42 protein-coding genes and 5 pseudogenes are annotated in these 44,423 nt (G+C 44.9%); 38 read left to right on the forward strand and 9 right to left on the reverse strand.

Annotated features, from left to right (window positions below):
* From LRL21_RS42200 to LRL21_RS42305, 24 genes are all read left to right on the forward strand, one after another.
* A partial coding sequence (locus LRL21_RS42200; RefSeq protein WP_240421753.1) for a hypothetical protein occupies nucleotides 1–222 on the forward strand: 222 nt, incomplete at its 5' end.
* A gap of 80 nt (nucleotides 223–302) precedes the next feature.
* Nucleotides 303–833: an imm11 family protein gene (locus LRL21_RS42205; protein WP_240421754.1), complete on the forward strand. Its 531-nt coding sequence runs from the start codon at nucleotides 303–305 to the stop codon at nucleotides 831–833.
* Nucleotides 834–1,013: 180 nt separating this feature from the next.
* The gene (locus LRL21_RS47395; protein WP_476703991.1) at nucleotides 1,014–1,790 is read left to right on the forward strand and encodes a hypothetical protein; all 777 of its coding nucleotides are present in this window, start codon (nucleotides 1,014–1,016) and stop codon (nucleotides 1,788–1,790) included.
* Nucleotides 1,684–2,331: a helicase HerA domain-containing protein gene (locus tag LRL21_RS47400; RefSeq protein ID WP_476703992.1), complete on the forward strand. Its 648-nt coding sequence runs from the start codon at nucleotides 1,684–1,686 to the stop codon at nucleotides 2,329–2,331. The genes LRL21_RS47395 and LRL21_RS47400 overlap by 107 nt, the downstream gene beginning before the upstream one ends.
* A gap of 1 nt (nucleotide 2,332) precedes the next feature.
* Nucleotides 2,333–2,893: a TraG/VirB4 family ATPase gene (locus LRL21_RS47405; protein WP_476703993.1), complete on the forward strand. Its 561-nt coding sequence runs from the start codon at nucleotides 2,333–2,335 to the stop codon at nucleotides 2,891–2,893.
* Between the two features lie 585 nt (nucleotides 2,894–3,478).
* Complete coding sequence (locus LRL21_RS42215; RefSeq protein WP_240421755.1) at nucleotides 3,479–4,558, forward strand: phosphate/phosphite/phosphonate ABC transporter substrate-binding protein; 1,080 nt, start codon at nucleotides 3,479–3,481, stop codon at nucleotides 4,556–4,558.
* Between the two features lie 69 nt (nucleotides 4,559–4,627).
* A complete protein-coding gene (phnC, locus tag LRL21_RS42220; protein WP_240421756.1) occupies nucleotides 4,628–5,386 on the forward strand; it encodes a phosphonate ABC transporter ATP-binding protein in 759 nt (252 codons plus the stop codon).
* Between the two features lie 15 nt (nucleotides 5,387–5,401).
* Nucleotides 5,402–6,187 (forward strand): PhnE/PtxC family ABC transporter permease, encoded by a 786-nt coding sequence (locus tag LRL21_RS42225; RefSeq protein WP_240421757.1) that lies wholly within the window; start codon nucleotides 5,402–5,404, stop codon nucleotides 6,185–6,187.
* Complete coding sequence (locus tag LRL21_RS42230) at nucleotides 6,187–7,005, forward strand: PhnE/PtxC family ABC transporter permease (protein ID WP_240421758.1); 819 nt, start codon at nucleotides 6,187–6,189, stop codon at nucleotides 7,003–7,005. Before LRL21_RS42225 ends, LRL21_RS42230 begins: the two co-directional genes overlap by 1 nt.
* A 109-nt stretch (nucleotides 7,006–7,114) precedes the next feature.
* Nucleotides 7,115–7,903 (forward strand): GntR family transcriptional regulator, encoded by a 789-nt coding sequence (locus tag LRL21_RS42235; RefSeq protein ID WP_240421759.1) that lies wholly within the window; start codon nucleotides 7,115–7,117, stop codon nucleotides 7,901–7,903.
* 10 nt (nucleotides 7,904–7,913) lie between these two features.
* Nucleotides 7,914–9,101 carry an alpha-D-ribose 1-methylphosphonate 5-triphosphate diphosphatase gene (locus tag LRL21_RS42240; protein ID WP_240421760.1) on the forward strand — a complete coding sequence of 396 codons (1,188 nt, stop codon included), beginning with the start codon at nucleotides 7,914–7,916 and terminating at the stop codon, nucleotides 9,099–9,101.
* Between the two features lie 18 nt (nucleotides 9,102–9,119).
* Nucleotides 9,120–9,557, forward strand: coding sequence for a phosphonate C-P lyase system protein PhnG (gene phnG / locus LRL21_RS42245; protein WP_240421761.1), 438 nt, complete (start codon nucleotides 9,120–9,122; stop codon nucleotides 9,555–9,557).
* Nucleotides 9,544–10,179 carry a phosphonate C-P lyase system protein PhnH gene (gene phnH, locus LRL21_RS42250; RefSeq protein WP_240421762.1) on the forward strand — a complete coding sequence of 212 codons (636 nt, stop codon included), beginning with the start codon at nucleotides 9,544–9,546 and terminating at the stop codon, nucleotides 10,177–10,179. Before phnG ends, phnH begins: the two co-directional genes overlap by 14 nt.
* Nucleotides 10,176–11,306, forward strand: coding sequence for a carbon-phosphorus lyase complex subunit PhnI (locus LRL21_RS42255; protein ID WP_240421763.1), 1,131 nt, complete (start codon nucleotides 10,176–10,178; stop codon nucleotides 11,304–11,306). Before phnH ends, LRL21_RS42255 begins: the two co-directional genes overlap by 4 nt.
* On the forward strand, nucleotides 11,287–12,186 hold the full coding sequence (locus LRL21_RS42260; protein ID WP_275901170.1) for an alpha-D-ribose 1-methylphosphonate 5-phosphate C-P-lyase PhnJ: 900 nt from the start codon (nucleotides 11,287–11,289) through the stop codon (nucleotides 12,184–12,186). The genes LRL21_RS42255 and LRL21_RS42260 overlap by 20 nt, the downstream gene beginning before the upstream one ends.
* Nucleotides 12,173–13,051 carry an ATP-binding cassette domain-containing protein gene (locus LRL21_RS42265; protein WP_240421789.1) on the forward strand — a complete coding sequence of 293 codons (879 nt, stop codon included), beginning with the start codon at nucleotides 12,173–12,175 and terminating at the stop codon, nucleotides 13,049–13,051. Before LRL21_RS42260 ends, LRL21_RS42265 begins: the two co-directional genes overlap by 14 nt.
* 16 nt (nucleotides 13,052–13,067) lie before the next feature.
* Nucleotides 13,068–13,763 (forward strand): phosphonate C-P lyase system protein PhnL, encoded by a 696-nt coding sequence (phnL, locus tag LRL21_RS42270; RefSeq protein WP_240421764.1) that lies wholly within the window; start codon nucleotides 13,068–13,070, stop codon nucleotides 13,761–13,763.
* A gap of 15 nt (nucleotides 13,764–13,778) precedes the next feature.
* Entirely contained in the window at nucleotides 13,779–14,588 is an 810-nt protein-coding gene (locus tag LRL21_RS42275) for a glycerophosphodiester phosphodiesterase (RefSeq protein ID WP_240421765.1), read from the forward strand.
* A gap of 92 nt (nucleotides 14,589–14,680) precedes the next feature.
* Nucleotides 14,681–15,538, forward strand: a complete 858-nt coding sequence (locus LRL21_RS42280; RefSeq protein ID WP_240421766.1) for a PHP domain-containing protein — start codon at nucleotides 14,681–14,683, stop codon at nucleotides 15,536–15,538.
* Between the two features lie 387 nt (nucleotides 15,539–15,925).
* Entirely contained in the window at nucleotides 15,926–16,954 is a 1,029-nt protein-coding gene (locus tag LRL21_RS42285) for a hypothetical protein (protein ID WP_240421767.1), read from the forward strand.
* 295 nt (nucleotides 16,955–17,249) lie between these two features.
* Nucleotides 17,250–17,729, forward strand: coding sequence for a hypothetical protein (locus tag LRL21_RS42290; RefSeq protein ID WP_240421768.1), 480 nt, complete (start codon nucleotides 17,250–17,252; stop codon nucleotides 17,727–17,729).
* Nucleotides 17,730–18,055: 326 nt separating this feature from the next.
* On the forward strand, nucleotides 18,056–18,661 hold the full coding sequence (locus LRL21_RS42295; protein WP_240421769.1) for a DUF2087 domain-containing protein: 606 nt from the start codon (nucleotides 18,056–18,058) through the stop codon (nucleotides 18,659–18,661).
* A 65-nt stretch (nucleotides 18,662–18,726) separates the two neighbouring features.
* Nucleotides 18,727–19,212: a GNAT family N-acetyltransferase gene (locus tag LRL21_RS42300; protein WP_240421770.1), complete on the forward strand. Its 486-nt coding sequence runs from the start codon at nucleotides 18,727–18,729 to the stop codon at nucleotides 19,210–19,212.
* Between the two features lie 64 nt (nucleotides 19,213–19,276).
* Complete coding sequence (locus LRL21_RS42305) at nucleotides 19,277–19,882, forward strand: hypothetical protein (protein WP_240421771.1); 606 nt, start codon at nucleotides 19,277–19,279, stop codon at nucleotides 19,880–19,882.
* Nucleotides 19,883–20,510: 628 nt separating this feature from the next.
* Here the strand turns inward: LRL21_RS42305 and LRL21_RS42310 are convergent.
* Nucleotides 20,511–21,095 (reverse strand): TetR/AcrR family transcriptional regulator, encoded by a 585-nt coding sequence (locus LRL21_RS42310; protein ID WP_240421772.1) that lies wholly within the window; start codon nucleotides 21,093–21,095, stop codon nucleotides 20,511–20,513.
* Nucleotides 21,096–21,213: 118 nt separating this feature from the next.
* Between LRL21_RS42310 and LRL21_RS42315 the strand changes: the two genes are divergently transcribed.
* Nucleotides 21,214–22,032 (forward strand): SDR family oxidoreductase, encoded by an 819-nt coding sequence (locus tag LRL21_RS42315; RefSeq protein ID WP_240421773.1) that lies wholly within the window; start codon nucleotides 21,214–21,216, stop codon nucleotides 22,030–22,032.
* 716 nt (nucleotides 22,033–22,748) lie between these two features.
* Nucleotides 22,749–23,171: a hypothetical protein gene (locus LRL21_RS42320; protein ID WP_240421774.1), complete on the forward strand. Its 423-nt coding sequence runs from the start codon at nucleotides 22,749–22,751 to the stop codon at nucleotides 23,169–23,171.
* Nucleotides 23,172–23,359: 188 nt separating this feature from the next.
* On the opposite strand, the gene LRL21_RS42325 is transcribed toward LRL21_RS42320, so the two are convergent.
* Nucleotides 23,360–23,581, reverse strand: a complete 222-nt coding sequence (locus LRL21_RS42325) for a YolD-like family protein (RefSeq protein WP_338044771.1) — start codon at nucleotides 23,579–23,581, stop codon at nucleotides 23,360–23,362.
* Nucleotides 23,582–24,086: 505 nt separating this feature from the next.
* Between LRL21_RS42325 and glnQ the strand changes: the two are divergent.
* The 5 genes and pseudogenes from glnQ to LRL21_RS42355 all read left to right on the forward strand — a co-directional run.
* Nucleotides 24,087–24,173 (forward strand): annotated as a pseudogene (gene glnQ / locus LRL21_RS42330) (glutamine ABC transporter ATP-binding protein GlnQ); the annotation flags it as partial.
* A 1,185-nt stretch (nucleotides 24,174–25,358) separates the two neighbouring features.
* Nucleotides 25,359–26,639, forward strand: a complete 1,281-nt coding sequence (locus LRL21_RS42340; RefSeq protein ID WP_240421777.1) for an ArsB/NhaD family transporter — start codon at nucleotides 25,359–25,361, stop codon at nucleotides 26,637–26,639.
* Nucleotides 26,640–26,657: 18 nt separating this feature from the next.
* Nucleotides 26,658–26,936 carry a hypothetical protein gene (locus LRL21_RS42345; RefSeq protein ID WP_240421778.1) on the forward strand — a complete coding sequence of 93 codons (279 nt, stop codon included), beginning with the start codon at nucleotides 26,658–26,660 and terminating at the stop codon, nucleotides 26,934–26,936.
* Nucleotides 26,937–27,114: 178 nt separating this feature from the next.
* Nucleotides 27,115–28,275: a cation:proton antiporter gene (locus tag LRL21_RS42350; RefSeq protein ID WP_240421779.1), complete on the forward strand. Its 1,161-nt coding sequence runs from the start codon at nucleotides 27,115–27,117 to the stop codon at nucleotides 28,273–28,275.
* Between the two features lie 108 nt (nucleotides 28,276–28,383).
* The gene (locus LRL21_RS42355; RefSeq protein WP_240421780.1) at nucleotides 28,384–29,565 is read left to right on the forward strand and encodes a cation:proton antiporter; all 1,182 of its coding nucleotides are present in this window, start codon (nucleotides 28,384–28,386) and stop codon (nucleotides 29,563–29,565) included.
* Between the two features lie 156 nt (nucleotides 29,566–29,721).
* Here LRL21_RS42355 and LRL21_RS42360 read toward each other — a convergent pair whose 3' ends face one another.
* Nucleotides 29,722–30,132, reverse strand: a complete 411-nt coding sequence (locus LRL21_RS42360; RefSeq protein WP_240421781.1) for a copper amine oxidase N-terminal domain-containing protein — start codon at nucleotides 30,130–30,132, stop codon at nucleotides 29,722–29,724.
* A gap of 385 nt (nucleotides 30,133–30,517) precedes the next feature.
* On the opposite strand from LRL21_RS42360, the pseudogene LRL21_RS42365 reads away from it, so the two are divergent.
* Nucleotides 30,518–31,394: pseudogene (locus LRL21_RS42365) on the forward strand (IS110 family transposase).
* Nucleotides 31,395–31,610: 216 nt separating this feature from the next.
* On the opposite strand, the gene LRL21_RS45955 reads toward LRL21_RS42365, so the two are convergent.
* Nucleotides 31,611–31,739, reverse strand: a complete 129-nt coding sequence (locus tag LRL21_RS45955) for a hypothetical protein (protein ID WP_275901171.1) — start codon at nucleotides 31,737–31,739, stop codon at nucleotides 31,611–31,613.
* A gap of 72 nt (nucleotides 31,740–31,811) precedes the next feature.
* Complete coding sequence (locus LRL21_RS42370) at nucleotides 31,812–32,759, reverse strand: SDR family NAD(P)-dependent oxidoreductase (protein WP_240421782.1); 948 nt, start codon at nucleotides 32,757–32,759, stop codon at nucleotides 31,812–31,814.
* Nucleotides 32,760–32,956: 197 nt separating this feature from the next.
* On the opposite strand from LRL21_RS42370, the gene LRL21_RS42375 reads away from it, so the two are divergent.
* Together LRL21_RS42375 and LRL21_RS42380 are read left to right on the forward strand one after the other, a co-directional pair.
* Nucleotides 32,957–33,616 carry a TetR/AcrR family transcriptional regulator gene (locus LRL21_RS42375; protein WP_240421783.1) on the forward strand — a complete coding sequence of 220 codons (660 nt, stop codon included), beginning with the start codon at nucleotides 32,957–32,959 and terminating at the stop codon, nucleotides 33,614–33,616.
* Nucleotides 33,617–34,476: 860 nt separating this feature from the next.
* Nucleotides 34,477–34,725 (forward strand): annotated as a pseudogene (locus LRL21_RS42380) (NUDIX domain-containing protein); the annotation flags it as partial.
* Nucleotides 34,726–35,142: 417 nt separating this feature from the next.
* On the opposite strand, the gene LRL21_RS42385 reads toward LRL21_RS42380, so the two are convergent.
* Nucleotides 35,143–36,846: an Imm51 family immunity protein gene (locus tag LRL21_RS42385; RefSeq protein WP_240421785.1), complete on the reverse strand. Its 1,704-nt coding sequence runs from the start codon at nucleotides 36,844–36,846 to the stop codon at nucleotides 35,143–35,145.
* A 932-nt stretch (nucleotides 36,847–37,778) separates the two neighbouring features.
* On the opposite strand from LRL21_RS42385, the gene LRL21_RS46560 reads away from it, so the two are divergent.
* Nucleotides 37,779–38,633, forward strand: coding sequence for a reverse transcriptase domain-containing protein (locus LRL21_RS46560; protein ID WP_338044770.1), 855 nt, complete (start codon nucleotides 37,779–37,781; stop codon nucleotides 38,631–38,633).
* Nucleotides 38,634–39,163: 530 nt separating this feature from the next.
* On the opposite strand, the gene LRL21_RS42395 is transcribed toward LRL21_RS46560, so the two are convergent.
* The gene (locus LRL21_RS42395) at nucleotides 39,164–39,475 is read right to left on the reverse strand and encodes a hypothetical protein (RefSeq protein WP_240421790.1); all 312 of its coding nucleotides are present in this window, start codon (nucleotides 39,473–39,475) and stop codon (nucleotides 39,164–39,166) included.
* Between the two features lie 901 nt (nucleotides 39,476–40,376).
* On the opposite strand from LRL21_RS42395, the gene LRL21_RS42400 reads away from it, so the two are divergent.
* From LRL21_RS42400 to LRL21_RS45960, 3 genes are all read left to right on the forward strand, one after another.
* A complete protein-coding gene (locus tag LRL21_RS42400) occupies nucleotides 40,377–40,973 on the forward strand; it encodes a dihydrofolate reductase family protein (RefSeq protein WP_240421786.1) in 597 nt (198 codons plus the stop codon).
* Complete coding sequence (locus LRL21_RS42405; protein WP_476703994.1) at nucleotides 40,942–42,339, forward strand: MFS transporter; 1,398 nt, start codon at nucleotides 40,942–40,944, stop codon at nucleotides 42,337–42,339. Before LRL21_RS42400 ends, LRL21_RS42405 begins: the two co-directional genes overlap by 32 nt.
* A 532-nt stretch (nucleotides 42,340–42,871) precedes the next feature.
* A complete protein-coding gene (locus tag LRL21_RS45960) occupies nucleotides 42,872–43,000 on the forward strand; it encodes a hypothetical protein (protein WP_275901172.1) in 129 nt (42 codons plus the stop codon).
* Between the two features lie 427 nt (nucleotides 43,001–43,427).
* On the opposite strand, the pseudogene LRL21_RS42410 reads toward LRL21_RS45960, so the two are convergent.
* Both LRL21_RS42410 and LRL21_RS47410 read right to left on the reverse strand, forming a co-directional pair.
* Nucleotides 43,428–44,153 (reverse strand): annotated as a pseudogene (locus LRL21_RS42410) (phosphoenolpyruvate synthase); the annotation flags it as partial.
* 31 nt (nucleotides 44,154–44,184) lie between these two features.
* A pseudogene (locus LRL21_RS47410) lies at nucleotides 44,185–44,301 on the reverse strand (SF0329 family protein); the annotation flags it as partial.
* Nucleotides 44,302–44,423 lie beyond the last annotated feature (122 nt).

Here is a 44,423-nt window from a genome sequence, read left to right on the forward strand (position 1 = left end):
GAAGGCATTCAGCGGTTTTGGGCCATCCAGTACCTGACGCAGAACTTGTTAGAAACTCAGCGTCAGGACTGGATGAAGAACGACAAGCACCTGACGCTTGGAGATGTGGTCTATCGCATTCGGCAAGGATATTTCGGACAGATCATCGTCTACGTGTACCAGCAGGCCCTGGAGAAAAAGCCGCTATTCGACATCCTTAAACATCTCAAGATCCCTGCCTAACCAAATGAATCCTACGTCCTACTACAAGTCTGCCCTTATTCGGTTCTTAAGGACGAATTCGCAAGAGTCAAGTAATTAAATTGCAAGTATGGAAACTTGATTGCGACAGTAATAATTATGAAGGTTTTAATATCGTTGATGGAGACTGGAATGAGCTCATAGAAAAATTTGGAGGGAATTCATTACTTAATAATTGGCAAGCAATAAAAATAAAGCCTTATGAGTTGGCACCTAGAAGTGATGCACCTACATTTATTGCTGCTGCACCTCTTTTTAGCGCTAAGGCTGTGGATGTTTTAAGACCAATTATTAGTAATTTTGTGGAAATACTACCCACCGAGTTTATTAGGGAAGATTACTTTATAATAAATGTACTGAATGTACTGAATTGTGTCGATTATGATAGTTCTTCAATTGTAAAATATAGAAGCGGAAGGATTATGAGATTTGAAAAATATGAATTTTTTCCTGAAATAGTAGACCAACAACATATATTTAAAATTACAGATATTTCAAGACAAGCTGTATTCGTATCAAGTGAATTTAAAGAAGAAGTGATTAAATCTGGATTAACAGGATTTAGATTCGAAGAAGTATGGTCATCTCAATAAATGTATTTCTTGCCAATACAACGCTCGCCAAGCAAGTTAGGTCTCGAAATGGCAGAAACCCGCTAGCAAGAATCAAGCCATTTCACCAGTAACGAGTCTTAAAGCGGCAAAGCGACGGATGGCAACACCAATGGGACGATTCAAGAGAAATACCTCACCATCTCCGTAGTTAAAAAGAACGTGGATGAAGCTCGTCATTACTTCGCGCGGGTCGGCACGGAGTTGACGGCGCATTTCTCTCGTCTCGGCTCGAAATGTACTGAGCTTGATGCGACTGATCGCCTGCGCATTCTGCATGACTTCTTTGGGATTGGCGAGGAAGCTGATTTTCGCTTTGACATGCAAGATATGATGCGCAAGGGGCACGATTTCAAAGATTACATTTGCCCGGATACCTTCGAGTTTGCCAAAGATCATTTTCGGATGGGCGAATACTACGGTCGGGTCATCTTTCTGCGCGATTATGCCAACTACATCAAGGACAGTATGGTAGCCGAACTATGCGACTTGAACCGCAACTTGCTGCTGTCGCTCGATGTGATCCCAATTCCGACCGATGAAGCTGTCCGCGAAGTGGAGAATCGACTGCTCGGCGTGGAGACGAACATTACGAATTGGCAGCGACGGCAAAACCGCAACAACAACTTTTCAGCCGTCGTTCCTTACGATATGGAGCAGCAACGCAAGGAGAGCAAGGAATTTCTTAGCGACCTGACCACACGCGACCAGCGAATGATGTTCGGGCTACTTACGATGGTGCATGTTGCAGACAGCAAAGAACAACTCGTAGGCACTGCTCACTACAGCCCGCAAGCATCTGTGCCAGTTTTCCACGCTCTCCTATCAGCAAATGGACGGTTTGAATACGGCGCTGCCGTATGGGTTGCGAAAGGTTCATGCTTTGCGGACGCTCACGACCGAAAGTACGGCTGTCTTTATCCCGTTTCGAGCGCATGAGATCATGCATCCAGACGGCATTTATTACGGACAGAACGTCATTAGCAAAAATATGATCGTCGCCAATCGCAAGCAACTGCTGAATGGGAACAGTTTTATCCTTGGTGTAACTGGTTCTGGCAAGAGCTTCACCGCGAAGCGAGAAATCGTCAACCAGATTCTGGCAAGCGACGACGACATTATCCTGATTGATCCAGAGAGGGAGTATTCCGCTCTGGTAAATGCGCTGGGCGGCGAGACGGTTCATATCTCAGCAACTTCGCAGAACCATATCAATGCAATGGATATGAACCGGGATTATGGCGACGGAGCTAATCCGATCATTCTTAAATCGGAATTCGTCCTGTCGTTGTGCGAGCAGTTGATCGGCGGACATCAGCTCGGCGCGAAGGAAAAATCGCTCATCGACCGCTGTACCGCCGCTGTGTACCGCAAGTATTTACAGAGCAACTATAAGGGACAGACGCCGACATTGCAGGATTTTCGCGCCGAACTGCTGAGGCAATCAGAACCTGAGGCACAGGATATCGCTTGCGATTGAGTTGTTTACTGCCGGCAGTCTGAATACGTTCGCTCAGCCGACCAACGTCAACGTGCATAATCGGCTTATCTGCTACGACATTCTCGACTTAGGTAAGCAGTTTCTTCCCATCGGCATGCTGGTCGTACTCGACAACATATTGAATCGAATTACGCAAAATCGCGCCAGAGGCAAGAATACGTTTATCTTCATTGATGAAATCTACCTGCTGTTCCAGCTCGAATACAGCGCCAACTTTTTATTCACGCTGTGGAAGCGTGTCCGAAAGTATGGCGCTTTTTGTACTGGTATTACGCAGAACGTGGACGATCTGCTGCAGAGCCATACCGCCCGAACGATGCTGGCGAATAGCGAATTTATTGTCATGCTGAATCAGGCAAGCACTGACCGAATGGAACTTGCCGAATTGCTCAATATTTCGGACCTGCAACTCTCCTATATCACAAATGCAGACGCGGGGAATGGACTGATGAAGGTGGGTAGTTCCCTTGTTCCATTTACTGACAAGTTTCCACGGTATACAAATCTGTATAGCCTAATGACAACGAAGCCTGGGGAGTAATCGCAGTAAAAGGCGGCTGATTGCAACAAGATCAGCCGCTTCTGCACTAAACTTCTTCTCCGTCAGCAATAGGAGGAAGGTCACAATTTCATCGCGGCGGAATTGGCAAACCCTCCAGATTAAGGTGCGTGTGGCTAGCACCCTGTGGAGGTTCTTCGGTCCTCTCGACCGTACCATTACATCAATGACAGGGTTCTAATCTGCTTCTAAAACGGCGATAGGTTATTAAAAATAGCAACAAAATTCGTTTATAAGATGCAAAAAAACCGCTTAAAAACCGAAGCGGCTTTTTGCATCTTATAACAAGTGAATTTCAGAGAAATCCTCTTTACCTTGAGTCCTTAAATTCAAGTTTGCACTCCTTTGGTCCGGATGGATTTTTTTCTGTGGAAAGTCACAACCGATTATCTTGCGAATCTTAACATTTTCTTATAACAAGTTTTACATTGCGATAACCATGCAAACTGTGCGCACAGTTATTGTAAGGTTATCCTGAAAGAAGGAGTAGTGAGGATTAGGTCATCCACAGCGTAAGCTCAAGATCAAATGGTGCCTAGAGCACAAGGAAGGGAATGGGATATCAAAATGTTCAAGAAATTTATTGTCCCGGTAATCTTAATAGTTTTAGTAGTATCCATGGCTGCATGCTCTCAATCATCGCAAAACGGATCTGAGAAAAATATCGATCAGACGGTAAACGAACCGGATACGTTAACCATTACTTGGCTTCCGGACCAGTCAGGCAATGAACTAAAAGAAACAAGAGACGAAATTGCAAAAGTTATAGAAAAGGCAACAGGTAAAAAAATTGAAAATAAGCTTACAACAGATATTGTTGTAGCGACAGAAGCAGTTTTGTCCGGTAATGCTCAGCTTGGATACATCGGGCCTACGGCTTATGTGAGAGCACATAATAAAAATAGTAAAATACTCCCGCTTGTCATCAATACCGGTGACTCTGGGACGATTAGCGATGCCCAATACTATTGCTTAATGGTTGTAAAAAAGGGAACCGAAAGCCATTATAAATCCGGTGAAGAGTATACGCTCGACAAAATTGAAGGGAAGAAGATTTCCTATGTGAGTACAAGTTCGACATCAGGATTTGCAATTCCAATCGCTCTAGTAACGAAAGAAGCAAAAAGTACAGGCAAATGGAAAAATATACAACTTGAAGATTTAACTCAGAGCGGAAAGTATTTTAGTGAAGTTCTGTACGGAAATACAAACTTGGGTGCATTAGCGAATATGCTTTCGGGAAAAGCAGATCTTGCAGTCTTTCCAGATACTGCTTTGCAAAGTTATGTTGATATAGTTGAGGGTTCCGTGGACAAGCCTGGATCCATTTTTAGAATTAATGATCATGCACCAGAAACATTAAGCGCTTTTCGTGGGAGCGAGTATGTAGTTATCAGTTCGACTCCAATGTCAAACATGGGTTTTAGTTATAATAGCAGCTTAATTTCAGATCAAACGGTTAAGAAAATAACTGCCGCATTGACTTCGGATGAAACTGCCAAAAACGAAAAAATATTTGTTCCGGCAGATTCGAATGTAAAAGGTATTTTTAAGAATAAAACGAAAGACGGTAAAATGCGGTTTATCGAGATCAAAGATGAGTGGTATGGCACTGTACGGGGGTTTATGGACTATATTCCTAACTAATCTTTGTAGTAAACAAAATAGGAAAGCCCTCCTCGAAAAGAGGGCTTTCCATTTTCTAAAGGAGTCCATATGAGTCAATTGATGATTAAACAGGTTTCCAAAAAATATTCGAATGGAACATTGGCCTTATCTGATATAAGTTTTGAAGTGGAACAGGGTGAATTTATCTCCATCATTGGTCGATCAGGAGCTGGGAAATCATCTCTTCTTCGCTGTATTAACAGGATGATTGATGTGTCTCAAGGGGACATTATTTTTAACGGGCAAAGCACTTCACATTTAAAAGGAAAAAATTTGAGAATACTAAGAACCCAGATTGGGATGATATTCCAACATTATAATCTTGTGGAAAGATTATCTGTCATAGAAAATGTACTGCATGGCAGATTAGGTCATAAGTCAACAATAGAGGGCTTGATGGGTCTATTTACAAAAGAAGAAAAAAAGCAGGCATTTAAAATTATTGAAATGCTTGGCTTGGAAAAACAGGTCTATAATCGATGCGATCAACTGAGTGGCGGTCAAAAACAAAGAGTAGGGATTGCGCGTGCGCTTGCACAAAATCCAAAGCTTCTTCTATGCGATGAGCCGATAGCCTCTCTTGATCCTAATTCTTCAACGATCATTATGGACCATTTGAAAAGCATTTCAAAGGAAATGAACATTACATGCCTTGTTAATCTGCATCAGGTTCAAGTTGCTTTAAAATATTCCGACAGAATCATTGGCATTCATTCTGGAAAAGTAGTGTATGACGATAATAAGGATATAGATACAGAAAAAATTAATGAAATATATGGTTCCCATATTGAACTAGATAACAGATAGGTAAAGGAGACAGCAATGACATCCGATTTTTTTCTTAACAAGTTCAAACGTAATGCTTTACTTTTTTTTAGCCTGGTAGCAATCGTTATTCTTTCGGTTTTTGTAACAAAGTATGATGTAATAAAGGGTATAACAGGCTTTTATGAGGCAACAGTCTGGGCTGCTTTGAATTTTTATCCGGACGTAAAATCCTTAGAAAAGCTGCCGAATATTTTGATGAAGCTGGGAGACACCGTCTTGATGTCTGTTGCGGCGACGACCACTTCAGCATGTTTCAGCTTTGTATTTGCTCTGCTGGGCTCAAAGACAACCGGGTTCAATCCTTTTTTAAGTAGTATTAGTAGAGGCATTGCCTCTCTATCTAGGAATGTCCCTTATGTGGCTTGGGGGATGCTGCTCCTTTTATCATTCGGGCAAAGTGCGTTAACCGGTTATATTGCATTGTTTTTGGTATCTTTCGGTTTTTTAACGAGAGCTTTCATGGAGACGATAGATGAATCAAGTCACACTACCGTCGAAGCACTGAAAGCTACAGGGGCTAATTACGTCCTTACTATTTTTCGTGCTGTTCTGCCGCAATGTACTCCCCAAATCATAAGCTGGATTCTGTTTAAAGTTGAAACAAATATCAGAGATGCAACGTTGCTTGGCATGCTTACCGGAACGGGGATCGGTTTTTTATTCGATTTAAATTACAAATTGATGAAATATCATGAAGCAAGTCTTGTCATTGTTGTAACTGTAATAACTGTTCTCCTTATTGAAGCTGTGTCCAATTATATAAGAAGGGTGATTTTGTAGTGAAGGCTGACGAAAAGCCAATTAAAATAAAGCCATTCAACAAAGCGGATGTAATAACCAAGTCCACGATCCTTATTCTTGTTTTATTGACGATATATACTTTTTTGACCCTTAATTATCAAAATCTTAATTTGCAGAAAAGCATACCTGAAACACTTCATAATTTTAAGGTATTCTTTTTTGAACCTCAATTGAATCATTTTGAATTTATGGATATTGTAAATAGCATTATTGCCACACTGGGGCTTTCCGTTTTAACGACTGTATTTGGTGGAATTGTTGCCTTGATTTTTGGTCTTTTTGCAGCTGAAAATCTTTCGTCAAAAACGGCTTCAAACTTGATTAAAGCAATTGTTGCGATGATAAGAGCCGTTCCAACTATATTTTGGGTATTGATATTTTCCGCTTCCATCGGTTTGGGCAGTACATCTGCGGTAATCGGGATGAGCTTTCATACGATCGGCTATCTGATGAAAGCTTATTCTGAATCTTTTGAAGAATTGGACAAAAGTGTTATTGAAGCTTTGAAAAGCAGCGGAGCAAGCTGGTGGCAGATCGTCATCCATGCCGTAATCCCGTCTTCCATGACATTTTTAATTTCCTGGACATTTATACGATTTGAAATTAATTTTGCTACAGCTGTTGCTGTCAGCGCAGCGGCAGGTGCAGAAGGTATAGGCTTCAACCTGTTTCAAGCCGCTTCTTTTTACTACGATCTGCATGAAGCTGGAATGATAACCTATTTTATTCTTTTCGTAGCGTTCGTTTTTGAATATAGTTCAACCAGAGTGAAACGAAAATTGAAAGATCACCATTAAATAGGATGGAGCTTAACAATTTATTAAAACAGTTTTTACATTGCGATAACCATACGGACTGTGCGCACAGATACTGTAAAGCTAATCTGAAAAAAGGAGGAGAGAGGACTTGGACCATAAACAGGAACATTCATGCAGCTATCTGGAGATTGCGGATCATGTGATTCAAAGGATTGTAAACAATGAAATTCGAGTCGGAGAAAAAATTCCATCCCTGAACCAATTATCGAAGCAATTTGGCGTTAACCATCATATTGCTCGGTTAGCCATGACACGTTTGGAGAACTTGGGATGGGTGACTTCGGTCCATGGCAAAGGGTGCTTTGTTAACGAAAGATCGGCGAAGATTTCAAACGTTCTTTCCAGATACAGTAATTATACAAACACCATGATCCGAGACGGAAAAAAGCCAAAAGCTCAATTAATCGATTGGCAACTTGGCGAGCCGACCGCGCATGAGAGAGAAATCTTATGCTTGGCTCCGAACGAACAAGTTTACAGGTTGGAAATATTGCGCTTTACGGATAATGAACCAATATCGGTTACAACATCGACTTTTCCGGAAAAACTTGTTCCGCAAATGGATCGGTATTTTGAAGATTTTTATTCCTTGCATGCCTTGCTGGAGACTTATTACAACATTGTTCCCGTACGGAAATTCTCGTTTGTCGAAGCGAAAATGCCTTCTCAAAAAGAAACGGATTTACTGGGCATACCGGAAAACATCCCCGTCGTTTGGAAAGAAAACATCAGTTTGCATCCCGATGGAACGCCGGTAGAAATTGATATTTCCCGAACGCGAGGGGACCGGGTTCAGCTTGTCATCGACTATGAAAATATGGCGGCAAAGACGGTTTCGCATGCCTCTGCAGCCTTAGAGGAACAAAACACAAACTAGGAGCGGGCTCATGAACTCATTTCGCATTTACGGTGGGAAAATCGTGACACCTGAAGCTGTCATAGAGAATGGCACCGTTACGGTCGACAGCGGAAAAATTGTCGACATTGGCGCGACGGCTCTTTTACGATCAGGTCCCGACGATATCGATGTCAGAGGACAATGGATATTTCCCGGTATCGTAGACTCGCACAGCGATGCCATTGAGACGGAAATTCAACCAAGGGTTCGAAGCCTGTTTCCTGTTGAACAGGCTTTTCGCGAATTGGAACGAAAGCTGGCGGGACAAGGCATTACGACCATGTACCACGCTCTCGGATTGGCCGATGCCAATGCCAAAAGCGCGGTGCGGAATAAAGATACAATCGAAGAAATCGTATCCGCAGCACATCGATTGCAACATGAGGGAGCGCTGATCCGCCACCGCATTCATCTACGGTTCGAAATTACAAAATTGGAAATGGTCGAATTCGTGGAACGATTGCTGGCGGACAAGCACGTTCACCAGCTTTCGTTCACCGATCATACGCCCGGCCAAGGCCAATTTCGGAATCTCGCGTTGTTTCGGGAAAATGCGATTCGGCAGCAGAAGATTCAGGAAGGCGAAGCCGAACATTACGTAAGCAAGCAGTTGGACAAGGAGAAGGTGGATGCTTCCAAACTGAAGGAAATCGCTGATCTGGCGTACAGACAAGGAATTCCCATCGCTTCCCATGACGACGACACCATGGACAAATTGAATTGGGTCGAACAGCTTCATTCGCGAATAAGCGAATTTCCGATCGAGTTGTCGGTGGCCAAGGAAGCGAGACGACGCGGCATGTATGTCGCTATGGGCGCTCCGAATTTACTGCTGGGGCATTCGACAAGCAACAATCTTTCCGCACAGGATGCAATCAAAGAAGACGCGGTTGATTTCCTTTGTTCCGATTATTACCCGCCTTCTCTTTTGCTCGCAGCCTTTAAATTATACCGCTTGGGTTACGACATGTCTTATGCGGCCAACCTGGTTTCGCTTAATCCGGCCAAGGCATTGGGAATCGATCAAGCTACAGGGTCGTTGGAACTGGGAAAAGCAGCCGATATTTTGGTGGTGGACGAGCGAAATGGTCATCCCTTTATCACGCACACGTTGGTCGAAGGCAGATGTGTAAGTAAATTAAACGATCGCCTGACAGTGGCTCAAATCGAAGTATGAGGGTGGGGGAGTGACCAGGTGAAAGCATCGCAACGAACACGAATTTTGGTAGAAGGCAGCGAGCGGTTGCTGTCGCAATTGAGCCAGCAAATCGAGCAACAGTACGAGGTTCGCGTGGAAAAGCCGGCGAGCAAAGGGTTGATTTTGACCAAAGCGCGCGACTCCGTGAGCCTGCAGCCGTTTTATACCGGAGAGGTTTTCATAACGGAATGCACCGTATCGATCGGCCCGGTGTATGGCTTTGGCGCCGTTATGGGGGAAGAACCCGAGCGGGCTTTCCAGCTTGCTGTGGTGGATGCGGCATTTCGGGCAGAGTTGCTGGAGACGGCCTCCTGGCATCGCTTGCTGCTGGAAGAGGAACAACGCATTCGGGAGAAGCATGAGCGGGAGCATGCGCTGATCATGCAAACGAAAGTGAATTTTGATCCGGAGGAGGAATCAGATGGCGGGCGCTGATACGAACGACGGCGTGTACGATCTGATACACGACACCAGTTTGGTTTACCGGACGTTGCTTGATGCGATGTCCAGACCTGGAAGCGTGGGAAACATAGGTGCTGCCGCAGATAAATTGCTGCAGCCGGCGCCGGAAAACAGAATGGGGTTAGCGTTAGCGCTGGCGTTGCTGGATGCCGACGTTCGTTTCGCCGTACGAATGAAGGACGGCACAACGCTGGAACAAGCCATTTGTCGGCAAACTTACGCGCAAACAGCCGTTTCGTCGCAAGCTGACTACGTGTTCGTCGACGGCGACTTGCCGGAGGCGGCGCTGGAACGACTTTTCACCGAGATACGCTGCGGTACTATGCAGGAGCCGGAAGATAGCGCCACTCTTTTTGTTCGGGTCGATGAGGTGGCGGATGCCACGCTTGAAGCCGCATCGATTGTGCTGGCCGGTCCGGGTATTTACGACCGCGCATTTTGCAGGATCAAGGGACTATCCCCCGTATGGATCAGCGAGAGAGCGAGATTGAATGCCGAGTATCCGGTTGGCATCGATCTAATCGTATTCGATGGGCAAGGAAATGTCATGGCCTTGCCTCGCACAACCTCGATCGAAGGGAGGACAATCTCGTGAGTTATGTGATGGTGACCGGCGGTCAGGAAGCGATCGGGCACGCCCGAAACATGGTTCAATACTACCGATTGAAGGATTCCATCGAAGAGCTGGACGTCGGCCTGATCAGGCATCAAATGCGAATGCTGCGGGACAGGGTCATGAGCGAAAGCGGGTTGTACGCCCCTGAATATGCGGCCTTAGCGCTAAAGCAGGCGGAAGGCGATCCTTACGAAGCCGTATTTTTATTGCGCTCTTACAGTTCCACGTTGGTCCGCAATCACGTTTCCGCTACCTTAAACACCGACGAGATGCGGGTGATCCGGCGCATATCCGCCGCCTTCAAAGATATTCCGGGCGGACAAATACTTGGTCCGACCCGCGATTATACGCATCGTCTTCTTGACTTTACACTACAGCATTCCACGACGGACGATAACGCCGCCTTTTTGGCGGAGCTGTCCAGCTTCATGCCGGAAGCTGGGGCAACCGGGCGATTCCCGAAAGTGATTGATCGCTTGCGGCGCGAAGGCATGATCGCCGCACCGGACAAGGCCGAAGAGGAAGAGCCTTTCGATATAACGAGACAAAGCTTGTCGTTTCCTACGGTACGATCCGCGCGTCTTCAATCGCTCTCCCGCGGAGAAACCGGAGCGCTCGTGGCACTGGCCTACAGCAGCACCAGCAGATACGGCAAGAAGCATCCGGTTGTGGGAGAATTGCGTGTAGGGTATGTGCCGCTGCATATTCGCAATCCGTTGGCTGGAGATGAAACGGACGATTGCCTCTACGTGGGCGAGCTATTGGTTTCCGAAGTGGAGATGATTCAGTCTTTCGGCAAGGACAGCAAGTCGGGGGAGCTAGTTTTGGAATTCGGTTATGGTCTGGTCTTCGGCCATAACGAGCAAAAGGCGATCGCCATGTCGTTGCTGGAGCATAGCTTGGAGAGGGGAGGAACGGCGCCGGCGGAAGACGAACAATTCGTGCTCAAGCATATCGATCCGCTCGATTCCGGCGGCATTATGTCGCATATGAATTTGCCGCACTATGTGTCCTTCCAATCTTATCTCGACATGATGAAACGCATAGGGAAAACGTCGAAGTCGGAGCAGGGGGAGAAAAGTGAGCATGCCAGAGACGAAAAGTAGCATCAGGAAGATGGCCGAATTCAATTTCGCTTTTTTGAATGAAGGCTCGAAGCGGGAAATACGCCGCAAAACGTTGAAGGCCGTTGCCATCCCGGGTCATCAGGTCGCATTTGCTTCCCGGGATTTGCCGATTGCCAGAGGCTGGGGGACCGGCGGCCTTCAGCTCACCTTGTCGCTGATCACCCGGCACGATTGTTTGAAGGTAATCGATCAGGGCAGCGATTCCAGTATCAATGCCGTCAGCATCCGCCAATTGATCCAAGACACTTCCGGTATCCGGACGACGGAGGATACGACGGAAGCCACATTCATTCAGAGCCGGCATCGGATTCCTGAAGAATCGTTACAGGAAGGACAAATCCTCATTTTGCAGGTTCCCTTTCCCGAGCCTTTGCACAAAGTGGAAACGCGGGAAGAAGTGACGCGTCGATTGCATGCCGACAAACAATATAGCGACATGTGGTTAAGTTTGTACGAGCATGTGGTGAATTGGGGAAATGTGGCCATCTCCAACGACTATCCTGTCATGGTTGAAGACCGCTATTTGATGTCACCTTCGCCGATTCCCCGCTGGGATACGCTGAAGCTGCATCGCGCGAAGCATTTGACGCTGTTCGGCGCCGGTCGGGAGAAAAAAATATATGCGATTCCTCCGTACACGCGAATCGTTCCGATTTCGTTCGACGATTACCCGTTCGAGGCCGAGAGCATGAATGCGCAAGGCTGCCGGCTGTGCGGCAGCCGTACCTCTTATTTGGAAGAAACGATCGACGACCGCACGGGAAAGAAACAATATCAGTGTTCGGATACGGCGTTTTGCCGGAAACAAAGACATGCAACAAAAAAGGAGCAGTCTGATGACTATGATGAAAAAGCATGATGGTAACCCGCCGTTAGCGGTACAACCGAAGGAGGAAGAAGCGCCCCTTCTCGCGGCTGAAAAAATCGGAAAGCGATTCGGTCCGGGATGCGCGGCTTGTCAAACGCCTCCGTCGAACGGCAATGTTTGCCCTCAGTGCGGAACGTCATGGGGCTGTTGCGATATTAGCTTCAAGCTGTATCCAGGCGAAATCCTAGGCATTGTCGGCGAAAGCGGTTCGGGCAAAAGCACCTTGATGCGATGCCTGAATTTTGACGAGAAGCCGACATGCGGAACATTGATCTTATCCGCTGATGGGGACGACGATTGCGTTGATCTGCTATCGGCATCCGCGCAAAAACAACGGTATATTCGCAACCATCTTATGGGCGTGGTGTACCAAAACCCGCACCTGGGGTTAAAAATGTCGATATCGAGCAGCGGAAATATCGCGGAGAAACTGTTGGCGGCGGATTGTTATCATGTCGGTACGATTCGGTCGCGCGCTGCGAAATTATTGGAGCGGATGGAAATACCGCCATCGCGGATGGATGAGCCGCCCAAACGATTCAGCGGCGGCATGCAGCAGCGCGTGCAAATCGCCAAGGCTCTTGCGAATCGTCCGCCGATCTTGCTGCTAGATGAAGTGACGACAGGATTGGATCTGTCCGTACAAGCCAAGGTGCTCGATCTCATCCGGGAGATTCAACACGACATGCGGGTCGCGATGATCGTGGTCTCCCACGATTTGGGCGTGATCCGCATGCTGTCCGACCGGACGCTCGTCCTGCGTCAAGGACGTATCGTCGAACAAGGGCTTACCGATCAAATCTTGGAGGATCCGCAGCATCCATATACGCAGCTTCTGGTCCATTCCCTACTGTAGAAGGCAGGTGAGCAACATGCTACAAGTGCAAGCATTGTCCAAAACGTTTCATCTGGCACTAAACGAAACGATGGAGGTATCCCCTTTAAGGAATCTATCATTTTCCGTTCCAAGCGGACAATTTCTCGGCATTGCCGGACCGAGCGGAATCGGGAAATCGTCCATATTGAAATGTATTTATCGCACCTATTTACCGTCTGCAGGGCACATCTGGTTTCAATCGCAAACGTTTGGCGACATCGATCTCGCCAGCGCGGACGAGCGCCAAATCAGCCGGCTGCGAAAGCTGGAAATTCGCTACGTGTCCCAATTTTTGCGCGTCATTCCACGGGTGGAAGCGATCGATATCGTTGCCGAGCGATTGCTGCTGAACGGAACGGACGCCGGCGAAGCACGCAGACAAGCCGGCGAGATGCTGGATATGCTGCGCGTTCCGCGTTCCTTATGGAAAGCATATCCCGCCACATTCAGCGGTGGAGAGCAGCAGCGCGTCAATCTAGCTCGAGCTTTGGTCGTTCCTTCTCGTTTGTTGATTTTGGACGAACCGACCGCTTCTCTCGATGGGGAATCCAAAAAGAACGTGGTGGCGCTGCTGGAGGATATGAAACGGAAGGGCACGACGATGATCGGCGTATTTCATGATGTCGATATCATGGAACAGCTTGCAGATACGATCCTGGATTTGGGAACCATGTGTCAAACCAACCGATAAATGAGGAGAATGATTATGACAAACGAACAACAACGAGAACTTGAAAATAACGCTAAACAAATCCACGAAAGGAACGAGATAAAGTCTATGTGGTCTCCCTTGCCATTCGACCTCAAGCGCCCCGTTGTGATCGCTCATCGTGGCTTGCCCGAAATTGCTCTTGAAAACACCAATCGCTCGTTCGAGCTCGCGATCGAAACGGGAACCGATACCGTCGAAACAGACGTGCATGTTACGGCTGACGGCCATGTCGTTTGTACCCATGACGATAATCTGCTCCGCGTAGCAGGCCGCAACGAACGTATTTGCGATCTGAAGTTGAGTGAGGCACTCGCGCTGTTTCCGGCGCTGCTTGAATACCGGAATTTCCTGTCGATGACGGGAAGTATGCCGGTAATGGTCGATACAAAGGGCGCGACGCCGGAGGCATTCCAGGTGATTGGAGATGCGACAGAACGCGCTGGATTCATGGATCGGATCATCTTCACGGCTTATAACTATGAGCTCGCGCGCGCGATCCGCAAAAGATTTCCTGACGTTGCCATTTCGATCCATGTCCCTGAGGGTCTTGATCCGTTGGACATAGCTGATGAAGTCAAGGCGAGCTGTATTCGTTTGCTGCCAACCGAGTACCTACCTGAGCTCATCGCGCGCATCCATGAGCGCGGTTATGCCACGATCGCCGTTGCAGCGCCTACGGCCAGCACGCGCACCTCGACGAATCCCGATGCGCTTCGCGCCATCGCCGATCTTGGAATCAGCGCTGTCATCACCGATCGATGTGATTGGGCGGTGAAAATCTTCAAGGAACTCGACAACGCATAAACGAGCTAGCTTGCGGTTTCACATTCGGATTGCAAGCGGCAGTACTCGTCTCACATTTCAAAGGAATGACCCGATTCGCGGAGGAGAAGTAAATGGCACTTATTGATTTGCACTGTCATACGAAGATCTCGGACAACTCATTTACAACCGAGGAAGTCATCCGGTTGGCCTCGAAGGCGGGCGTGACGCATCTAGCGATCACGAACCACGACACGACGATGGGCTTACAGGAAGCGATGGAACTGGGGGAGCGCCACGGCGTGGAAATCATCCCCGGAATCGAGATTTCGGCCTACGATTACAAACGTGGGCGACGTGCGCATTTTCTCGGCTTCTTTGTGGAGCCGGATCATCAGGCGATTGAAGAATTGTGTGCACCGCTGCGGGCGGCCCGGCATGAGGCGTGTCGGGAGATGGTCAAGCGCATTCGGAAAGCGGGATACGACATCGATTGGGAGCAGGTTGAGGCGTATGCGGAAGGCGGAACCGGCGTGTACAAGCAACATATTATGCATGCGCTGATCGACGGCGGCTACACCGACGCCATCTACAGCCCGCTGTACAAGCAACTGTTTGCACGCGGTGGAGACGGCAAGGAGCCTAGCATCGCCTATGTACCACTGACCTATGTGGATGCATTCGACGCGATCCGCACCATTCTTGCCGCGGGAGGTATTCCGGTACTTGCGCACCCTGGGCAGATGGATAACTACGACGCGGTACCGGAATGGGTAGAGGCCGGACTGATGGGCATTGAGGTTAGGCACCCGGATCATAGCCCGATGGATGAGGCTAGAGCTCGGGCGCTGGCTCATGAGTATGAGTTGATCATGACGGGCGGATCGGATTTTCATGGCTTCTATGGTGACAAGCAAAGTCCGCTGGGTTCGCAAAGCATGGGTATTCAAAGTATTGTAGCGATAAAAGAGAAAATGCGGTTGCGCAAATAATTTTCTGTTCCGAGTCATCAAAAGATTGCTTTTCGGCCAACAAGGCAATGGGCATCCAAACGAACAGATTGTGCAACTGGTTGTCCCACACAGAACCGGACACTGCCCTTAGGGTGGTGTCCGGTTTTATCGTGCGCCACGCATGGCGCGTAGCAAGGCGGTAAATGTGATGGTTTTCTTGGATGATTCCGTGAATACGAAACCCGCGGCGCACTTCACCCGCTATAAAACAAGCAAAGCTCGTCCGAACATAATGAACGGACAATTTAAGCAGTAAGACGCGGATATTATAATTTCAAAAGCCCGATTGTCAACAAATAGATTGACAGTCAGGCTTTTTCTTTTACTATGCTCACCAGAAAGGAAGTGAAGTAGATGTATCAGTTTATGAAAGATTTAGAGGTATTAAAATGCCCGCCACTCATCATCAAAGAACGGGAACTATCGGAGAATGAGAGTATCCGCAGGAAATTTGCTTTGGAGGAGACGGATATTCGCCCTGATTACGGAAAGGAATTTTTGGAACAGGGAATCGTCATTTTCCCCGTATATCGAGATGAACGCATGTTGCCCTTACAATATGGAGCGAAGTTTTGTGACTACCGCATGATTCATTATGGCGGGGGATTATGCGAAATTATACAGGAGTATGGCAAGCTCGAAGTGAATCCTCAAGACACACGCTATACGAAACAGGCGAGTAATTGCCCCAAACCCCGTTCGTTCTGGTTCTATTATGACAAAACGGAAGGGCGCTACAAGCATGAGAATAATGAAGCCCGGTGGAAGAATAGACTGGAGGAAATGAACATGGTTAAAGAAAGCTCGTTTATCCATGATTTGGTTTGGCGATTTTACGATTTCTACGATGAGTTTTGGATTATCCGCGTGGAGTTTAAAAAGCGCTACCACGTAGACCATATGCCGTCTCACTTGGACTTGCTCGACTATATGTATTATGTGGACTGTCAGCTTGAGGATGTAAAGGCGTATTTGTTGCTCTTGCAAATCTTTGGTGAATTGTCAGAGGAAGACTACAATATCGCCGCCATCATGATTGCCGAACTTGAACGGAAGATTGAGAACGCGCGGCATTATCTTCATCGGAAGGAATTGACGAGCACATTCGATGTGTGGGATGAGAAGCAACAAGGGAAGCCTGTCACGAAGTTTCATGCGATGGTCGAGCACCTTTTCAAACCTGCCTTCTTAATCAATCCTGTTGAAGAAAAGCAGCATCCCAATATCGGTCAAATTTATGCGCGGATTCAAACGACCAAGCATTATAGTAGTCCAGAAACGAACCGCGTTAAAATGAACGATACGATGAAAAGCACCCAACAAGCTTTTGCGGTGAAAGGCGCGACACAAATAACCTCCATTTTTGATTACAGCATTTACTATCTCAACGACTGAAATGCTGCCTTACAGAGCTTACGTCATACGCAGGCTCTTTTCCCATACGACGAGGAATGTGCGACGTAAAGTCAAAAGAAAAATTGGGGCGCTACCCCAAACCCCGTCCTCGCCGGAGGCAGGTGGTCTTTAGTCAAGACCACTGAATCAAGAGGATTTGGAGTAGGCGAGGGATTCAAGGGTCAAGATGAACTCGCTGCGCTCGCCCTTGATTCCCGTACCATGCCTGTTGTTTTCATCAAATGTTCATCACAGATTCACTTCTAATTTTATTCTTTGAAAGGAGGCAACCCAAATGGAGGAAGAAGTCATACTACAAGAATTGAAAGAATGTACTCGAATGTTCCACGAGCAAATCACTCAAGATGCTATTCGCCTATTGATGAATGACAATTTGGGGCTTCTCGGTTTATACATAACTAACCATGAGGGCAATGAACGTATCGAGTTATCGCCAATACTGATTGCTGAGGAAGCCACATACTTGAATATATACCCAATTAAATATGCCATTATTATCTCTTGTCATGAACTTGGTCATGCAAAAGATGCCAAATTCAAATACCGCGAAATGGAAGCATTTCGCTTGAAAAATGTAGATACGCTTCAAGCGAAGAAGCGTATCATCAAATTAAAAATTCAAAATGAAATCGCTGCTTGGAAAATGGCGCATACTTTTTGCCCTTATCAAGAGGAGTTAAAATATGCGGCGCGGCTCCATTTGAAGCAATGTATAAGGGATTGGCTTCTCAAAGGGAAGAGTCCGTGGTTGTAACAATATAAAGGGCTTCATTGGCAACAATGCAAAGAGGGCAAACAAACGGAGGGAAAACGGAATACAGACCATCCATGAGTATCAGCAACAAAGGAAAGCTAATACTTCGGATAAAATCCAATTATTAAGGGCTTTGCTCCTCAAATACCCGAAGGCTTCAAATTATCAGATTGCAGAATTGTTAGGTGTCACAGAGGGATACATTCGTAAACTGAAAAAACAATTGAATTAACGCGTTGCTTTTTACACCAAATTAGAATATTATCGAATTAGATATTTGTTAAATTAAATATTCATTAAACTGAATTTGGCGGTGAGTAATAACCATGCAACTGGATAAAGTGGTCAACTATCATAAAGCACTTGCAGACCCAACAAGAATCAGGATTTTAATATTGCTTGCAGAAGGAGAACTTAATGGTCAGGTTTTAGCAGAAAAACTAGGTGTCTCCCCTGCTACCATTACACATCACACTACAAAATTACGTGAGGCGAGCTTGATTAATGAGAGAAGGGATAAAAATACTATCTTTTTTTCTTTGAACCATTACTTCATAAAAAGTAATGCTACTGCCTCTGTGGATTTAATCTACAAAAACGCGAATATTTTAGGGGGTGCGGAAGGTATGGACGATAAGAACATGCGACTTAAGGAATCAGTTATTAAAAACTTCTTCACATCAAATGGGAAACTTAGGAACCTACCAGTGCAACTTAAGAAAAAGTTAATCGTATTAGAAAACCTTGTTTCCCGGTTAGAAAAAGGACGTAAATATACTGAAAAGGAAATCAACGAGTTCATCATGAATTTTCATGATGATTTCGCTACAATACGCAGAGAATTTATTATGCACCAATTCATGTTCAGAGAAAACCAAATCTACGAGTTAAATCCACCTGAAATGTGGGCAAGGTGGGATGTATTAACGTAAATTGAATTGATGTTTAACTGTAAAAACCGCTCTTACTAAACAATTGGATAAGGAAGGTGTACTACTTGATTAGCTTAATACCAGTGAGTAATCCTTTGTCCAGTGAAAACTTGGAGATCCAAAAAGCGATTATGAATTCACAACCCTTGTTCAACCGTTTAGTAGTTGGGAAGGAATTGCTAACTGTTGAAGATATCATCGAAGAAAACCAGAAGAATGTCGAATATGGCGAAAAGCTGTTTCACTTGAAGAAGGATAACGAACATGTTGGCTTAGTTACTTATCTCCCTCAAAATCCACATGATAATTGCACTTGGATTGGACTACTAATAATCCATAATGAGCATGAAAGGAATGGTATCGGGACGATTGCCATAGAGTTATTGGAAGAAAAACTAAAGGAACGCAAAATAAATAGAGTCAGGTTATGTGTTCAAAATGGGAACATTAAAGGGGCATCATTTTGGAATAAACATGGCTTTAATAAAATAAACAGTGGCTTTGACAATCACAAAAATCAAATCGATATCTATGAGAAAGTATTTCGATAGAAATCATTACATACTAAATTAAAGGAATGAAATGAATATGACCATAGTCGGAATATTAGGTTCAATGTATGGTATTGAGGGATACGATTGTACCATAGATTTATACGCCACCCTTATAACAGAATTTAACCCTGATGTCATTTGCGGTGAGGTACATCCAAACACATGGAATGTTTACTTGTCTGATAAAACTAAAAGAGGTTTCTGGGGAGAGGCGGAGGATATATACTATGACTGGATTTTCCCTTATTGCGAGGAGAATAGTGTAGTATTTTTACCAGTAGATTGGTTTGAGTTAGATGTTTGGAATGATTTTGACCCCTTTCTCAAATTCGAAGGAACACAGAGGGAAGCATTTCAGAACAAATTGGCGGATTGGTTTGAACAACAAAAAAGAGTATGGAATGCTACTCCTATTCCTTTCAATTCTAAGCAATATGACGACATTGCAAGACAAAAATACAAATGGCTGTACGATATCAATACTGAGTCGCAAATCTTTAGGTGGATTTGTAGAAACCAGATTATGGTGCAAAGAATCAGGAATACAATCAAAAGACATCCAGGACAACGGATTTTATGTATAGCCGGGGCAGACCATAATTATTGTTATTACGATGGATTAAAAGACTTAGAAGATATAACAATACAATACCCTTTAAAACAATAGATACCCGTCCGGGTAATTATTCTACGACTCATCATTGGAATTTGAACTGTTCTTGTTCCGATTTCAATGATGAGTACAGCAACCGAAGGGAGGTAGTTAATCACTTCGCGGAAAACAAACAATGACCGAGCGAGCAACTGCTTTCTCGGTCATTGTTTAGCAAACTAAACCTTAATATTGAAGACCTTTAAGTCCACCACTACTTCAACTCTCTGCTTTACCACTATCTGTGATACGGTTCTCCGCGCTTCTATAACGGAAAGCTTTAAGCAAAGAGGGGACGTCAAAAAGGTAACTTCGCGGTAACAATCCGGTAACAAAATGCCGATAATTAGCCGGATTTAATGATAACCAGAGATAATACAAAACGCCGAAAACCCAGACAGGACAAGGGTTCTGAGACTTTCCAATAACCAGAAATAACACGCGGCGGACACTGGCAGCGATGAGGTCAGGGGTTCGATTATCCCCCTAGGCTCCATAAAAAAACGTCATTACGAATAATAACGTAGTGGCGTTTTTTTATGTTCACCGGGGGAGCGAACAACTGAAAGGGGGGCGTCCCGCGCGGACGTAATGAAGGGAGTAAGCTTCGAAGTATAGGCATCGAGTGGAGGGAGGTAGCCTTTCAGACCAATGTTTGAACGTACATGGCTACCAACGTATTTATTAATTCATCCCTTTCTGCTTTCAGAGTGCCGGAATCGTCGCCGAAGCTGCAGATCAACATCACGTGCTGGAACAACTGTCCGTAGAACATTCGAGCCAGCAGCTTAAAATTCGCGTCCCGTATCACATGTCTGGCTGCCAAGTCCAACAGATAATTCGCCAAGTGCTCCTCCAAACGTTCCGGAATGGTCCGTACTATACTCGCGCAAGTGGGATTGTGCGGAACTTCCATGAGGCCGATTCGGATGAAATCGAGATTCTTCAAATGAATCTCCAGATAGTTCTGCGCCAGGAAAGTCAGATCTTCTCGCAATCGGCCGGTCAATCGGTGATTAACTTCGTCCGACAGGAGGGAAGTCGGAAATTTGGCGTTCAAAACCTCGCTGAATAAATTCTCTTTATTTCTAAAATGCCGGAATAACGTAACTTCATTCACTCCAGCTCTCCCGGCAATATCTCTCGTGGAAGCAGCCTCGTACCCTTTTTCGGAGAAAATAGCCAATGCCGTATCGATTATACGGTCTCTCGTACTGGATTTACTCAAAGTTGAAACACCTCTTTATTTTAGTTGACATCCTAATTATAATTATGTAGCATCATAAATGCAAGTGAACACTTACATTCATTTTTAGAACGATCTTTGAATTAAGGAGGCTGTATTCATGAATTTGATTACCGGAGTTTCGAGCGATGTAGGGCAGGAGGTTGCACAGCAATTACATGACAGGGGACACCGAATTCGAGTGGTGAGCCGGAATCCCGGCGATTCCTGGCCTGTAGACGTAGAAGTGATTGCCGGGGACTTGACCGATCCTGCGGTTATGAACAAGGCGTTGTTGGGAGTCAAAAAGGCTTTCCTAATCGCGGTTCCAGGCGACGAATCATTCCCGGAGGTTGCAAGGGCACTTGGCGTTAAGCATCTCATCTTTCTCTCTTCCAGTGCGGTGGAGCTTGGTGCAGATAACCCTATTACTCGCATGCATGCGCGTATGGAGGAGTTGATCCGACAATCCGGTATTCCTTCCACTATTTTGAGGTCGGGACCCTTCATGTCGAACGCGCTTCATTGGGCAGACACTATACGGTTTGGGGGAAGAGTCCGCGCGCCATACGGCAACGATGGGCTTGTTCCTATAGACCCCAGGGATATTGCCGCCGTAGTTGTAGAGTCGCTTGTATCCGCTGGTCATGAAGGTCGGATTTACACCTTGACCGGTCCTGAGCTCCTGACTCCCGCAGATCAGGTGCAGACGATCGCAGAGGTGCTTCAGCAGTCGATCGAGTTCGACAATATCACCGAGTCGGTGGCTAAGGAAGAAATGAAGCAGTATATGCCTGAGGAAAAGGTAGACTCCGTTCTCCGAGTTAGGAAAGCTGCAACCGCACAACGAATCATTCGAAATACGGTAATGGAAGTAACAGGGCAAGCGGCACGCACGTTCAGACAGTTCGTTAAGGACCACATCGATGCTTTCCGATAAAACGTGAGGACTCATCCGAGCAACTACAAGATTGTAAGTACGGCGTCAAGCCGATATACAAGATCACCACTCTGCCGTATGGACCAAAACCTGCTTTGAGACTTCTGCCCAACTAAGCAGGAGTCTTTTTATGTTTAATATTTAATTAAACGTAAATTAAAATTGGCTTTGGGTGTGTAATACCCCTAAGCGGAGAGCGCTTCGCAAGTAACGAAGAGGTCAGGGGTTCGAGTCCCCTATTTTCCACCAAACGTTTCCTTCAGAATGACAGAAATGTAGTTTCTATTTTTAGTTTAGAGCCTTGCATCACAAGTCGGTTTTTGCCAAAATTGCGTGTTATGCAGATTCGGAAAGGCATAAGCTACTTTACACACCCTACTCATGTTGAATGTTGTGTCGCTTATCAGGAAATAAATTATTAGAGCCGCATTTACCTATTAGACTAAGCTCAGGCGCTGTTGGCGCTTGGGCTTTTATTTACGCAGAAGTGTACACCACTAGCTGTTTACTTGATTCTTGAAAGTGATGTACTTTCCCGCTAAAGTATAAGGAAGCAGTTGGGAATTCCGGTTTATATTGCGTGAAATTGCTGTAACAGTTTTTCTATTTTATGCAAGACGAAATTTTGCGAAGGGGAGATACTGATGCTCGTTAGAGGTAGTGTAGATAAGTATGATAGAGAGACTTCTCAGCATATCGTTGCATACTTGGATATTTTGGGGATTGCAGCAAGGATGAAGCATGGGTACGAGGGACAAAAGCTTGCAATGAATAAGCTTCATAACCTGTATACTCATTCTATGGATAAGCGAACAGCTATGGATGGCTACAGTGATATTCAGTTCAAGATATTTTCCGACAACATTATTATTGTCAAGAAGCTGTCAGAACAGCCGGAGAAAAGACTGCTCGATATAAGAGCACTATTATTTTGTGTTTCAAATTTCCAATGCTTAGCGGTTACAGACAGTGTTGGATGGCTTGTTCGTGGAGGGATATCAATAGGAGAACTCTTTATCGATGAAACTATGGTATGTGATAACTTGTGTTTTTTGAATTATCTATATATTCAGCATTTCGGAGGTCAGTTCTTAAAAAATGGGATTGCTTCTTCCGGCCAAGCGCGGCGAATCACTTGAATTAGCTGTAGCTTCCTCCTTAAGGCCTTCAGTCAAAAATAGAGAAGAACTAATTTTCAATATCGCGCTCTCTTTCGATGAGGTTTACATTCGGTTTTTAAGTGCACGGTGCACCCATGAACAGATAGGAAAGAAGAACTGCACCCATCTGTTGCCGTAAAATGTAGCAAATCGGCTGTAACTTCCGTTCAGTATCCGTCAGTATGATCAAATTCAACCCCTATAATGTCATCGAACGGAATCCAGCGCCAACATTCATCGCCGCGTCCGTTTTCCCCAGTTCCAATACGTTTTCGGTGTGAATCGATTTCAATTACATATCCGGTTATGTTCTCGTTACCCTGCTCATTATAGATCGTAATCGTTACCGGCAATATTGAAGCGAGTGCTGACCGCAGGATCCCGTCGATAGTATGATGAACGTTGGCTACTCCGTATTTGCTTTAAAATCGTAGACTCAAGACGAAATAGACAAATCTTGGTGGGATTTAGACTTTAGCGACAGACAAATAGCCAGACGGGGGTAATCCGTTGGGCTTTTTTTTATTCTGAAATCATCTCATGCAGTTCTCAGCAAACTCTAATAAGTCGGTTGAATCGCTGGAGCTCGTACACTAACAAGCGCGCAGCGCTTCGCTTGGGCTGTCGCAGGAGGAAGAATTTAAACAAATTTTGGACGAATATAAAAAAGTGGCCCCACGCACTATCCGACCAGCCTCGTTAATAATTTGTCGATATTTGCAATAAGAATGACGATCATCACATTTAAAGGTAAAGAACGAAGTAAAGGGCATGTATTTAGAGTATGAGTACCCCTCCATGAAACATAGATGAATTGGAACCCTCAGTTCGGCAGGTCCGATCCATGTATTAGGCTTAACTAAGGAAGAGGCTATCATTCTTTCGAAGGAAATGCTTCAAAAGGTAGGTCTGATTGATAAAATGGATGCTTACCCTTCACAGCTTTCCGGAGGACAGAAGCAGCGTGTGGCTATTGCTCGCAGGAACTACATTTCCTGTAAGCGCGTGAACAAGAATGGTTTGCTCTTTTAACTCTGGATCATTAAATTGAATTTTTATTACGTAAACCAAAGGAATCCCTTTCCGTGTAGGAAGATAGTATTTGGTTGCTTCCGTGTGAGAGATACTGGATAAAGATTCAGCTAAGGATCCAAGGGCAATTCGTATGGCCTGATTTTCTGATACAGCTGCAATCATCGGCCTGTTAAAGAGTTTCTGGTTTAATTTAGGGTGTATCGTACCATAAATCTTGTGTGCAATACCCTTATGGTCAATCTCAACTACGAGCTCGTCACCCCAAACAGGCGTCTTAAAGAGCATGTGCTGAAAGCGAACGAACCTGTTATTTAATGTGGAATCCCCGATCTCTATTACTTTTAGATCGCGTTGAGCGTTACTGAGGCCATAGAGAGACTTTAAACGATTAATTGATTCATAGGCGATCCATATCAACGAATGGTGAGATGGCTGTGTAAATTGACCCCGAAGTAATGCCGGAGTCTGTGTTTCGTTATTCCATGAAACCTCAGTCAATTGACCATTGTTTTGAGCAAACTCTTGCAGTACCTTTTCAGCCATCGGCGGAATTTCATTTGCCAGAGACCTAAGCGTGAAATGGGTTGAAAATAATCCCAAAAAAAGCAGCAAGATCATGCTTCTTGAAAACCTATTGCGCATAACCGAATCCCCTTTGAAAGTTGCATGTTTCTATTATGGGAATATTTACAGGGGATATTCATGATTTGAGTTCATTTTCCTTTGTTTCTTATAATAAGCTCAAAAATATAAAGTACGATTAGCAGTGCAAAAAGAGATTGTGTAAATAAATAAACGGTTTGATTCGAATGTAAGAATGCAGTATTTATGATCCCTATCCCTAAAACTAGACAGGCCGTTCCTATTCTAAAATATTTGAGTATTTTTTAGCTCTATCCAGATCCTGCATTCGCGCTTCCTCCATGTACCGAAAAACTGACTATATTGTACCATAACTAAGTTATTGTTAAGATAGTCGTTTTCTTTACTTTGCTTCTAAAAACAGGTATAGTAAATGTATGTTCATAAGATCGGATTTTTGGAGGAGCCTGTCACCAAGGGCTCTTTTTGTGTTTTTATAGCCATTCATGCTGCTTTTGGCTATTTTGAAATAAATAACTGGGGGAAAATATGGAACAACAGGCAATTTGGGCAATTGGAATCTTCTTGATTATTTATGGAATTATCATTTCCGAGAAAATCCACCGTACGATCATAGCCATGGTCGGTGCTATCTTAATGATCGTTTTGGGTATTGTTAATCAAGAAACAGCACTGCATCACATTGATTTTAATACGCTTGGCTTGCTAATTGGTATGATGATTATTGTGGGGGTGACAGCTGAAACAGGACTCTTCAAATATGTAGCATTAAAAGCAGCCAAAACAGCAAAAGGAAAACCCGTTAAAATCATGGTAGCTCTGGTTATTATCACAGCAGTCAGCTCAGCATTTTTGGATAACGTCACAACCGTACTTCTTATGGTCCCTGTTACCCTGAGCATCACAAGGCAGCTGCGTATAAACCCGCTTCCCTTCCTTATTACTCAAATCATCGCGTCAAACGTAGGCGGGACGGCTACTTTGATAGGGGATCCACCCAACATTATGATAGGAAGCTCGGTAAAAGAGCTCACATTTATGGCATTTATTAATAACCTTGCTCCCATTGCGGTCATCATTATGTTGGCATACATACCTTTGTTTATCCTCTTATTTAGGAAACAGATCAGGTCTACACCGGAACTGCAGCAAAGTATTATGGAGATGGATGAAAGAGCGATGATTACAGATCCTAAGCTGCTTAGGAAATGTCTGATCGTTCTGGGTATAACCATTATCGGTTTTTTTCTGCATCAGAGCATTCATCTGGAATCAGCTACGGTTGCGTTAGCGGGTGCATTTCTGCTTCTACTGTTGACAGGTGAACGAATGCTTGAGCATGCTTTCCACAGTGTGGAGTGGACCACATTATTCTTCTTTGTGGGATTGTTCGTCCTTGTTTCCGGACTTGTGGAGACGGGTGTGATAGCCAGATTGGCTGCACAAGCCATTGAGTTAACGGGTGGCAATATGGTGGCAGCCTCTATGCTGATCCTTTGGTTAAGTGCGATTGCCTCTGCTTTTCTTGATAATATCCCTTTCGTTGCAACGATGATACCCATGATTCATGAGATGGGCAATATGGGAGTTACTCATCTGGAGCCTCTCTGGTGGAGTCTTGCTTTGGGCGCTTGTCTGGGTGGCAACGGTACATTGATTGGGGCCAGTGCCAACTTAATCGTTGCCGGATTGGCTGGTAAAGAAGGCTACCCCATTACCTTTGTCAAGTATCTGAAAGTCGGGTTTCCATTAATGATCCTTTCGATTGTGCTCTCCAGCTTTTATATTTATTTTAGATATTTGATGTAGCAAAGGAGACTCTAACCTATGTTAACCTATACGTACGATGACAAAGAGATCGAAATCAGTGAAGTAGCAAATGGTCAAGATATTGAATTTCACATACGTGTTGTTGGGGATAAGGTGTTGGATACGCGGATCAAGGAAATCCAACATGATTTTGAACATAATCATGTCATCACAGATGTTTTGTTCTATGCGTTTTTGAATCGTGAGTATCAATTCATTGTTAGACAGGATTACTATACGGATTTTATTCTTTCTCTCATGAAGCACCGTTTGATAATAAGTGTACAATGGACCTAAGCATTTCAAGCGCAACAGCAGCTTAAAGTAACTCATTACTTGAAAATCGAATAGCGAAAACCATGGAGGAGCCTGTCACCAGAGCATTGCGATTCAGCAGTTGTGGTATTACGGGCTTCTTTGCGTTTTTTTAACTATATATGCACATCCTACATTTAATTAGAAAGGTGGAACTTACATGCTTATTTTTCAATTAGCGATCATTTTACTGGCATCCAAAATCGCTGGAGATCTTAGTGTGAAACTGGGTCAGCCTTCTGTATTGGGTAAATTACTCATAGGTATAGTACTGGGACCTACGGTTCTGGGTGTTGTATCCAATACAGAAATGCTCCAAGAAATTAGTCAAATCGGTGTTGTTCTACTCATGTTTATTGCAGGGCTGGAAACGGACACAGAAGAGTTTAAACGCACGGGTAAAGCTTCGGCTTATGTGGGTATATCAGGCATTATTGTACCTTTTTCCTTGGGTTATTTAGCAGGGATCTGGTTAGAGCTTCCCCAGCTCCAGTCCGTATTTTTAGGGTTACTGCTGTCTGCAACAAGTGTCAGCATTTCCGTACAAGCACTTAAAGAAATGGGGAAGCTCAAATCAAGAGAAGGCACAACGATTTTGGGTGCTGCGGTTATCGATGATATTCTGGTCATCATTGTATTGGCATTTGTGATGAGCTTTGCTGGCGGAGATGTGAATTTGGGAGTTGTTGTACTCAAAAAAGTCATTTTTTTTGTTGTAGCCATATTTATAGCGTGGAAAATAGTCCCATGGTTATTAAATAAATTTGCCCCTTTGCGGGTTACTGAAGCCATTATTTCGGCAGGCTTGATCATTTGTTTTATGTATGCGTACCTGGCTGAGGTTGCTGGGGTTGCTGCCATCATAGGAGCCTATATCGCCGGGATTGCCATTAGTCTCACGAAATACAAGCACGAAGTATTCGAAAAGGTGGAGACGATTAGTTATTCGATTTTTGTTCCTGTATTCTTCACTTCAATTGGAGTGTCTGCTGAATTCATCGGGATTGGTAATCATATCGGTCTGATCGTGGGATTAAGCATGCTGGCGATACTTACCAAGCTCATCGGATCTGCCATTGGAGCCCGGTTATCTGGATTCGGTTGGAGGAACTCATTAGGAATCGGAGCTGCAATGGTTTCCCGCGGGGAAGTAGCTTTAATCATTGCGTCCATGGGGCTTGAAGCGAATTTGTTAAGTCAGGAGATGTTTGCCGTTATGGTTGTCGTTGTTTTGATAACCACTCTGGTAACACCGCCAATGATGAAGTTTATGTTTGGTAAAACGAGTATAAAGGGGCAGGAACTGCAGAGAAAGGAGTAGTTCTGTTTATTAAGGGAAAAACTGCTGCTGAACAGGTACAATCAGATAGGATACACGATGACTGCCTGTATACCGATAGGTTAAATACATGTTGATACGGAGGCTTATATGATTCATTATTGGCTTATTTTACTTGCTATTGCAGTAGCTATTGCTTATTTGGCAGATAAGATTAAACAACCTTATCCCACTCTTCTTGTCGTCGCAGGATTATTGCTGGGACTTATTCCGATTCCGGCATTACATGATTTGAAAGTATATGTAGCGTCGGATCAGGTGTTCCAAACAGCGGTTATTCTCATTTTTTTATCTGCCTTGATTGGTGACGCCGCACTCAAGCTTCATTTTCAAGAAGTTAGAGCAAATAAGAGGCCTATATTATTACTCTCTTTATTAGGAACACTGTTGACCTTTGTACTTATAGGAGGGCTATGCTACTGGTTGTTAGGTCTTTCCCTGCAAAAAGCATTAGTGTTTGGAGCCTTAATGGCAGCAACAGATCCTGTATCTGTTTTAAGTATATTCAAATCCATGGGATTAAATAAGAAACTATCGGTAATTGTGGAAGGAGAGAGTCTGGCTAACGACGGTGTTGCTGTTGTTTTATTTAAAATCGCTTTGGCGACCACAGCATTAAGTATGTCAGGCGTGACGAGCGGCACATTAGAATTTGGTAAAGTAGTTCTCGGTGGGATGATCATCGGTATCGTGGGCGGATTTATTGCCTCCAGAATCACTTCTAGAATTGATAACTACTTAGTAGAAATAGGTCTTTCTATTGTATTATTTTATGGGGTCTTTGAAGTTGCAGAGTTGTTTCACTTATCAGGTGTTATTTCTGTGGTTTTCGCAGGTCTTTTACTGGGAACCTACGGAAAAAATGTTGGCATGTCCGATATGACCCATGAGAAAATGGATTCCTTTTGGGAAACGATTGCTTTTATTGCCAATGCGTTGATTTTTCTGATGGTCGGTCTGGAAATATCAAATATCAACTTCGCAGATAAGTGGTTTGAGATCGGTGGCAGTATCCTCATCGTACTCATTTCAAGATTTATTGCAGTCTATGTAAGTCTAACGATGGACCGCGATATTCCAAGCGCATGGAAGCCTATCATTGCTTGGGGAGGTCTGAAAGGTTCACTGTCTATCGCTCTGATATTGGGTGTATCTCCTTCATTTGAAGGGCGCGATTTATTATTAGCCATGACTTTCAGCAATGTGGTGTTTTCTCTATTAGTCCAGGGTACTACACTGGGTAAATTGGTCTCAATATTAAGAGTTAAATAAATTTGATTCAGAATATTTTTTTAGCCACGATCTACTCTCTTACTTCACACCCCCGGTTTAATTTTGACAACATGTTTACAAAAGCATGAATATCGATTGTTATAGAAAAAACCATGACCACTAGCTGAGTAGCCATGGAGACGTTCAAGTATGATTTTATTTCACCAAATAAGTATCAATAAATGCTTTTGGCACATAGGTCATATCATCTATAATCGAAGGTGCAGACATGAGCATTTCGTCCATACCACCAACCTTAATGGTCTTGCTATCGATTTGAAGCACGAAGGTGTCACCCCTCGCCATCATATTATTCATCATTCCTTTGCCTTCCATCATCACCTTCGTTAAAGTAATGGACCGGGGTTCCCCATTCCAAGTTACTTTAAATCCGAGCGACTCGGCAATTTGACGGAGTGGAGCCAGTTCAGCACCATCCTTCATCATCGTTGTAACAGTGCTGTAATCATACTTTTTCATCATCATTGCCTCAGCACTAGCGAAACTCGGAATGGCTAATGTACAAGCTGCTAGTGAAATAACCATTGTTTTTTTCCATGTTTTCATAATTCGGTTCCTCCTTAGTGTTGGTCATGTATTTCTACAACTAAAGGTAGCGTGCGAATATTAAGAAAGACTAACAGAGATCTTACAAAAAACTTACAAAATATAGAGTATTCCTTATTAAATAAAGCTGCCCGGTAGCCCCCCATGCCGCGCTTCGCGGCATCACAGATGATGAAAATGGGGCTCGTTTTTGACGATATACTTCTTACGGCTGGCGAGGAAGGTCGTTCAGCTATGGTGTCGCGAACCCATCCGTTAGTCTGACTCCGACGACCACGGTGCACCACGGACTGTCGCACCCTTTAGGGGTAGCACGTAGGGTAGAATAACCCATTTGGTTGTTGCACCAGCCCGCAATTTCATTGCCGTAGAAAGGTGACTTTTAATGGAAGTACTCATTGAACGAGCATGCGGACTTGATGTTCACAAGAAGTCCATCACGGCCTGTATCGTTACACCGGACGGAAAGGAGATTAAAACGTTTCGTACTCACACGGTTTACCTGATGGAGCTAATCGACTGGATCAACGCGCGTGGTTGTAGCCATGTGGCTATGGAAAGTACAGGTGTTTTCTGGAAGCCAATCGTCAACCTGCTCGAGGCCGAGGATATCGAATTTCTTGTCGTCAATGCTCAGCACATAGCGCTTCGCGGTAACATGAGCGCCCATCAACGTCTCATGTTAAAAGCGATGCTGACTCACATCGATTTTCTTAATGAACAAATCGTGGATCTGGATACGGAGGTAGCCAAACGTCTAGACCCTTTTCAGGAGCAGTTGGATCGACTGGAAACCATCCCTGGGATCGCTCGTCGCACCGCTGAACAAATCCTTGCTGAAATCGGAACGGATGTAGGCGCCCGATTCCCAAGTGCAGCTCACCTTTGCTCATGGATCGGACTTGTTCCCAGACATAATGAAAGTGCCGGTAAACGCAAGCCTTCCAAGACTCGTAAGGGGAACAAGTATCTCCGAGCAGCTCTCACAGAAGCGGCCCAATCCATATGAGGGTCGGACAACTATCTTGGTGCCCAATACCGACGTATTGCAGCCCGTAAGGGAAGGCAACGTGCGGCCATCGCGGTTGCCCATTCGATGATGACGATCGCTTATTACCTGCTTACGCGTGGCGAGAATTACCGTGACTTGGGTTCCCAATTATTTTGAGACGAGGCAGCAAGAGATGATCGTTAAACAATCTGTGCGAAGGCTCGAAAACTTGGGCTTTACTGTTACAATATCCAACCCCGCTGCATCATGATACCACCACCCCATATTAGAATGTAGGCGCAGCTAAAAAAACACACACTAGCCGCGCTTAGTTTCGTGCTGCAATTTTTAGCTACTCAGTGCATTTGATTTTCAGGGTAGCTGAGTGAAGGGGTCGTTGGTTCAAGTTATTCTATACAAAAGAGGGCTCCTGAGATCAGGAAGCGTAAGCGTCAATAGCCCCTTATCCGGAATTCCGGATAAGGGGCTATTTGACGCTTACGTAGTAATTGAGGATACCGTACGCCGCTATGCGTTTCAGCATCTTCACCGTCGCGAGCCCTATGCCGCTCGTGCCGCCAATGATCACCGCCCGCTTCGCTTCGTACCGTTCCATGCGAACTCTCCTTGCGACGCCTAGCTGATTGTGAACTGTTTAGTACGATAAGACAAGTCGTCCCCGGAGACACTAAGACAAGTCGACGCCGGAGACCTTGACGACGGCTTGCCACGCGGCTTCCTGGTTGGCGCGATCGTGGAGGTGGGGCTCGAGCTGCACCTCGATTGGGCCTGAGAACTTCCCTTTGGCCGAGGCGAAGAATTGCCCTGAGACGTCGGTTCCGAACTCCGACGCCTGGATGTAGCGACTGGCCGCGGTCTCCGGCGTCTGGTTCATGCCGGGAATGAGGTTCACGATTGGGATAAATACATACTTCAACAGAGGGCTAGCGCTTCGCTTCACGTTGGTGGCGGTCGCCCCACCGGGCGATACAGCGTACACAGCCATGCCGGACGGCAGCCGGCGCGCCAACGCCGCGACCCACCAAGCGATGATCAGCTTCGCGTCGGCATACGCATTGTTGGGCACGTACTTCACGTTCGGCCCGTTGCGAATCAGGGCTTCAACAGCGGCGGTTCGGTCGCCTTGATGGTATTTGGCCGCGAAGGCGGGCAGGTCGGTGTATTTGAACATGGGCACGCCCCCTCGGGCAGGCTCCGCGCCGGCGATAACAATCCGCGCGTCGGGACTTAGCAAGTTGGCATTGAGCAACTCGACAGTCAGTTCATGATGACCAATGAGCGGGGCCTGAGATGCCTCGATGCCCGTCGCGGTAATCTCGCGCTGCTTGAAGGGAACCAGCCCCGCATTGAGCAGCAAGAAATCAACCGGCCGACCTCGTTTGACCAGCTCGGCGAGGGCGGATTGAACGCTGGTCGGTGCGTCCAGATCCAGCTCCAGCGGAGTGAAAACCTGTGTCTTGGTCTCAGCCGCGAGTTGAGCGGCCGCTTCTTGAACCCGGGCCAGGCTGCGCCCGGTGACGATGACCTGGCGGTAGCCCTCGATGGCGAGCTTGCGGGCTGCCGCATAACCGAGCCCGGAGGTGGCGCCTGTGACGAGTGCGATCGAATGTTCCATGTGTATTCTCCTTCTGAGGTTAGGGTTGCTTTGCTGATTTTGAACTGTGTGTGATGCAAAATGGACTACTTAGTCCATAGTAACATTAATGGACCCAATAGTCCAGTGCATGGTATAATACTGTTGAAAATCGTGCTATACTTTCAGGATAGGAGATTACTGCAACAAGAATGAGAAAGGAAGAGGGAAGAAAGCTTATGCCAAACAACGGGTCTTTAACTTCACGCGGGCAGAACAGTAGAGAGCGTATTCTGAATCAGGCAGCCCAACTTGTTTACGAAAAAGGCGTCCGGGGTACCAGTATGGACGATATGAGGGTCGCAGCTTCTGTCAGTAAAAGCCAGCTCTATCACTATTTTGCTAATAAGGAAGAATTGGTCCTGGCGGTTATTGAGCGGCAAACCGTCAATGTGCTGGGTGCGCAACTGCCTCTCCTGGAACATCTGGACACCTGGGAAAACCTGGAGAAATGGAGAACGACGATTATAGACTTAAAGGAAAGCAGCGAGAGCTTGGGAGGATGCCCGCTCGGTTCACTGGCTAGCGAACTAGCCGACCAGGACGAGACAGCCAGGGTGGCCCTGGTGCATTCTTTTGATGAATGGGAGCAGTACTTTATTGATGGATTTAGCAAGATGAAAGAGCGGGGTGATCTTCGGGCCGAGACTGACCCGGCTGAACTAGCTTGTGCAGTTATAACCAGTCTACAGGGAGGGCAGCTCTTAACCAAGACCCGCAAATCGACCCGTCCTTTCAAAATTGCCCTTCAAACGGCCTACGCTTATGTATTTTCATTTGCGACCAACCCGCAGGACGTGGAAATGGCAAAAAAGGGACGGAGCCAAGCTAACCCATAAAACGGTACTCTCTCAAGCGAGTTGCCAAAACCCTATAGTAATCGACAAAGGTTAGGTCTGTCCCGTTGTTTTAGCCCAAATTTAGGTGTCAGAACCTCTTAAAACTCCGATTGCGGCACCATAGTCAAACGTGAGAGTAAAGATGGCTTTTTTCATAATAGTGTCCGTTCTGTTACTTCCTTGTGAGCGCTTCTTTGTTCAAGTGTAAGACCATCTAGTAGCCTACGCAATTCACGAAAACTTATGCACATTGGTGCCTTATTCTCAACAAGTCATTGAAATCTTTCCCGTTCTGCGTTAACGGGAACGTTAGTTTAATGATACCAGCGGCAGTCTAAGACTTTATTTTTCAGTCTTGGTCCGCCGCTGTCTCATTTTAAAAATCAGTCTAAAACTTATTTTTCAAAAGCTGACGATTATCCAATTCAAAAGCAGGAAGCCCTCTTTTGTATACCGATGTCCCTGACTTCTTGCCACAACGAGAAGGTTACAGGGAGTTTATCAAAGGTTTATCAAAACAGAGTATTATTTGGTTAAAATTACTTATTTAAGAGTACATTAACATAATACGCAATCAAGGAAATGCCGATGGCTGAGTAATAGAAGCCCATCAATTACAATTGCCCAATCCGCTTATATGGTTGATTCGGGTGATACATTCTGTTTTGAATGAACAATTCAATTTATTTGATCAATAGGATATATTTATAAGTATACGTTGGTACGCTTGTTTACCCGGACTAATAGTCTGAATTCATATAATCTGGTTCGACAAAAAGAAGACGTACAAGCAGGAGGAACAAAGTTGAGACGACTCAATGTGTGTTTGATTTTAGGCATGCTGTTCCCAAGCGCTATATCGTGAATGTCGTGAAGAACTTGGAATAGAAGTTCAGAATGTGGTTTTAACGGGATTTTATTATCATAGTAGACTCAATGCACAAGTTGGAATATTTCGCTGTTCCATTCCAAATGATGAAGAAATAATACTTAGTTCTGAACATTCTGAATATAAATGGATGCATTTATCGGAATTAAGTGAGGTTCAACGAATAAGGGCATTAGACGCAATGGAGTATCAAGTACAAGTAGCAAGCCGCACTTTTTAACTGCCCAAATTTATCATCGCGCTAGGGGTAACGATAGTTCAACTCCGAAGGGCTGCCGCGCGATAGCCCCTTCGCTCAGCTAAGGGCAGTAGAGTGAAATAAAATCAAGTAAGGATTGTTCTTTTTTGGAGAGGGAACTGTAACTATGAATTATAATATTTTATCATTTGAAGATCTGTTGGAGCTTTGTAAACAAAAATACTTAGAGCTAAGGAGTCGAATCACTTACATATGGCAATATATCAAAAGAATTTATACTTTTCTCTTTACAAGTTTGGAGTAACTCAAAAAAGTCTAATCGATAAACTAGAGCTACGGAATGAGTATGAACTTTATAGAAACCTACAAAAGAAATCAGCCGACTGATTCGCGATTTTCTATAGTTTCGGTCCGGATTACATTCCCCTTAACATTAGCTCAGTCCAACTCTGCGCGAGTGAACAGATCGTGAATAAGCACCTCATCCTCACAGGCAGATTTGAACGCCCATGCGAACTGTTCTACAGCGGCTCCATTACTCGAGTGGGCACAGAACATATCTGCTTCCGGGTCAAAATGAATCGTGTTCGCGAGCTCCGGCATCCGCTCATTCAAAAACACCGCCGCCAGTGAAGCCCAATCGTAACCGTTGCCTTCGAACCCCTCCTCCGCCCGGGTGTCGAATAGCTCGGTCAAATAGCTACCGACCGTCAGAATGACAGATTTGCCGCCATTATTCTGTTCCACGAGGATAAAGGGGGCCACATCCTTTGTTTCTCCTGCAGCTGCCAGTGCCTGTGCAGCTTCCGCTGAAAGCTTTGCTATCACCGCACTGCGTGCCTCGTCCGTGAAGCGGAGGACTCCGTTCTCCTGAACGATAAGGCCTTCCCCGATCCGCCCATCCAGCCAATCGCTGATGAAGCCGGGAGCGTACCCTCCTTGGCCGAATTCGCCGCCGAAAGCGATCATTTGATCATAGGTATCCAGATACTGCTGACGGCTGGTAATCGGGTAAGCATTGGTGTATAGCCAGAACTGCACATCGTACATGAGATGAGACCGCTCATCCGCATGAAATGAGAAATGGCTCTTCTCCTGGACGATCCGGGTACAGACGCTGCGTATTTTGGACTCCAGCCCTTCCACCTCAGAGGCCTGACCGCAGAGTTCCGTGAGCAGTGGAGAGAATTTTCCTTCAGCCACTTTGCGAAGATCGTTCTCTTTATCTTCTTCAGAAGTGTCGTAATCCTCATCATTCACCAGACCGCGGATGAACGTCTCGAAGTCCGGTGCCAAGAATGTTATCTCGTAATCATCTTCCTGATCGACATGGATGACTTCAGGTTCGCCGTCCTTCCCACAGTGACGGTAATCCAGCATCACGACATCGTGCCCTGCCGAAGGGCAGTCACAGATTACCACGCCGATATCCGGATAGCCCCACTCTTCGATCATGAACGGACTTCCGAGATCACCGCAGATAGAGTAGCTTTTGTCGCGTCCGATCCCCATAATTCCCGTTATAGCAATATGATCCTCAGCCCAAGAGGTAGCTTCATCTGTCGGAAAGGATGTATGATGGGGAACGCCCCCGTTCTGATGCTTCATCAGAGCGATATAGGCTGCTGGTAGCTTGTAGCCGAGTTCTTCTTCTACAGAAGAAATCAGCTCATCCGTAGGTGGGTCAGAGACATATTGTTCTCTGGCATAGCTACTGTCTTCCCAGAAACTGTCGAGATCCATACCTTCAAAAGGGATCGCTCCCGGGCCTTTCTGTTGTTTACTGAGTCTGAACCGGGATTCAGCCTTTTGTTGTTTTTGCCATTTGCTATGGCTCCAGTCTAGCAATCTAGCTGAATGCTGATCGCCAGGATCCAGCTCCAGCGCGGTGCTTAGCACACTTGCCGCTTCCTCATACCGCTTAATATAATAATAGGAATAGCCTACGCGAAAATACCACAACGGATCATTTTTTCCCTGCTCAGCAATAAAAGCAAACTGTTCCAGTGCTTTTTCATACAAACCCAGATTGTTATAAGCCCGACCCATGCTGCTGATCATGTCATAATCCCTATCCTCTGGAGGAATCTTCATCAGAGTGTCTACGATCTGCTGGTGTTCATTATCTTCGTGCCATTTCATTATCTGTGCGCTTAGCTCTTGTTCCATCGTTGCCGCCTGCCTCCCAAGTGAAAATATGATTTTTTCTATTTTACCAGAGAGAAGGCTGAATGGAAATGTTTACCGTCATTACGCGCAGAACCTCCAGGGCATAGCTCTGGTGGTTTCAGCATTATCGGTTCTATCTGTCCTGAGTGCCCTAAAAAAGGCGGGTATTATTCATATTTGATTCAGCTAACGAAGAAGTACGACAAGTTCTGCTATAAGCACCACATAGTGCGAAAAGCAGGAGATTACACGAGTAATCTCAACTTTACGACCGAGGATGGGAATGACGGAACCAAGTATCCTGAAACCATCCCGCCAATACTCCTGCGTGTGTCATGTTTAACAGAACATGAGGTGTGAAGTACAGGTAGATTCGACAGAACGAAGGCTAGAGCCATTTCGAGAAAAAAAAGGTATGTCAATGGATATGTCGCGCGGCTGAGAAACTGGATATGGTGAGAATGCTCGCACAGAAGCGAACTGACGAACTTCCGAATGTACAGGTCTAAAGTTAGAGCATATGGAAACATATGTACCATCATACGATGGGGTGAGTGGCGTAAAGTAAAACTTTCTTCTATGAAATACGCTATGCCGAACTATGGCGGCATCGATCTCACAGGCTTAGAGGGAGCACCTAAGTCCAGAAAAGATAGCTAGGCTGTAAGGGACTTGGAAAGCAAGGGACGCTGCAAGAAGGGCTGTTACCCGAAACGGTTGCTATAAGGCACTGGCCGAAATGCATTTATCCTTGTGAGGGTAGGGGCACGACTGACGAAGCCTCTGTAATTGAGGTGGAGGAATAGCCCCAAGTCTAACTGAAAAGAAAGATCATTTTCCATACGTGAATTGCACCGATCAGGTAGGAATGTGGGGACGTCGCTTCGTCAAGGAGGGATGCCACAGTGCAAGCTTTACGAAATTGGGAGTATTACGGCATGACGGAAGCCTTTACAGATTTGCACGAAAGATCAGCAAGCAAAGAAACCTTCTCACATCTGTATGAGATCGTCACATCCAGAGAAAATATATGGCTGGCTTACCGTACGATGAAGTCCAATAAAGGATCAAAGACACCAGGAACAGATGGACTAACCATCAAAGACATTGAACAACTACCCGAATACGAACTAGTGAGTGAAATCCAAAACAAACTGCAAAACTATCGCCCCAAGAATGTCAGACGGAAGCTTATCGAGAAAGATAACGGTAAAATGAGACCGCTTGGCATCCCATGCATCCTCGACCGCATCATTCAACAGTGCTTCAAGCAAGTCCTTGAGCCCATAGCTGAAGCCCAGTTTTACAACCATAGCTATGGCTACAGACCCCTTCGATCAACACACCATGCCATGGCAAGAGTCCAATTTCTCATTAATCAGGCGTCGATGCATTATGTAGTAGACATCGACATTTTGGGTTTCTTCGACAACGTCAACCATACCTTGCTCGTGAAGCAACTTTGGAACATGGGTATCCAAGATAGAAGGGTTCTAGCATGCATCTCTAAAATGCTAAAAGCTGAAATCGAGGGGGAAGGAATACCTTCAAAAGGTGTACCACAAGGCGGTTTACTGTCAACACTGCTCTCGAATATTGTACTAAATGACCTAGATCACTGGGTTGCAGGTCAATGGGAACTCTTTCCGCTGAGAAAACCTTTCAAATCAAGAACTGGCGAAAGGGCTGCGAAAATACGGTCAAGTTTGAAAGAAGGCTATCTGGTGCGTTACGCCGACGACTTCAAAATCATTTGTTGAGATTGGAGATCGGCCCAGAGGTGGTATCATGCGGTAATTCTGTATCTCAAAGATCGCCTGAAACTCGATGTCTCTCCGGAGAAATCGCAAATCATTAATCTGCGAAAACGAGAGTCGGAATTCCTTGGGTTTACAATCCGAGCGAACAGGAAGGGTCAAAAGCGAGTAGCCCACACAGGAATTAAAGCGAACAAAAGGCAGAAAATTAAAGCCGAGGTTAAGAAACACATCCTCAGAATGAGGACTTCTCCAACGGCTCTAAACGCTGCACGCTTCAACAGTTTTGTATTAGGAATTCACAATTACTTCAATCGGGCAACACATGTTAGTGTTGCGTTCTCACGTCTTGCCTACGATCTGCGAGCTTTCATGTACAATCGTCTCAAACAAATCGGGAAATACGAACATCCTGCAAACCCACCGCCAACGTACAGTAAATTTTACAGCTTGGGTTACAGGACATTTAAAGTAGCTGATGTTTATTTGTATCCTCTAGCCAATGTGAAAACAAAGAATACGATGGGCTTTAGTCAAGGTCTTTCGCTCTTTACCAAAGAAGGCAGAGAACAAATATACAAAAAGATTCGACCAGACTTACAAAGTTTAGGAAATTCTAAACTTTGTACAAAACTCTTTGTTTTGCGGAGATTTTTTTTTAGCACAATTGTGTCATTTCTGGGATAGTGCTTTGAATTTCCACTTATCAATTGGCTGATAAACCATTGTTCTGATATAAAAGATTTCGATAACTCAGTATCAATTGTCCATATCATTTTAATGATGATATCTGATAAGCCAACAACATCAAATAGATCAAGATTAATTTTATCTCCAATATTCATAGCACTAATGTTAAATAATTGTCTTACATTAAGATCTGTGGGAACTGTAATTAAGCTTGAAAATAGATTAATATTGTCGTAAAGTTCAGTGCTACACAAGCCTGCATTATGGATTATGCAGTTTCTTATCTCCTTAAATACCCTGTAACACAATAACTGGTTATTAAATTTATTCAATGAGTATCTTCTATTACTTGATAAGTTGTCATAAAATGCCTCTTTTAGCAATATTGATTCTCTAGAATTTGCTATACTAATTAAAACTCTGTGTCTCCCAGTGCTATCGTAAAACTGGAGTCCTTTATACGGCTAATCGGACAATGTTCTTGTCAGTTATCGGGTAATGTTCTTGTCATCCGACATCATCCGACAACTGTCGGGTGACAAGAACATTGGCCCATTAATTGCCGCGTAAATCGCGGCTTTTGTTTTTTATGAGTACAAGTTCTTGTCAATTCTTCGTGACAAGAACTTGTACTCATTCCCGAAATTGACAAGAACATATGCCCATTCCCGACAAGACAACTGAACCAAGCGTATGATAAATGGAAAGGCAGGCACCACTATTGGGATTAAATAAAGGTGACACTCATAGGAGCCTCCCCCAATTATCGAATCTGTTTGCGTTGCTCAATGGGCCATTAAGCGTAAGGCCTAGGTGATGCAGTGTGCATGGATCGTTTAAAATGACTATAACAGTTATTAATTAGACCGATGAATTTTGCAATCGAACTTCGTCTAAAATAATGAGAATAAAAAACAATAATCGAGTGAGGTCATTCAAAATGGAAACTAGTAATCAAAAAACAAGAGTAACGCTTCAAAGACATGGCATTCGCCAAGATCGGAAAATGATCTGCGGGTTGTCAGTTAGTACTCCAGATTTAGGAGGAACTCAATTATGAGAAAAATTATTGTGCTTGAACATGTATCCCTTGATGGTGTCATACAAGCCCCAGGCGGGCCAGACGAAGATATCAGCGACGGCTTTGCATATGGCGGGTGGTCAGCGCCATATGCTAACGAGATCGTTGGAACGCTCCTGAGAAGGCAGATGAACATGCCGTTCGATCTGTTGTTAGGGCGCAAAACCTATGAAATTTTTGCAGCGTATTGGCCTCTACATACAGACGTATGGCCGGGAGCCAATAAGGCAATCAAGTACGTCGCCTCGAACACCATGACATCTAGCGAATGGCAGCCGTCCGAGTTTTTAAGTGGAGATATTGCGGAAAAAATCACTCAAATCAAGCAACAGCAGGGGCCAGATTTGCACGTTTGGGGAAGCGGTGATCTCATTCAGACGCTGATCAAGCATGATTTGGTCGATGTGTTCTGGCTGATGATATTTCCTATAACGTTGGGCAGTGGAAAGCGGTTGTTTGCTGATGGCACGATCCCGGCGGCATTCAAGGTGACGGAAAGCACAGTCGCCCCGAATGGCGTTATTGTCGTGAATTACGAGCGTGCAGGCGCAATCACAACCGGACGTTTATGAATATTCGCGCAGTGTCAGGCAGCTAACATCAAGTTCGGCGTGCTGGAATGTAAGAAAAAGAAGACAAGAAATTCAAAGGAGTGATTTCTCATTGCTCGAGCTTCTCAAGGATAAGACGTACATTAAATATTGGTTGGCCGTTGTAATCGCCTTTCTAGGCGACGGTATTGTTCGGATAGCGGTGATCTACCTGATGTCGCATTTGACTGATGATCTCTTGATGCTGGCACTCGTCATCTTTGCCCAACTGGTGCCATCGGTTTTGAGCGTCTTCGTCGGTCCGTTGACGGATCGCTTTCCTAAACGGTTGATCATGATCTGCGCAGACCTCATACGAATGATCTTAGCCTTGTGCATGATCTTTATCACCCATTCACCCTGGCTACTTCTGCTCCTCGTGCTGCTCAACGGAGCGGCTAAGTCGGTCTTTGAACCCGCTCGCATCGCATCGGTGAGGCGCATTGTCGGAAATCACAGCATTCCGGTGGCCATATCTTTGTTCCAGAGTACCGTTCAGACGATCAACATTGTAGGGCCCATGTTGGCCGGCCTCCTGCTGGTGATCGACAATCCAGGAATCATTTTTGCGATCAGTGCGGGTACATACCTCTGCTCGGCTCTTTTGATCGGCAATATCGGCGTATTGAAAGAAGATCAGACCCTGGCCCAATCGCAAGCTAAGCCAGCAGAGACCTATTGGTCGGCGTTGAAGGCAGGAATTCAAGGGACGATGGGGGAGTCTTCTTTACGATACCTGTTGATCCTCATGATTCCGGTGATGGTAACCCTCGGGATTTTCACTACAAACTATAACGCCTTACTGTTGCAAGAATTTCACGCAGAGGCGTTCCACTTCGGCCTGCTGGAAGCGTTATTTGGTATCGGAGCGATCGCTGGGGCGCTGATTGGTCCGAAGCTGATGAGACGTTACCTTGGACCGGGATTGCTCCTGCAGGCGGCGATCACTCTATTCGGGATCGCGTTAGTCATCGTCCAGTCTCTGATCTTCCTGAGGGAGGAGAACGGACTGCTGCCGGTATACGTCTGGTGCGTGATTACCGGTCTGTCCCAAGGGCTGTACAATGTGCCGCTCAGTTCCACCTTCCTGATGAAGCTGCCTAAAGAGCTCGTCGGGCGTGGTTCTGCACTTCTGTTCGCAATTGTGAACCTCTGTACGATAATCGGCGTGGTAGGTGGCGGTTGGATGGCAAAACAGCTCGGTATCCCGGCGGCTCTAGTATATACTGGTACAGCGCTGCTTATCGTTGCAGTCTGTTCGTGCCTAATGAAGGGTTATCGACAGCTGCAAACCGAATACCGTCAGCAAAAGTTGGCTGAACATGCAGCGGCAGGGACGACATCGTAAAACTGAAGAGCTTATGTAGTGCGCACCAATATCATTACAAACGCATTCGATCATGTTTCGGGCTATTAATTTGACGACCGAAGTATTTAATTAGGGAGTAGTTCTGATTATTGTAACGAGGAACGATAGCGTGGAGCTGCCGCAAGAGTAGCTCCTTTTTGAGTTCATTGAATTAAAGGGAATTATAGTTCCAAGATGTGGTAAGATGGAATGGGCAGTTATCAGTAAGGGCAGAGGTAACCTAATTAAAGTATATCGAGTTCGATATAGGTATAGGTAATACCTGAATCGTTCGTAGAGAGTTCAATATTAAAATTTTTATTTCAAAAGGACGGAAGTTAATCGTGCTGTTTCGATCAACAGAAGAAAACAGAACGTGTGCTTCCATAAAGACTTATGTACAAAATACTATATAATAATATCTAAGTTTTGTTGACGAGTACGCTGGTTAATGAACAGGATAAGGAAGCTATGAAGTTGTTAGAGTCAATGGGGTATACCTTTTCTGTAAGATTAGAACTCAAGGCATTGGATGTTTAGAAAAGGACACTACGATTTCCATTTGGCGGCCGATATTCCGTCAACGTGGAACGATAGCGCCACTCAGGCTATCGGTATAATCGGCGGCCTGTTGCTGGATCGTAAGCAGTCGGCCACTTGACATGGCTGGCTTTTTTAATAAGTTCTTATAGATAAGTTCAAATATCTGATCAAATAAGTTGTGATAATGGAGAACTTTTTTAAGTGCTCGAAAAAAACAACCAATATAATGTGTAACAATATATCGAAACCTATGACAGACAATGGTTAACATCGTAATATATACATATGTACAAAATACGAGTTTTGTGAATATGTAAAAAGAAAAAAATTTCTGACTTGCTTTTTTTCCACAAAATTACTTATTTTCTCCACCAAGCGCTCGTCGGAATTTCCTTAGAAGCTAAAAAAATCAACCCTGTGCCGTAATTCGACAAGGCTGATTATAGGCGGTTCAGTTTTAATATAAATGACTCTTTTGGCGTACTCAGCCATTACAATATTTCGATATACCCTTCCGTACCATGCACGCGAATTCGTTGCCCATCTTTGATCAGCTTGGCCAAAAAGTTATCCTCTTTTACATGCTGCAAATAATCAATTACTTCTGGATAAGGACGAATCACATCTACGACATCCAATAGTTCCAGACCCATTTCCGAAGTATTATTGTTTGGGACAGATTGAGAAAGCGTATCTGCTACGTTTTTTTCACCAAACCATTTGTTCATGTATTCATTGATCCATGATGAAGCATCCATAGCAGTCATAAATACACGCGAACTTTGTGGGTCAAATAAAATCTTCTTTAATTGCTGGATATCCTCCAGAATAAAATCAAATAAATCTGATCCTGATTTCGTTTGGATGTTTTGTTTTAACACTTCCATCGATGTTTGACTATTCTTAATCAAATCCGAAACGATCGTCGGATCGTTTTCGATTTGCGCTTGAAAATCAGTAGACGATATATCTTTATTGCTTTTAATGGGACTCGGTACTTTGTCTCCATCTGGTGACGATTTTATAAAATCTCCTCGATCTATTATGGTCATGAGTGCGTCTTTCATAAGCGGATCGTGTTGTCCCATGGTATTCAATAAAGTTTCTCTGCTGACAGGTGTAGCCAGCATTTGTGTAACATCAACGAACAACCTTCCACCGGCTTTACGCATGGGTGCAGGAGTCGTTAACAGGAAAAAAGACAGTCCCAATGGTTTTATGGGATCAGTCATCATTTGTTGATGTCCGACAGATACATAGACGTGATTATCTTAGTCATCCTCAAAGCATGAATTATTATTTTCATAACGTGCTAAGTCGTAATTCATAAAAATACTGCACAATGGGATGCTTGAGCTTCATCTTCTCGGTTAGGTTTAATACTCGCTTTTTTCCAACTCTTCTGTCTACCAAAGCTATATAGATTGAACTGAAAATCTTTACGCCCGAACCAGTAGCCGATCAATCAATTCAAGAGGGCTCTGATTAACCCGTTTCATGAAAGCTGCGACATGAGTACGGATGACATAATACTTATGAAA

The organism is Paenibacillus periandrae, assembly GCF_022458865.1.
Classification (GTDB): Bacteria; Bacillota; Bacilli; order Paenibacillales; family NBRC-103111; genus Paenibacillus_S; species Paenibacillus_S periandrae.

What these genes read in the sequence shown, in the direction of transcription:
- LRL21_RS47400 (WP_476703992.1), top strand. Translation starts at nt 1,684, where the DNA reads ATGGACGGTTTGAATACGGCGCTGCCGTATGGGTTGCGAAAGGTTCAT.
- LRL21_RS42215 (WP_240421755.1), top strand. Translation starts at nt 3,479, where the DNA reads ATGTTCAAGAAATTTATTGTCCCGGTAATCTTAATAGTTTTAGTAGTA.
- phnC (WP_240421756.1), top strand. Translation starts at nt 4,628, where the DNA reads ATGAGTCAATTGATGATTAAACAGGTTTCCAAAAAATATTCGAATGGA.
- LRL21_RS42225 (WP_240421757.1), top strand. Translation starts at nt 5,402, where the DNA reads ATGACATCCGATTTTTTTCTTAACAAGTTCAAACGTAATGCTTTACTT.
- LRL21_RS42240 (WP_240421760.1), top strand. Translation starts at nt 7,914, where the DNA reads ATGAACTCATTTCGCATTTACGGTGGGAAAATCGTGACACCTGAAGCT.
- phnH (WP_240421762.1), top strand. Translation starts at nt 9,544, where the DNA reads ATGGCGGGCGCTGATACGAACGACGGCGTGTACGATCTGATACACGAC.
- LRL21_RS42260 (WP_275901170.1), top strand. Translation starts at nt 11,287, where the DNA reads ATGCCAGAGACGAAAAGTAGCATCAGGAAGATGGCCGAATTCAATTTC.
- LRL21_RS42265 (WP_240421789.1), top strand. Translation starts at nt 12,173, where the DNA reads ATGAAAAAGCATGATGGTAACCCGCCGTTAGCGGTACAACCGAAGGAG.
- phnL (WP_240421764.1), top strand. Translation starts at nt 13,068, where the DNA reads ATGCTACAAGTGCAAGCATTGTCCAAAACGTTTCATCTGGCACTAAAC.
- LRL21_RS42275 (WP_240421765.1), top strand. Translation starts at nt 13,779, where the DNA reads ATGACAAACGAACAACAACGAGAACTTGAAAATAACGCTAAACAAATC.
- LRL21_RS42280 (WP_240421766.1), top strand. Translation starts at nt 14,681, where the DNA reads ATGGCACTTATTGATTTGCACTGTCATACGAAGATCTCGGACAACTCA.
- LRL21_RS42285 (WP_240421767.1), top strand. Translation starts at nt 15,926, where the DNA reads ATGAAAGATTTAGAGGTATTAAAATGCCCGCCACTCATCATCAAAGAA.
- LRL21_RS42290 (WP_240421768.1), top strand. Translation starts at nt 17,250, where the DNA reads ATGGAGGAAGAAGTCATACTACAAGAATTGAAAGAATGTACTCGAATG.
- LRL21_RS42295 (WP_240421769.1), top strand. Translation starts at nt 18,056, where the DNA reads ATGCAACTGGATAAAGTGGTCAACTATCATAAAGCACTTGCAGACCCA.
- LRL21_RS42305 (WP_240421771.1), top strand. Translation starts at nt 19,277, where the DNA reads ATGTATGGTATTGAGGGATACGATTGTACCATAGATTTATACGCCACC.
- LRL21_RS42315 (WP_240421773.1), top strand. Translation starts at nt 21,214, where the DNA reads ATGAATTTGATTACCGGAGTTTCGAGCGATGTAGGGCAGGAGGTTGCA.
- LRL21_RS42340 (WP_240421777.1), top strand. Translation starts at nt 25,359, where the DNA reads ATGGAACAACAGGCAATTTGGGCAATTGGAATCTTCTTGATTATTTAT.
- LRL21_RS42345 (WP_240421778.1), top strand. Translation starts at nt 26,658, where the DNA reads ATGTTAACCTATACGTACGATGACAAAGAGATCGAAATCAGTGAAGTA.
- LRL21_RS42350 (WP_240421779.1), top strand. Translation starts at nt 27,115, where the DNA reads ATGCTTATTTTTCAATTAGCGATCATTTTACTGGCATCCAAAATCGCT.
- LRL21_RS42355 (WP_240421780.1), top strand. Translation starts at nt 28,384, where the DNA reads ATGATTCATTATTGGCTTATTTTACTTGCTATTGCAGTAGCTATTGCT.
- LRL21_RS42360 (WP_240421781.1), bottom strand. Translation starts at nt 30,132, where the DNA reads ATGAAAACATGGAAAAAAACAATGGTTATTTCACTAGCAGCTTGTACA.
- LRL21_RS45955 (WP_275901171.1), bottom strand. Translation starts at nt 31,739, where the DNA reads ATGGAACGGTACGAAGCGAAGCGGGCGGTGATCATTGGCGGCACGAGC.
- LRL21_RS42370 (WP_240421782.1), bottom strand. Translation starts at nt 32,759, where the DNA reads ATGGAACATTCGATCGCACTCGTCACAGGCGCCACCTCCGGGCTCGGT.
- LRL21_RS42375 (WP_240421783.1), top strand. Translation starts at nt 32,957, where the DNA reads ATGCCAAACAACGGGTCTTTAACTTCACGCGGGCAGAACAGTAGAGAG.
- LRL21_RS42385 (WP_240421785.1), bottom strand. Translation starts at nt 36,846, where the DNA reads ATGAAATGGCACGAAGATAATGAACACCAGCAGATCGTAGACACTCTG.
- LRL21_RS42395 (WP_240421790.1), bottom strand. Translation starts at nt 39,475, where the DNA reads ATGAATATTGGAGATAAAATTAATCTTGATCTATTTGATGTTGTTGGC.
- LRL21_RS42400 (WP_240421786.1), top strand. Translation starts at nt 40,377, where the DNA reads ATGAGAAAAATTATTGTGCTTGAACATGTATCCCTTGATGGTGTCATA.
- LRL21_RS45960 (WP_275901172.1), top strand. Translation starts at nt 42,872, where the DNA reads ATGTTTAGAAAAGGACACTACGATTTCCATTTGGCGGCCGATATTCCG.